Origin of the sequence: Agrococcus sp. GCM10030265, from assembly GCF_042666675.1 — a bacterium.
Classification (GTDB): domain Bacteria; phylum Actinomycetota; class Actinomycetes; order Actinomycetales; family Microbacteriaceae; genus Agrococcus.
In genome coordinates, this window is the sequence record NZ_JBHTCZ010000002.1 from 1,284,923 (window position 1) to 1,341,185 (window position 56,263).

50 protein-coding genes, 5 tRNA genes and 2 pseudogenes (2 of these 57 cut by a window edge) are annotated in these 56,263 nt (G+C 72.7%); 18 read left to right on the forward strand and 39 right to left on the reverse strand.

All coding sequences use genetic code 11. The features are described 5' to 3' along the window. Both ACFQPP_RS10550 and ACFQPP_RS10555 read left to right on the forward strand, forming a co-directional pair. Positions 1-1,247, forward strand: partial view of a cell wall-binding repeat-containing protein gene (locus tag ACFQPP_RS10550; protein WP_376916548.1) — the 3' portion only. Its footprint begins 2,734 nt before the window's first position; the window shows 1,247 of its 3,981 coding nt (coding positions 2,735-3,981); its start codon lies beyond the left edge, outside the window; it ends in the stop codon at positions 1,245-1,247. 101 nt (positions 1,248-1,348) lie between these two features. Continuing rightward, a tRNA-Ser gene (locus ACFQPP_RS10555) sits at positions 1,349-1,433 on the forward strand. Between the two features lie 56 nt (positions 1,434-1,489). Here ACFQPP_RS10555 and ACFQPP_RS10560 read toward each other — a convergent pair. Next, a complete protein-coding gene (locus ACFQPP_RS10560) occupies positions 1,490-3,319 on the reverse strand; it encodes a helicase HerA-like domain-containing protein (protein WP_376916549.1) in 1,830 nt (609 codons plus the stop codon). A gap of 395 nt (positions 3,320-3,714) precedes the next feature. Between ACFQPP_RS10560 and ACFQPP_RS10565 the strand changes: the two genes are divergently transcribed. Further along, complete coding sequence (locus ACFQPP_RS10565; protein WP_376916550.1) at positions 3,715-5,877, forward strand: hypothetical protein; 2,163 nt, start codon at positions 3,715-3,717, stop codon at positions 5,875-5,877. Positions 5,878-5,934: 57 nt separating this feature from the next. Here ACFQPP_RS10565 and ACFQPP_RS10570 read toward each other — a convergent pair whose 3' ends face one another. Then, on the reverse strand, positions 5,935-7,161 hold the full coding sequence (locus tag ACFQPP_RS10570) for a multidrug effflux MFS transporter (RefSeq protein WP_376916551.1): 1,227 nt from the start codon (positions 7,159-7,161) through the stop codon (positions 5,935-5,937). Further along, the gene (locus ACFQPP_RS10575) at positions 7,158-8,336 is read right to left on the reverse strand and encodes an amidohydrolase (protein WP_376916552.1); all 1,179 of its coding nucleotides are present in this window, start codon (positions 8,334-8,336) and stop codon (positions 7,158-7,160) included. Before ACFQPP_RS10575 ends, ACFQPP_RS10570 begins: the two co-directional genes overlap by 4 nt. 180 nt (positions 8,337-8,516) lie before the next feature. Here ACFQPP_RS10575 and ACFQPP_RS10580 point away from each other — a divergent pair, with 180 nt between their 5' ends. Both ACFQPP_RS10580 and ACFQPP_RS10585 read left to right on the forward strand, forming a co-directional pair. After that, on the forward strand, positions 8,517-9,863 hold the full coding sequence (locus tag ACFQPP_RS10580) for an MFS transporter (protein WP_376916553.1): 1,347 nt from the start codon (positions 8,517-8,519) through the stop codon (positions 9,861-9,863). A gap of 132 nt (positions 9,864-9,995) precedes the next feature. Then, positions 9,996-10,247, forward strand: coding sequence for a DUF559 domain-containing protein (locus ACFQPP_RS10585; protein WP_376916554.1), 252 nt, complete (start codon positions 9,996-9,998; stop codon positions 10,245-10,247). Between the two features lie 55 nt (positions 10,248-10,302). Here the strand turns inward: ACFQPP_RS10585 and ACFQPP_RS10590 are convergent, their stop codons facing one another. The 9 genes from ACFQPP_RS10590 to ACFQPP_RS10630 form a co-directional block, all read right to left on the reverse strand. Then, positions 10,303-11,448 carry a cystathionine gamma-synthase gene (locus ACFQPP_RS10590; protein ID WP_376916555.1) on the reverse strand — a complete coding sequence of 382 codons (1,146 nt, stop codon included), beginning with the start codon at positions 11,446-11,448 and terminating at the stop codon, positions 10,303-10,305. Then, entirely contained in the window at positions 11,445-12,815 is a 1,371-nt protein-coding gene (locus tag ACFQPP_RS10595; protein WP_376916556.1) for a cystathionine beta-synthase, read from the reverse strand. Before ACFQPP_RS10595 ends, ACFQPP_RS10590 begins: the two co-directional genes overlap by 4 nt. A 126-nt stretch (positions 12,816-12,941) precedes the next feature. Next, positions 12,942-14,039 (reverse strand): substrate-binding domain-containing protein, encoded by a 1,098-nt coding sequence (locus ACFQPP_RS10600; RefSeq protein ID WP_376916557.1) that lies wholly within the window; start codon positions 14,037-14,039, stop codon positions 12,942-12,944. Between the two features lie 26 nt (positions 14,040-14,065). Continuing rightward, complete coding sequence (gene mmsB, locus ACFQPP_RS10605; protein ID WP_376916787.1) at positions 14,066-15,286, reverse strand: multiple monosaccharide ABC transporter permease; 1,221 nt, start codon at positions 15,284-15,286, stop codon at positions 14,066-14,068. A gap of 47 nt (positions 15,287-15,333) precedes the next feature. Further along, positions 15,334-16,851, reverse strand: a complete 1,518-nt coding sequence (mmsA, locus tag ACFQPP_RS10610; RefSeq protein ID WP_376916788.1) for a multiple monosaccharide ABC transporter ATP-binding protein — start codon at positions 16,849-16,851, stop codon at positions 15,334-15,336. A gap of 177 nt (positions 16,852-17,028) precedes the next feature. Continuing rightward, positions 17,029-18,195, reverse strand: a complete 1,167-nt coding sequence (locus ACFQPP_RS10615; RefSeq protein WP_376916558.1) for an ROK family protein — start codon at positions 18,193-18,195, stop codon at positions 17,029-17,031. 71 nt (positions 18,196-18,266) lie between these two features. Next, positions 18,267-20,132, reverse strand: coding sequence for an ABC transporter ATP-binding protein (locus tag ACFQPP_RS10620; RefSeq protein ID WP_376916789.1), 1,866 nt, complete (start codon positions 20,130-20,132; stop codon positions 18,267-18,269). Positions 20,133-20,249: 117 nt separating this feature from the next. After that, on the reverse strand, positions 20,250-20,816 hold the full coding sequence (locus ACFQPP_RS10625) for a hypothetical protein (protein WP_376916559.1): 567 nt from the start codon (positions 20,814-20,816) through the stop codon (positions 20,250-20,252). 39 nt (positions 20,817-20,855) lie between these two features. Continuing rightward, entirely contained in the window at positions 20,856-22,001 is a 1,146-nt protein-coding gene (locus tag ACFQPP_RS10630; RefSeq protein WP_376916560.1) for a zinc-dependent alcohol dehydrogenase, read from the reverse strand. A gap of 264 nt (positions 22,002-22,265) precedes the next feature. On the opposite strand from ACFQPP_RS10630, the gene ACFQPP_RS10635 reads away from it, so the two are divergent. The 4 genes from ACFQPP_RS10635 to ACFQPP_RS10650 are packed head-to-tail and all read left to right on the forward strand — an operon-like array spanning position 22,266 to position 26,141. Beyond that, a complete protein-coding gene (locus tag ACFQPP_RS10635) occupies positions 22,266-23,393 on the forward strand; it encodes an ABC transporter substrate-binding protein (RefSeq protein ID WP_376916561.1) in 1,128 nt (375 codons plus the stop codon). Beyond that, complete coding sequence (locus ACFQPP_RS10640) at positions 23,372-24,256, forward strand: ABC transporter permease (RefSeq protein ID WP_376916562.1); 885 nt, start codon at positions 23,372-23,374, stop codon at positions 24,254-24,256. Before ACFQPP_RS10635 ends, ACFQPP_RS10640 begins: the two co-directional genes overlap by 22 nt. Further along, a complete protein-coding gene (locus ACFQPP_RS10645) occupies positions 24,253-25,095 on the forward strand; it encodes an ABC transporter permease subunit (RefSeq protein ID WP_376916563.1) in 843 nt (280 codons plus the stop codon). Before ACFQPP_RS10640 ends, ACFQPP_RS10645 begins: the two co-directional genes overlap by 4 nt. Continuing rightward, complete coding sequence (locus ACFQPP_RS10650) at positions 25,092-26,141, forward strand: ABC transporter ATP-binding protein (RefSeq protein ID WP_376916564.1); 1,050 nt, start codon at positions 25,092-25,094, stop codon at positions 26,139-26,141. Before ACFQPP_RS10645 ends, ACFQPP_RS10650 begins: the two co-directional genes overlap by 4 nt. A 130-nt stretch (positions 26,142-26,271) precedes the next feature. On the opposite strand, the pseudogene ACFQPP_RS10655 reads toward ACFQPP_RS10650, so the two are convergent. The 10 genes and pseudogenes from ACFQPP_RS10655 to ACFQPP_RS10700 all read right to left on the reverse strand — a co-directional run. Beyond that, positions 26,272-26,427: pseudogene (locus ACFQPP_RS10655) on the reverse strand (RtcB family protein); the annotation flags it as partial. Between the two features lie 111 nt (positions 26,428-26,538). Continuing rightward, positions 26,539-27,987 (reverse strand): cryptochrome/photolyase family protein, encoded by a 1,449-nt coding sequence (locus ACFQPP_RS10660; protein ID WP_376916565.1) that lies wholly within the window; start codon positions 27,985-27,987, stop codon positions 26,539-26,541. 115 nt (positions 27,988-28,102) lie between these two features. Then, a complete protein-coding gene (locus ACFQPP_RS10665; RefSeq protein WP_376916566.1) occupies positions 28,103-29,353 on the reverse strand; it encodes a kynureninase in 1,251 nt (416 codons plus the stop codon). 102 nt (positions 29,354-29,455) lie between these two features. Continuing rightward, positions 29,456-30,067, reverse strand: coding sequence for a DUF1684 domain-containing protein (locus ACFQPP_RS10670; RefSeq protein WP_376916567.1), 612 nt, complete (start codon positions 30,065-30,067; stop codon positions 29,456-29,458). A 103-nt stretch (positions 30,068-30,170) separates the two neighbouring features. After that, positions 30,171-30,560, reverse strand: a complete 390-nt coding sequence (gene rplL, locus ACFQPP_RS10675; RefSeq protein ID WP_376916568.1) for a 50S ribosomal protein L7/L12 — start codon at positions 30,558-30,560, stop codon at positions 30,171-30,173. A 27-nt stretch (positions 30,561-30,587) separates the two neighbouring features. After that, the gene (gene rplJ, locus ACFQPP_RS10680) at positions 30,588-31,106 is read right to left on the reverse strand and encodes a 50S ribosomal protein L10 (RefSeq protein ID WP_376916569.1); all 519 of its coding nucleotides are present in this window, start codon (positions 31,104-31,106) and stop codon (positions 30,588-30,590) included. 243 nt (positions 31,107-31,349) lie between these two features. Further along, on the reverse strand, positions 31,350-32,975 hold the full coding sequence (locus ACFQPP_RS10685) for an LPXTG cell wall anchor domain-containing protein (RefSeq protein WP_376916570.1): 1,626 nt from the start codon (positions 32,973-32,975) through the stop codon (positions 31,350-31,352). A gap of 122 nt (positions 32,976-33,097) precedes the next feature. Next, on the reverse strand, positions 33,098-34,603 hold the full coding sequence (locus ACFQPP_RS10690) for a sensor histidine kinase (RefSeq protein ID WP_376916571.1): 1,506 nt from the start codon (positions 34,601-34,603) through the stop codon (positions 33,098-33,100). 10 nt (positions 34,604-34,613) lie between these two features. Further along, entirely contained in the window at positions 34,614-35,357 is a 744-nt protein-coding gene (locus tag ACFQPP_RS10695) for a response regulator transcription factor (protein WP_144720706.1), read from the reverse strand. A gap of 105 nt (positions 35,358-35,462) precedes the next feature. Next, positions 35,463-36,113, reverse strand: coding sequence for a TetR/AcrR family transcriptional regulator (locus tag ACFQPP_RS10700; protein ID WP_376916572.1), 651 nt, complete (start codon positions 36,111-36,113; stop codon positions 35,463-35,465). A gap of 145 nt (positions 36,114-36,258) precedes the next feature. Here ACFQPP_RS10700 and ACFQPP_RS10705 point away from each other — a divergent pair, with 145 nt between their 5' ends. Genes ACFQPP_RS10705 through ACFQPP_RS10715 form a run of 3 tightly spaced genes read left to right on the forward strand, consistent with a single transcriptional unit; the run spans position 36,259 to position 38,557 of the window. Further along, entirely contained in the window at positions 36,259-37,140 is an 882-nt protein-coding gene (locus tag ACFQPP_RS10705) for an NAD(P)-dependent alcohol dehydrogenase (protein ID WP_376916573.1), read from the forward strand. A 47-nt stretch (positions 37,141-37,187) separates the two neighbouring features. After that, positions 37,188-37,802 carry a YqaJ viral recombinase family protein gene (locus ACFQPP_RS10710; protein WP_376916574.1) on the forward strand — a complete coding sequence of 205 codons (615 nt, stop codon included), beginning with the start codon at positions 37,188-37,190 and terminating at the stop codon, positions 37,800-37,802. A 14-nt stretch (positions 37,803-37,816) separates the two neighbouring features. Next, positions 37,817-38,557 (forward strand): alpha/beta fold hydrolase, encoded by a 741-nt coding sequence (locus ACFQPP_RS10715; RefSeq protein ID WP_376916575.1) that lies wholly within the window; start codon positions 37,817-37,819, stop codon positions 38,555-38,557. 7 nt (positions 38,558-38,564) lie between these two features. Here ACFQPP_RS10715 and ACFQPP_RS10720 read toward each other — a convergent pair whose 3' ends face one another. Further along, a complete protein-coding gene (locus ACFQPP_RS10720; protein WP_376916576.1) occupies positions 38,565-39,269 on the reverse strand; it encodes a DUF998 domain-containing protein in 705 nt (234 codons plus the stop codon). A 107-nt stretch (positions 39,270-39,376) separates the two neighbouring features. Here ACFQPP_RS10720 and ACFQPP_RS10725 point away from each other — a divergent pair, with 107 nt between their 5' ends. Next, complete coding sequence (locus tag ACFQPP_RS10725; RefSeq protein ID WP_376916577.1) at positions 39,377-40,735, forward strand: sensor histidine kinase; 1,359 nt, start codon at positions 39,377-39,379, stop codon at positions 40,733-40,735. After that, positions 40,732-41,379 carry a response regulator gene (locus ACFQPP_RS10730; RefSeq protein WP_376916578.1) on the forward strand — a complete coding sequence of 216 codons (648 nt, stop codon included), beginning with the start codon at positions 40,732-40,734 and terminating at the stop codon, positions 41,377-41,379. Before ACFQPP_RS10725 ends, ACFQPP_RS10730 begins: the two co-directional genes overlap by 4 nt. 61 nt (positions 41,380-41,440) lie before the next feature. Here the strand turns inward: ACFQPP_RS10730 and rplA are convergent, their stop codons facing one another. From rplA to ACFQPP_RS10755, 5 genes and pseudogenes are all read right to left on the reverse strand, one after another. Further along, on the reverse strand, positions 41,441-42,130 hold the full coding sequence (rplA, locus tag ACFQPP_RS10735) for a 50S ribosomal protein L1 (RefSeq protein ID WP_376916579.1): 690 nt from the start codon (positions 42,128-42,130) through the stop codon (positions 41,441-41,443). Between the two features lie 85 nt (positions 42,131-42,215). Continuing rightward, positions 42,216-42,647, reverse strand: coding sequence for a 50S ribosomal protein L11 (rplK, locus tag ACFQPP_RS10740; protein ID WP_376916580.1), 432 nt, complete (start codon positions 42,645-42,647; stop codon positions 42,216-42,218). 58 nt (positions 42,648-42,705) lie between these two features. Continuing rightward, positions 42,706-43,311, reverse strand: a pseudogene (gene nusG / locus ACFQPP_RS10745) (transcription termination/antitermination protein NusG); the annotation flags it as partial. A gap of 113 nt (positions 43,312-43,424) precedes the next feature. Further along, a complete protein-coding gene (gene secE / locus ACFQPP_RS10750) occupies positions 43,425-43,712 on the reverse strand; it encodes a preprotein translocase subunit SecE (RefSeq protein ID WP_376916581.1) in 288 nt (95 codons plus the stop codon). A 68-nt stretch (positions 43,713-43,780) separates the two neighbouring features. After that, positions 43,781-43,853 (reverse strand) — tRNA-Trp (locus ACFQPP_RS10755). Positions 43,854-44,060: 207 nt separating this feature from the next. Between ACFQPP_RS10755 and ACFQPP_RS10760 the strand changes: the two genes are divergently transcribed. Further along, positions 44,061-45,254, forward strand: a complete 1,194-nt coding sequence (locus ACFQPP_RS10760; protein ID WP_376916582.1) for a pyridoxal phosphate-dependent aminotransferase — start codon at positions 44,061-44,063, stop codon at positions 45,252-45,254. Positions 45,255-45,305: 51 nt separating this feature from the next. Here ACFQPP_RS10760 and ACFQPP_RS10765 read toward each other — a convergent pair whose 3' ends face one another. The 6 genes from ACFQPP_RS10765 to ACFQPP_RS10790 all read right to left on the reverse strand — a co-directional run bounded on the left by ACFQPP_RS10765 (position 45,306) and on the right by ACFQPP_RS10790 (position 48,135). After that, positions 45,306-45,779 carry an SRPBCC domain-containing protein gene (locus ACFQPP_RS10765; RefSeq protein WP_376916583.1) on the reverse strand — a complete coding sequence of 158 codons (474 nt, stop codon included), beginning with the start codon at positions 45,777-45,779 and terminating at the stop codon, positions 45,306-45,308. A gap of 46 nt (positions 45,780-45,825) precedes the next feature. Continuing rightward, a complete protein-coding gene (locus ACFQPP_RS10770; protein ID WP_376916584.1) occupies positions 45,826-46,959 on the reverse strand; it encodes a UDP-N-acetylmuramate dehydrogenase in 1,134 nt (377 codons plus the stop codon). Further along, positions 46,956-47,363 (reverse strand): MaoC/PaaZ C-terminal domain-containing protein, encoded by a 408-nt coding sequence (locus ACFQPP_RS10775; RefSeq protein ID WP_376916585.1) that lies wholly within the window; start codon positions 47,361-47,363, stop codon positions 46,956-46,958. The genes ACFQPP_RS10770 and ACFQPP_RS10775 overlap by 4 nt, the downstream gene beginning before the upstream one ends. After that, positions 47,360-47,806: a MaoC family dehydratase N-terminal domain-containing protein gene (locus ACFQPP_RS10780; protein ID WP_376916587.1), complete on the reverse strand. Its 447-nt coding sequence runs from the start codon at positions 47,804-47,806 to the stop codon at positions 47,360-47,362. Before ACFQPP_RS10780 ends, ACFQPP_RS10775 begins: the two co-directional genes overlap by 4 nt. A gap of 145 nt (positions 47,807-47,951) precedes the next feature. Next, positions 47,952-48,025 (reverse strand) — tRNA-Met (locus tag ACFQPP_RS10785). A 38-nt stretch (positions 48,026-48,063) separates the two neighbouring features. Continuing rightward, positions 48,064-48,135, reverse strand: a tRNA-Thr gene (locus tag ACFQPP_RS10790). 116 nt (positions 48,136-48,251) lie between these two features. Here ACFQPP_RS10790 and ACFQPP_RS10795 point away from each other — a divergent pair. After that, positions 48,252-49,250 (forward strand): epimerase, encoded by a 999-nt coding sequence (locus ACFQPP_RS10795; protein WP_376916589.1) that lies wholly within the window; start codon positions 48,252-48,254, stop codon positions 49,248-49,250. A 138-nt stretch (positions 49,251-49,388) separates the two neighbouring features. Here ACFQPP_RS10795 and ACFQPP_RS10800 read toward each other — a convergent pair whose 3' ends face one another. Both ACFQPP_RS10800 and ACFQPP_RS10805 read right to left on the reverse strand, forming a co-directional pair. After that, positions 49,389-50,975 (reverse strand): cation acetate symporter, encoded by a 1,587-nt coding sequence (locus ACFQPP_RS10800; RefSeq protein WP_376916590.1) that lies wholly within the window; start codon positions 50,973-50,975, stop codon positions 49,389-49,391. Then, on the reverse strand, positions 50,972-51,337 hold the full coding sequence (locus ACFQPP_RS10805; protein ID WP_376916591.1) for a DUF485 domain-containing protein: 366 nt from the start codon (positions 51,335-51,337) through the stop codon (positions 50,972-50,974). The genes ACFQPP_RS10800 and ACFQPP_RS10805 overlap by 4 nt, the downstream gene beginning before the upstream one ends. Before the next feature lie 172 nt (positions 51,338-51,509). On the opposite strand from ACFQPP_RS10805, the gene ACFQPP_RS10810 reads away from it, so the two are divergent. Beyond that, the gene (locus ACFQPP_RS10810; RefSeq protein ID WP_376916592.1) at positions 51,510-53,138 is read left to right on the forward strand and encodes a glycoside hydrolase family 13 protein; all 1,629 of its coding nucleotides are present in this window, start codon (positions 51,510-51,512) and stop codon (positions 53,136-53,138) included. A gap of 34 nt (positions 53,139-53,172) precedes the next feature. Here the strand turns inward: ACFQPP_RS10810 and ACFQPP_RS10815 are convergent, their stop codons facing one another. The 3 genes from ACFQPP_RS10815 to ACFQPP_RS10825 all read right to left on the reverse strand — a co-directional run bounded on the left by ACFQPP_RS10815 (position 53,173) and on the right by ACFQPP_RS10825 (position 56,020). Further along, on the reverse strand, positions 53,173-54,021 hold the full coding sequence (locus ACFQPP_RS10815) for an alpha/beta fold hydrolase (RefSeq protein WP_376916593.1): 849 nt from the start codon (positions 54,019-54,021) through the stop codon (positions 53,173-53,175). 52 nt (positions 54,022-54,073) lie between these two features. Then, positions 54,074-55,738 carry a peptidoglycan DD-metalloendopeptidase family protein gene (locus ACFQPP_RS10820; RefSeq protein WP_376916594.1) on the reverse strand — a complete coding sequence of 555 codons (1,665 nt, stop codon included), beginning with the start codon at positions 55,736-55,738 and terminating at the stop codon, positions 54,074-54,076. A gap of 200 nt (positions 55,739-55,938) precedes the next feature. Then, positions 55,939-56,020 (reverse strand) — tRNA-Tyr (locus ACFQPP_RS10825). A 111-nt stretch (positions 56,021-56,131) separates the two neighbouring features. On the opposite strand from ACFQPP_RS10825, the gene ACFQPP_RS10830 reads away from it, so the two are divergent. Next, positions 56,132-56,263: the start of a YajQ family cyclic di-GMP-binding protein gene (locus tag ACFQPP_RS10830; protein WP_376916595.1), read on the forward strand. The gene runs 357 nt beyond the window's last position; the window shows 132 of its 489 coding nt (coding positions 1-132); the start codon lies at positions 56,132-56,134; the stop codon falls past the right edge of the window.

The window sequence follows — 56,263 nt, forward strand, 5'->3', positions numbered from 1 at the left end:
CGGTCGAGCGCTTCTCGGTCGGCACCGAGTCCGGCGACGAGACGCTGCTCATCGAGGACCCGACGCCCGGCACGTGGATCGCCTACGTCGACGTCTACGCGTCGAACGAGGCCACGACGGCGTTCACCCTCGACGCCGCGGTCGTCACCGCCGGTGCGGGCCTCGGCTCGTTCACGGTCGAGCCCTCGACCCTCGCGGTCGAGGTGGCGCAGCCCGCCTCGTACGAGGCGTCGTGGCGCGACCTGCCCCTCGACGGCGAGTTCCTCGGCGCGCTGACGTACTCGACGACGGATGCCGTGCGCACCTACGTGCACGTCACCACCGGCGAGGCGACCATCCCGGCGCCCGAGCGTCTCGCGGGCGACGACCGCTACGAGACCTCGGTCGCGGCCTCGCAGCTGGGCTACCCGGACGGCTCCGACGTCGTCTACATCGCGAGCGGCGTCAACTACCCCGACGGCCTCGCCGCCGGTCCGGCAGCCGCCTACGAGGGTGCGCCGCTGCTGCTCACCGAGCCCGCAGGGCTGCCGGGGTCGATCGTCGACGAGCTGGAGCGACTCGCTCCGTCCCGCGTGGTGATCGTCGGCGGGCTGCCCTCGGTGTCGGCCGCCGTGGAGGACGCCGTCGGCGACCTCGCCGGCGTCGAGACGGTCGACCGCCTCGGCGGCGCCGACCGCTTCGAGACGTCGCGCCTCGTGGCCGACTACGCCTTCGGAGAGGGTGCGGGCACGGCCTTCATCGCGACGGGACGCACGTTCCCCGACGCGCTGACGGCCGGCGCGGCGGCGGGCTCGCTCGACGCCCCCGTGCTGCTCGTGGACGGCCTCCAGCCGACCCTCGACGCCGCGACCATGGCCACCCTCGACGAGCTGGGCGTGACCCGCACGCTCGTCGCCGGCGACCCGGTGTCGGTGTCGAACGGCATCTACCGCCAGCTCGTGGACGCCGACCTGTCGCCGTACCGCGCTGCGGGCGCCGACCGGTTCCTCACGGGCATCTACATCAACCAGCAGGTCTTCGACTCCGCGGACGCGATGTTCATCGCCAGCGGCCTGAAGTTCCCCGACGCGCTCTCCGCATCCGCACTCGCGGGTGCCATGGACGCACCGCTCTACGTGGTGCGGCCGGAGTGCGTACCGTCGGAGATCATCAGCGAGAGCCTGCGCTTCGGCCAGCCCGACGTCTACTTCATGGGCGACGAGGCGACGCTGGGTGCAGGAGCGGAGAGCTACGCCACCTGCGGCTAGCGACACGCGGATCGGAGGGGCGGGATCGCGAGATCCCGCCCCTTCGGCGTCCGCACCCCCGGCATCGGGCTAGACTTGCCGGGTTGGCCTCGCGGCCAGCTGGAGGATTCGCCTAGTGGCCTATGGCGCACGCTTGGAAAGCGTGTTGGGTGCAAGCCCTCGGGGGTTCGAATCCCCCATCCTCCGCAGCACGACGCGATGCGCGGCACCACACCGGTGCCGCGCATCGCTGCGTCCGGGCCTCAGCGCCTCCGGGTGCCGAGGATGCCGCGCACGATCTCGCGGATGACCGTCTGCCCCGTGCGCGAGCGGATGGCCTGCACGACCGGGTTGTCGCGCGCCGCACGCTCGGAGTCGCGGCGCCCGCGCGCCGCCTCCCGCTCGAGCCTGCGGGCCTCCGCCTCGCGCTCGCGAGCCTCCCTCGCCGCCGCTGCGTCGCGCTCCTTCGCCGCCTTCGTCGCCGCCGCCTCGGCGGCCGCGCGCTCGGCCTCGGCCTCCGCCGCCGCGAGCCGCGTCGCGAGGATCTCGTACGCCGACTCCCGGTCGACGGGGGTGCCGTAGCGCGCCTGCAGGGGCGACGCCGCGACGGCCGCCCGCATCTGCGCCTCGGGCATGGGATCCATCGACCCCTGCGGCGCCCGCAGCCGCGTCCACGCGACGGGCGTCGGCACGCCGTCCTCGTCCATGACGGTGACGATCGCCTCGCCCGTGCCGAGGCTCGTGAGCACCTGCTGCAGGTCGTACTCGCTCCTCGGGTACGTGCGGACTGTCGCGCGCAGCGCCTGCTCGGCGTCGGGCGTGTGCGCACGGAGCTGGTGCTGCACGCGCGAGCCGAGCTGCGCGAGCACGTCGGAGGGCACGTCCTTCGGCGTCTGCGTGACGAAGACGATGCCGACGCCCTTCGAGCGGATGAGGCGCACGGTCTGCGTCACGGCCGCGAGGAACGCCTTCGAGGCGTCGGCGAAGAGCAGGTGCGCCTCGTCGAAGAGGAAGACGAGCCGCGGCTGCTCGAGGTCGCCCACCTCCGGCAGCGTCTCGAAGAGCTCGGCGAGCAGCCATATGAGGAAGGTCGAGAACAGCTGCGGGCGATCGGCGACGCCGGGCACCTCGAGCAGGCTCACGAGGCCGCGGCCGTCGGCTGCGGTGCGCAGCAGCTCGGCGACGTCGATCTCGGGCTCGCCGAAGAACTGCTCGGCGCCCTGCTCGGCGAACGTCGTCAGCTCGCGCAGGATGACGCCGGCGGTCTGCGGCGAGATGCCGCCGAGCTCGCGCAGCTCGGCCCTGCCCTCGTCGCTCGTGAGCCACAGCAGCAGCTCGCGCAGGTCCTTGAGGTCGAGCAGCGGCAGCCCCTGCCTGTCGGCGTAGGCGAACAGGAGGCCGAGGCTCGACTCCTGCGTGGCGTTGAGGCCGAGCACCTTCGCGAGCATCGTGGGGCCGAATCCCGTGACCGTCGCGCGGATCGGCACGCCGATGCCCTCGCCGCCGAGCGAGTAGAGCTCGACGGGGGCCGCGAGCGGCTGCCACTCCTGGCCGATGCCCGCGGTGCGCTCGAGCAGCCTCGGGCTCGGTGCGCCCGGCACCGCGATGCCCGACAGGTCGCCCTTGACGTCGGCGGCGAAGACGGGCACGCCGGCGGCCGAGAGCTGCTCGACGAGCACCTGCAGCGTCCTCGTCTTGCCCGTGCCCGTGGCACCCGCGACGAGGCCGTGGCGATTCAGCATGCCGAGCGGGATGCGGATGGGCGTCGACGGGTCGGCAGCACCGTTCACGAGCACCCCGAGCTCGAGCGCCCTGCCCTCGAAGGCGTAGCCCGCGCGCACCGTGGCGACGGCCTCGGTCGAGAGCGGGCCCGAGGCGACGGCGGCGTCCTCGGCGGCTGGGGGCTCGGGTGCGGGGGCGGCCGGCGGGGCGGGCTCCTGCGCCGCGGGCGGGGCGGGCTCCTGCGCCGCGGGCGGCTCGGCGACCCGCGCGCTCGCCGCCTCCTCCATCGCTCGCAGCCGCTCCTCGGCATCCGCCTGCGCCCGCCTCGCGTCCTCGACCGCCTTGCGCGCAGCCGCCAGCTCGTCGCTCATGCCCCCATCCTGTCTCGCGCGTCGGCGACGCGCACCCCCGTCGTCGCGTGACGCGCAGCCCCGTCCGCGGGCGCTCGATTCGAACGCCGTCCGGGTTGTACCCCGCTGGTAGAGGATTTCAACGCTCGCCCGTCGAACGATCGGACGCCGGGCTATGCTGCCCGAAGTCGAAGAATCTTCGACGGGTGAGAGCCAGGAATGACGCGTCACCGACCCCCGGCGCGGCCGTTCAGGAGCTCGCCGAAGGAGCGCAGGTGACGGGAGCAGGCATGCGCACGGTGGACCCACTCGGACGCCATGACGATTGCACGCGGATCCTCGAGGCGGTCGACGCGGGCAGGCGCGTCGTGCTCGTCGGGCACCCGCTGCTCGGGTCCGAGGCCGTGCGTCGGCGCGTGACCCACTCCGTCCTCCGCACCCCGGGGGCCGGCTCGATCGCCTTCCTCCCCATGCGACCGGGAGGCCCGGACGGCGACACGCACGCCGTGCTCTCCGACGACGACTCGCTCGACACCCGCCGGCCCGTCGCGCTCGAGCAGGGCGACGCCTGCGGCGTCATGGTCGTGCGTCTCTCGCGCCTCACCCGCAGGCAGTTCGACCGCCTCGCCGACGACCGCCTCGCCCGTGCCGGCCTCCGCCCCGACTGGCTCGGCGCCATCGGCCGCAGCATCCTCCACGCGCAGTCGCGCGGCTACCCGCTGCTCGCCGCCACCCTGCTCGACGACCGTCTGCGTCCTGACCGACCGCGCCGCGCAGGATCCGCCGCCGCAGCGATCGTCCGCGCGCTCGAGCCCGAGCTGCGCTCCGCGGCCGAGGCCATCGCCGCCATCCCCGGCGTGCGCTCGAGCCGCGCCGTCGAGCACCTCGGCCAGGAGACCGTCGACGCGCTGCTGCACGTCGGCATCGTCGACGAGGTGGCGGGCGCGCTCGTCGTCCCCGGCATCCTTCGCACCCCGCTCACGCAGCGGCCGAGCGAGCGCAGCGCCATGATCCTCGCCGACATCGTGCACGGGTGGTCGCGGCGCGACGCCGGCACCGCCAGCGAGTACATCGCCGCGCACGCCGCCATCGAGCGCGGCATCGTCGAGACCACCGTCGCGACCCGTGCGCGCATCGCCGCCATCGCCGCATGCACCCTCGTGGGCCGCACGCTCGCGACGCGCGCCGCCGACGCCGCCGCCGTCGCCCTCGAGCTCGACTCCGACACCCTGCCGAGCATGATGGCCGCCATCGCCGCCGGCGAGACGGCCGTCGCCGCTCCCCTGCTGCGCGACGCCCACGCCGCCGGCTTCGACGACTTCGCATCGCGACTCGTCGGCTTCACGATCACCTCGTCGGTGCTCTCGCCCGAGGTCTCGGGCCACGAGCTCGCGCACCTGCTGCCGCCGCACGCCGAGTCCGGCGCGCGCCTGCGCCGCATCGGCGAGCTCGCCCGCGCGCAGGCCGCGGTCGAGAACGGCGACCACGCGACCGTCGCCGCCGCAGCGCAGGCCGCGCTCGTCGGCGGTGACCCGCTCGTGAGCGTGCGCGCCTACGGGCTGCTCGCGTGCGACGCCGGCTTCCGGGGCGACGCGGCAGGCGTGCTCGCCGCCGCCGACGGCGTGCACGGCGTCGTCGGACACGTGCAGGACTGGACGCGGACGATGCTCGCCTCCGCGGGCCGCGCCATCGCCGAGACCCGGATGGCCGCCCGCGCCATCGCCCTCCCACCGATACCGTTGCTCGACGCCGCCCTCGACCGCATCGTCGAGATCGCCGCCATCACCGACGACACCGCCGCCATCGCCTACGGCCTCGTCTCGCGCATCGCCGAGGAGGGTCTGCCCGAGCACGCGCAGATCGCCGAGGCCATGCTCCTCGAGCTGCCCGACGAAGGGCCACGCAAGACCGCCCTCGCCGCGATCGACGCGCTGCACCGCGGCCCCGAGGCCATGCACGATGCCACCGGCGCGACCCTGCTCGTCGTGTCGGGACACGTCGCCCAGATCGTCGCCGCCGCCGAGCACGTCTCCGACGAGGACGCACGCGCCGCGCTCGGACGCGTCGGCGCGCTCGCCGACGCGGGGGTGCCCGCGCACGTGCCGCTGCGCATCGCCGCCGCGGCGCTCCACGCACGCCTCGGCGACGCCGTCCCCGACCTCTCCGACATCGACGCCCGCATCCTCTCCCCCGTGCTCCGCGCGCTCCTCGCACTCGCGACCGCCGCTCGGCACCGCGACGCGGGCGTGCTCGCCGAGGCGGCAGCCGACGTCGTCTCGGCACGGCACGCAGCGCTCACGCGCCGCCTGCTCGACGCCGCCGCCGCGCTCGGCGCCGACGCCGCCGCCACGCGCCTGGCCGACGACCTCGAGGCGAGCCTCGTCGCCTCCCGCCGAGCGCTGCGCGGCAGCCGGTCGTGGATCGACCGCGACATCGCAGGCCTCGCGGGCGCAGGCCTCACCGACCTGCAGATCTCGCAGCTGCTCGACCTGCCGCTCGGCACCGTCCGCTCGCGCTCACGTGCCGTCATGGCCGACCTCGGCATCCCGAGCCGCGACAGGCTCGCCATCGACCGCTGAGCCTCGACGCGACGAAGGGCGCCCGCATCGTGCGGGCGCCCTTCGTCGCGTCGGACGTCAGTCGGCGAGCGCCGGCACCGATCGCGGGCGCACGAGCACCCAGAGCGCGACGATCGCCAGCAGGCCGCCGCCGAGCATCACCGACCCCATGGGCACCGCATCGCGCACCGCGAAGTTGCCCAGCACGCCGCCGACGACGCTCGCGAGCAGCATGTTCGACGCGCCGATCAGCGAGGCGGCCGTGCCGGCCTCGCTGCCGTGCTCGACGAGGGCGAGCACCTGCACGCACGGCATCGTGAGGCCGAACGACAGCGTGAACGCCGCCATCGCGGGGATGAAGCCCGCGAGGCCCGCGCCCGAGCGGTCGAGCAGCAGCATCGCGACCGCCGCCGCCGCCATGCCGGCCGTCGACCACGCCAGCACCCACTGCGGCCCGTAGCGCGTCGCGAGCCGCGACGACGTCTGCACGCCCACGAACACGCCCACGGAGCACAGGGCGAACACGGCGCCGAACTCGGTCGCGCTCAGGCCGTACACCTCCTGCAGGAGGAGCGGCGACGTCGACAGGTAGGAGAAGATGCCCGCGAACCCCGACGAGCCGATGAGCGCGACGCCCAGGAACCGTCGGTCGCCCAGCACGCGCCGGTAGCTCGAGAGGGTTCCGGCGCCCATGCCCAGCCTGCGCTCGGGCGGGAGCGTCTCGCGCAGCAGCGTGCCGACGAGCAGGATCACGACCGCGCCGTACACCGCGAGCACCCAGAAGATGCCCCGCCACTGCGTCACGCCCAGCAGCCACGACCCGATGACGGGGGCGAGGATGGGCGCGAGCCCCATGATGAGGGCGAGCCGCGACAGGTACCGCACGAGCGAGCGGCCCGAGAACAGGTCGCGCACCATCGCCATCGCCACGACGGCACCGCCTGCAGCACCGACGCCCTGCAGCACGCGCAGCACGGTGAGCGTCTCGATGTCGGGAGCGACGGCGATGCCGATCGACGTCAGCACGTGCAGCGTCGACGTCGCCACGAGCGGCCAGCGCCTGCCGAGCCGATCGCTCAGCGGGCCCAGCACGAGCTGGCCGAGCGCGAATCCGAGCGTCGTCGCGGCGAGCGTCAGCTGCACCTGCCCGTCGCTCGCGCCGATGTCGTCGGCGAGCACGGGGAAGGCCGGGAGGTAGAGGTCGATCGTGAAGGGGCCGAGGGCCGTGAGCAGGCCGAGCACGACGATGGTCGCGACGCGCCTGCGCCGCGTCAGCAGATCGCCGGGATGCGTGACCGCCGTCACGCGCGCGGCGCGATCGTCTCGACGCCCGCCTCGCGGCGGTACACCTCCGCGCCGTCGATGAGGACGAGCGACGGGCGAGCCATCGGGTCCATCCAGTCGCCATCCCACACCACGACGTCGGCACGCTTGCCGACCTCGAGCGAGCCCACCTCGTGGGCGACGCCCAGCGCCTTCGACGGGTTGATCGTGATGGCGCGCAGCGCCGTCTCGCGATCGAGGCCCTCGCGCACGGCGAGCGACGCCTGGTGCACCAGGAACGAGATCGGGATGACGGGGTGGTCGGTGATGATCGAGATCTCGACGCCGGCCTTCGCGAGCCTGCCGGGGTTCGCGATCGAGCGGCCGCGCAGCTCCATCTTCGACTTGGTGGTGAACAGCGGGCCGATGAGCACGGGGATGCCCTTCTCGGCCAGCAGGTCGGCGACGACGTGCGCCTCGGTGCCGTGGTCGATGACGAGGTCGTACCCGAACTCCTCGGCGATGCGCACGGCCGTGACGATGTCGTCGGCGCGGTGCGCGTGCTGGCGCCACGGGATCTCGCGGCGGAGCACCTTCGCGATCGCCTCGTGCGTGAGGTCGACGTCGGCGCGCGAGTCGGGATCGGCGTGCTTGCGCAGGTAGTTCTGCGCGGCGACGAACGCCTCGCGGATGACCTTGGCCGTGCCGAGGCGCGTCGACGGCGTCTGCTTGCGCTCGCCGTACACGCGCTTCGGGTTCTCGCCGAGCGCCGACTTGAGGCCGGCGGGCTCGCGCAGCACCATGCGGTCGACGATGCGGCCGTGCGTGTGCAGCGTCGTGGCGAGGCCGCCGATCGGGTTGCCGGAGCCCGGGTTCACGTTGACGGTCGTGACGCCACCGGCGAGCGCGACGTCGAAGCCCTCGTCGAACGGGTCGATCGCGTCGATCGTGCGCACGGCGGCCTGGTTGACGCCCGTCATCTCGTTCGTGTCGCTCGCCGCGCCGCCGTCGCCCTCGGGGTGCACGCCCAGGTGCACGTGCGCGTCGACGAGGCCGGGCGTGACCTGCGCGCCCGCCACGTCGATCGTCTCGGCGCCCTCGGGCACCGCGACGTCGGCGCCGAGCGCCTCGATGCGCCCGTCGCGGATCACGATCGTGCCGACGAACGGCTCGCCCTCCACCGGGATGACGTGGGCGTTGACGACGGCGCGCAGCATGCTCTCTCCAAGTTCGTGGCGGTGCATCCAGCCTACGACCGACCTCCGACGCCCCGCGCGGCCCTGCGCGTACCCCCCCCCCTCTCGTCGCCCCTGCGAGCCATCGCGCGCCGGTCTAGGGTGAAGCGACCCCAGCACCGAGCGCCGCCTCCCCGTCGGCGCCGACAGACAGGCATCCGCATGCCCGAGCACGCACCCGCATCCGCACCCGCCGCCACGCGCACCCGCTCCGAGCGCCTCGACCGGCTGCCGTTCACGCGTCGGCACTCGCGGCTCGTCGTCGGCTCGGGCATCGGCTGGGCGCTCGACGCGATGGACGTGGGGCTCATCTCGTTCGTCATGGCGGCGCTCGCCGTGCAGTGGGAGCTCGACCGGAGCACCCTCGGGTGGATCGGCTCCATCGGGTTCGTCGGCATGGCCATCGGTGCGACGCTCGGCGGGCTCCTCGCCGACCGCATCGGCCGCCGGCAGGTGTTCGCGGTCACGCTGCTCGTCTACGGCCTCGCGACCGGCGCCGCCGCGCTGTCGACGGGCGTCGCGATGCTCATCGCCCTCCGCTTCGTCATCGGCCTCGGCCTGGGCGCCGAGCTGCCCGTCGCCTCCACGCTCGTGTCCGAGTTCGCGCCGCGCCGCATCCGTGGGCGCGTCGTCGTGTGGCTCGAGTCGTTCTGGGCCGTCGGGTGGATCGCGGCCGCAGCGATCGGCACCTTCGTCATCCCGCTCTCCGACGACGGGTGGCGCTGGGCGCTCGCCGTCGGCATCGTGCCGACGCTCTACGCCGTCGTCGTGCGGATGGGCCTGCCGGAGTCCGTGCGCTTCCTCGAGTCGAAGGGTCGCGACGACGAGGCCGAGCGCATCGTGCGCGACTTCGAGGCGGCCGCCGGCGACGCGCGCGTCGAGCTGCCGCCCGCCGCGCAAGCGACGGGTGCCGAGGCCGACGCCGCGCAGTCGATCTGGAGCCCGGCGATGCGACGCCGCACGGCCGCGCTGTGGACGGTCTGGTTCTGCATCAACCTCTCCTACTACGGCGCGTTCATCTGGATCCCGTCGCTGCTCGTCGAGCAGGGCTTCGACCTCGTGAAGTCGTTCACGTTCACCCTCGTCATCACGCTCGCGCAGCTGCCCGGGTACGCGGTCGCCGCGTGGCTCGTCGAGGTGCTGGGCCGCCGGGTCACGCTCGCGCTCTTCCTCGCCGGATCCGCCGTCGCCGCCGTCGCGTACGGGCTCGCGACGGCCGACTGGCAGATCATCGCCGCCGGCTGCGCGCTCTCGTTCTGCAACCTGGGCGCCTGGGGCGCGCTGTACGCCATCGGCCCGGAGCTGTACCCGACGTCGGTGCGCGGCACGGGCACGGGCGCGGCGGCGGGCTTCGGCCGCATCGCGTCGATCGTGGCGCCGCTCATCGTGCCGCCGCTCGTGCTCCTGGGTGGCACGCCCCTCCTCTTCGCCGTCTTCGCCGCGGCGTTCGCGCTGGCGGCGGGCGCGGCCTTCCTCCTCCCCGAGCAGCGCAACCGCCCCCTCGCCTGACCTGTCGAGGTTCTCGGCCGCCTGTGAGGTGGAGAGCGGCCGAGAACCTGAAGCACCTGATCCCTCACATGGACGCCGAATCGGCTCGCGATCCTCGAGCACGGCTTCGCCGAGCCCGAGATCGACGCGGACGTGCACCACGAGGGCCGGTTCGTCGTGCGGCCGGACCTGCTCTACCGCGCCGAGCGCGTCGCCATCGAGCACGACGGCGATGGTCACCGAACGGGCCGCGGACAGTGGCAGGTCGACGTGGCGCGCGACGAGCGGCTGCGATCGCTCGGCTGGGAGGTCCTCCACGTCACGCAGACGACGCTCGAGGAGCCCGCCGCCTTCCTCCACCGCCTCGAGCACGCTCTCCAGTGCCCGAGCCCACGATCCCTGTGAGGTTCTCGGCCGCTTCTCGCCTCAGAAGCGGCCGAGAACCTGACGAAGCGGGGGGTCAGGAGGACGGGAGGGCGTGCTGGATGTCGGCGACGAGGTCGGCCGCGTCCTCGATGCCGACCGAGAGGCGCACGAGGTTCGTCGGCACCGCCAGCTCGGTGCCCTGCACCGACGCGTGCGTCATGTCGGACGGGTAGCAGATGAGGCTCTCGACGCCACCGAGCGACTCCGCGAGCTGGAAGAGCTCGGTGCGCTCGGTCACGGCACGCGCCGCCTCCGCGCCACCGCGCAGCTGCAGCGACACCATGCCGCCGAACCCCGACATCTGCCGCGCCGCGATCTCGTGCCCGGGATGCGTCGACAGGCCCGGGTAGTGCACCGCCTCGAGGGCGGGGTGCCCCACGAGCGCCTCGGCGACGGCCTGCGCGTTCGTCGAGTGCCGCTCCATGCGCACGCTCAGCGTCTTCAGCGAGCGCGTCGTCAGCCACGCGTCGAAGGGCGAGTTGATGGCGCCCACCGCGAACTGCACGAAGTGCACCCGCTCGGCGAGGTCGGGATCCGCCGTCACGACGGCACCGCCGACGAGGTCGGAGTGCCCGCCGACGTACTTCGTCGTCGAGTGCACGACGACGTCGGCCCCGAGGGCGAGCGGCTGCTGCAGGAACGGCGACGCGAACGTGTTGTCGGCGACGACGATCGCACCGGCGGCGTGCCCGAGCTCGGCGAGCGCCGCGAGGTCGGTGATCTTCATCAGCGGGTTCGAGGGCGTCTCGACCCACAGCACCTTCGTCGTCGGCCGGATGGCGGCGCGCACGGCGTCGAGGTCGGCGAAGTCGGTCGTCGACAGCTCGACGCCCCACGGCACCCACATGCGGTCGACGAGGCGGTGCGTGCCGCCGTACACGTCGTTCGCCATGAGGACGTGGTCGCCGGGGCGCAGGATGGCGCGCAGCAGCGAGTCCTCGGCGGCGAGGCCCGAGCCGAACGCGTAGGCGTGCGTGCCGCCCTCGAGCGACGCGAGCTGCTCCTGCAGCTGGTCGCGCGAGGGGTTGCCGCCGCGCGCGTACTCGTAGCCGTCGCGGAAGTCGCCGACGCTGCGCTGCACGAAGGTGGAGGTGAGGAAGACGGGCGGCACGACCGCGCCCGTGCGGGGGTCGAACGGCTGGCCGTCGTGGATGGCCCTGGTGGAGAAGCCGGACATCATGCCTCCTTCGCGAGGTACGTGAGCAGGTCGGCGCGCGTGACGACGCCGATGGGCCTCGCCTCGTCGAGCACGAGGATGGCGTCGGCACCGCCGAGCGCGTCGCGCAGGTCGTCGGCGCTCTCGCCGACGCCGATGCGCGGCAGCTGCGGCCCGAGGTGGTCGCCGACGGGATCGCCCAGACGCGCCCCGCCCGTGAACACCGCGTCGAGCAGGTGGCGCTCGTCGACCGAGCCCGCGACCTCGCCGAGCACGACGGGAGGCTCGGCGCGCAGCACGGGGAGCTGGCTCACGCCGAACTCGCGCATGATCTCGATGGCGTCGTGCACGGTGTCGGTGGGATGCGCGTGGACGAGCGCGGGGGCGTCGCCGCCCTTCGCGGCGAGCACGTGGCGCACCGTCGTGCCCTCGGCGGCGTCGGCGAACCCGTGGGCCCGCATCCAGGCATCCGAGTACACCTTCTGCAGGTACCCGCGGCCGGAGTCGGGCAGGACGACGACGACGACGGCGTCGGCGGGCAGCTCGGCGGCCACCTGCAGCGCCACGACGACGGCCAGGCCGCTCGAGCCGCCGACGAGGAGGCCCTCCTCGCGGGCGAGGCGACGCGTCATCGCGAAGGAGGCGGCGTCGTCGACGGCGACGACCTCGTCGATCACGGATGCGTCGTAGTTGCCGGGCATCATGTCCTCGCCGACGCCCTCGACGAGGTAGGGGCGGCCGGTGCCGCCGGAGTAGATCGAGCCGAGCGGGTCGGCGCCGACGACGCGGACCGCGCCGTCGGAGACCCGCTTGAGGTACCGCCCGGTGCCCGTGATCGTGCCGCCCGTGCCCGCGGATGCGACGAGGTGCGTCACGCGGCCGTCGGTGTCGCGCCAGATCTCGGGACCCGTCGTCGCCTCGTGCGCCGCGGGTGCGGCGGGGTTGAAGAACTGGTTGGGCTGGAAGGCGCCCTCGATCTCGTCGGTGAGGCGGTTCGCGACGCCGTAGTACGACTCGGGGCTGTCGGGTGCGACGGCCGTGGGGGTGACGACGACCTCGGCCCCGTAGGCGCGCAGCGTCGCGCGCTTGTCCTCGGCGACCTTGTCGGGGCAGACGAAGACGCAGCGGTAGCCGCGCTGCTGCGCGACGAGCGCGAGGCCGACGCCCGTGTTGCCGCTCGTCGGCTCGACGATGGTGCCGCCGGGGCGCAGCACGCCGCGGCGCTCGGCGTCGTCGATCATCGACTGCGCGATGCGGTCCTTCACGGAGCCGCCCGGGTTCAGGAACTCGACCTTGGCGAGCACCGTCGCGGCGATGCCGTCGGTGACGTGGTTCAGCCGCACGAGCGGCGTGTCCCCGATGGTGTCGAGGATGGTGTTCGCGAAGCGCATCGCTCCCCTTCCGTGGCCGCACCACGCTATCGCGGTGCGGCGGCGCATGACGCGCGCGCTGCCGCGCATGACGACGGCGGGCGACCCCCTCGAGAGGGAGCCGCCCGCCGGCGTGCGATGGATGGACTACGGCTGCGTGAGCGGCTCGAGGTCCGGGTTGTCGGCGTACGCCTCGGCGGCGTTCTCCTGCGTCACGATGACGGGCTCGAGCAGGTTCGCGGGAACCTCCACGGCGCCGTTGTCGGACTCGCCGGTCGTGGTGACCTCCTCGCCAGCCTGCAGCTGCGAGACCATGTCGATGGTCGCGGCCACGAGCGCGCGGGTGTCCTTGTAGATCGTCGAGTACTGCTCGCCTGCGACGATCGACTCGACCGAGGCGACCTCGGAGTCCTGGCCGGTGACGACCGGGACGGGGAAGCCGGCACCCGTGGCCGACGCGATGATCGCGCGGGCCAGGTTGTCGTTCGGCGAGAGCACGCCGTGCAGCTCGACGCCCTGGTAGGACGACGTGATGATGGTGTCCATGCGGTTCTGGGCGTTCTCAGCCGCCCAGTCCTCGGTCGCCGTCTGCTGCACGGTGGTCTGGCCCGACACGACGTTGAGCGTGCCGTCGTCGATCGCCGGCTGCAGGACGCTCATCGCACCGTCGAAGAAGACGGCCGAGTTCGAGTCGTCCGACGAGCCCGAGAAGAGCTCGACGTTCCACGGCGACTCACCGGGGAAGCGCTCCTCGAGGCCTGCGAGCAGCGACTCCGCCTGCAGCTCGCCGACGTGGAAGTTGTCGAACGCGACGTAGTAGTCGACGAGGTCCGAGTTCTGGATGAGGCGGTCGTAGGCGATGACCGTGATGTCGGCTGCGTCTGCGGCCTCGAGCTGCGTGGCGAGCTGGTTCGTGTCGGCGGCGCCGATCACGATGACCTCGACGCCCGCGTCGATCATCTGCTGGACCTGCTGCTGCTGGTCGCCCACGGCGTTCGACGAGCCGGCGTACTGCACGTCGCCCGCGAAGCCGGCCTCCTCGAGGCCGTTCTCGAACAGGTCGCCCGCGAGCACCCAGTTCTCCGAGGTGCGGTCGGGCAGGGCGACGCCGATGGAGGCGTCGGCTGCGAAGCCGGCGGCGTCGTCGCCGCCGCCCTCCGCACCGGGCTCGGTGCGGCCGCAGCCGGTGAGCGCGACGCTGACGGCGGCGATGCCGGCCAGGGCCACGAGGGCGGACTTCTTCATGGGGTTCTCCTTGGGTGGGTGGTGCGTCAGGAAAGGTCGGAGGTGCGGTCGCGGCGGAGGCCGCGGAGCATGAGGCCGATGAACGAGAAGCGGCCCTGCTGCTTGTTGATGACGTCGATGGCGACGGCGATGAGGAGGACGAGGCCCTTGATGACCGGGATCCAGTCGGAGCCGACGCCGATGGCGAAGAGGCCGTTCGTGAGGACCGCCATGACGAGGCCACCGATGATGGAGCCTGCGACGGTGCCGATGCCGCCCGCGACGGCGGCGCCGCCGATGAAGACGGCCGCGATGGCGTCGAGCTCCCAGCCGCCGCCGTCTGCGGGGCCGGAGGCCTGGGCGCGGGCGATCCACAGCATGCCCGCCACGGAGGCGAGCACCGACATGTTCGCCATCACGAAGAAGTCGACCCAGCGCGAGCGGACGCCCGAGAGCTCGGCGGCGCGACGGTTGCCGCCGACGGCGTAGACGTGACGGCCGAGCGACGTGTTGCGCGTGACGAAGGCGTACGCGAGGGCGATGAGCACGAAGAGGATGCCGGCGTTCGGGAAGCTCGTGCCCTCGCGGCCGCTCGCGAACAGGAGCGCGGCGACGACGATGACGACGGCGACGAGCGCGAGGCGCGTGATGGCCACCCACATGGGCGGCACCGCCGCACCGAGGCGGATGCGCTTGGCGCGGCCGCGCAGCTCGAGCACCACGACCGCGACGACCGCGAGCGCGCCGAGCAGGAGCGTCATGTTGTTGTAGCCCGTGTACGGCCCGACCTCGGGGAGGTAGCCGGCGAGCAGGTTCACGAAGTCGCGCTCGACGGGGATGCCGCGCGACTGGCCGACGATCTGGTTGAGGCCGCGGAACATGAGCATGCCCGCGAGGGTCACGATGAAGGCGGGGACGCCGATGAACGCGACCCAGAAGCCCTGCCAGGCGCCGACGAGCACGCCGAGGCCGAGGCCGATGAGGATCGTGAGGTACCAGGGCAGGCCCCAGTCGTTCATCGCGATGGCGACGACGACGCCGACGAACGCGGCGACCGATCCGACCGAGAGGTCGATGTGCCCGGCGATGATCACCATCACCATGCCGACGGCGAGGATCAGGATGTACGACTGCGACTGGATGATGTTGATGAGGTTGTTCGACGAGAGCGTCGTCCCCTCCGTCGCGATCTGGAAGGCGATCACGATCACCACGAGGGCGCCGAGGATGCCGAACTCCTTCAGCGAGCCGCGCTTGCCCAGGAGCATGCTGAGGTCGCCGAGGCGGAATCGGCCGGTCTGCTGCGTCGCGTCACTCACGCGTCTTCACCCTTCGTCGGCGCCATCCGGCGCATGAGCGTCTCCTGGTCGGCGTCCGCGGCGCGGATCTCGCCCGTGATGCGTCCCTCGAAGATCGTGTAGATGCGATCGGCGAGCCCGAGCAGCTCTGGCAGCTCGCTCGAGATGAGGATGACGCCCTTGCCGGCGTCGGCGAGCTCGCGCACGATCTGGTAGATCTCGGTCTTCGCGCCCACGTCGATGCCGCGCGTGGGCTCGTCGAGGATCAGCAGGTCGGGGTCGGTGAACATCCACTTCGCCAGCACGACCTTCTGCTGGTTGCCGCCCGAGAGCGTGTCGACGCCCATCTCGACCGTGGGCGCCTTGATGCGCAGCTGCTGGCGGTAGCCCTCGGCGACCGTGGTCTCCTCGAGGTTGTCGACGACGCCGCCGCGCGAGATCTTGCCGAGCTTGGCGGAGACGATCGAGCGCTTGATGGTGTCGAGCAGGTTCAGCCCGAGCGCCTTGCGGTCCTCGCTGACGTAGGCGATGCCGTGGGCGATGGCCTCGGAGACGGAGCGCACCTGGATCTCGCGGCCGTCCTTCAGCACGGTGCCGCCGAGCCACGTGCCGTACTGGCGGCCGAAGAGGCTCATGGCGAGCTCGGTGCGGCCAGCGCCCATGAGGCCCGCGAACCCGACGACCTCGCCGCGGCGCACCGTGAAGGACGACTGCTTCGCGACGAGGCGCTCGGCGGTGAGCGGGTGCTGCACCGTCCAGTCGCGCACCTCGAAGAAGACCTCGCCCGCGTGGCCGGCGCGGTCGGGGAAGCGGTTGCCGAGCGTGCGCCCGACCATGCCGCGGATGATGCGGTCCTCGTCGACCGCGCCGTCGCGGATGTCGAGGGTCTCGATGGCCTTGCCGTCGCGGATGATCGTGATGGCGTCGGAGACGGCCTCGATCTCGTTGAGCTTGTGGCTGATCATGATCGACGTGACGCCCTTGGAGCGCAGACCGACGAGCAGGTCGAGGAGGTGCTGCGAGTCGCCCTCGTTGAGGGCGGCGGTCGGCTCGTCGAGGATGAGGAGTCGCACGTCCTTCTCGAGGGCCTTCGCGATCTCGACGAGCTGCTGCTTGCCGACGCCGATGTTCTTCACCTGGGTGTCGGGGTCCTCGTCGAGGCCGACGCGGGCGAGCAGCTCGCGGGAGCGGGAGCGCACGGTGTCCCAGTCGATGCCGATGACGCCGCGGGGCTCGTTGCCGAGGAAGATGTTCTCGGCGATCGACAGCTCGGGGATGAGCGCGAGCTCCTGGTGGATGATGACGATGCCCGCGCGCTCGGAGTCGTTGATGCGGCCGAAGGCCACCGGCTCGCCCTGGTAGACGATCTCGCCGTCGAAGGAGCCGTGCGGGTACACGCCCGAGAGCACCTTCATGAGCGTCGACTTGCCTGCGCCGTTCTCGCCGCAGATCGCGTGGATCGTGCCCTTGGCGACCTCGAGGCTCACATCGTCGAGCGCCCGGACGCCCGGGAACTCCTTCGTGATGTGGCGCATCGACAGGATGGTCGGCCTCGCCTGCTCCACGCTCGCTCCCTCGCTGGTCCAGCACCCGCGGCGGACCGTCGCTCACGATACGAGCGGCGCCGCCTTGTCGTCAAGTCGTGAACGCAGTGGCGGCCAAAGTCGTCGCTGCCTGAACGCAACGATGTGGTAACGACGCCCGCGATCGACTCAGCCGAGGGCAGGGATGCGTGCCCCGTCGCGCGCGAGCGCGAGCGCGCCGAGCACCTCGGCGCGCACGCCGAGCGACGACGGGACGACGTCGGTCGACTCCGAGAGCGCATGGATCGCGAAGCGCCTGAAGCCGTCTCGGATGGGCTCGAGCAGCAGGTCGCCCACGGCGACGAGCGGCCCGCCGACCACGACGACGGCCGGCGCGAGCAGGTTGGCGGCGTTGGCCGTCGCCCGCCCGATCGCGGCGCCGGCATCCTCGAGCACGCGCCGCGTCACGGGGTCGCCCGCGAGCGCCGCCTCCACGATGTCGGCCGTCGCGATGGGCCTGCGCAGCGCCGCCGAGAGCTCCTGCGTCATGATGCGGACCGACGCGAGCGTCTCGAGGCATCCGCGGTTGCCGCACACGCAGAGCGGGCCCTGCGGATCCACCTGCACGTGCCCGAGCTCGCCCGCGATGCCGATGGCGCCGCGGTGCAGCCTGCCGCCGAGCACGAGTCCCGTGCCGATGCCGGTGCCGACCTTCACGAACATGAGGTCGTCGACGCCTCGGTACGCACCGGACGTGCGCTCGGCAATGGCGCCGAGATCCGCGTCGTTCGCGACCTCGGCGGGCATGCCGAACGCCTCGGCGATGCGGTCCTGCGAGACCCCGACCCACTCGGGCAGGATCGTGTGGCCTGCGATGGTGCCCGTGCGCAGGTCGATGGGGCCGGGCACGCCGACGCACATCCCCGCGACGCGGTCGGGCTGCACGCCCGCCTCGTCGAGCAGCTCGTGCAGTCGCGTCGAGGCGATGGCGAGCGACTCGGAGGCGTGATGCCCGGCGGGCAGCGCCACGGCGTCCTCGGCGACGGCCTGCAGGTCGGTGCCGGAGATCGCGATGCGGACGTGGCGGCGGCCGAAGTCGACGCCGACGACGGTCGGCCCGTCGGAGGCCTCGAGGGTCACGAGCGTCGCCCGCCTGCCCGCGTGGACGGTCGGCGACGTCGAGACGGCGCCGCGCAGGCGCAGGTCGCGGACGATGTTCGAGACCGTCGCGTTCGCGAGGCCCGTGCGCTCGGCGAGCTCGGACTGCGTCGCGGGCCCGTCGCGCAGGACGCCGGCGACGCGGGCCTCGTTCGCGGCTCGGAGCGCCCCCTGGGAGCCGGGGCGTCGCCTCGTCATGACTCGATGGTGTCGAGCAGGCGTCTTGTTGTCAAGAAGTGAACGGAAGGAGCAGTGCTCGCGTTCGGAGATCAGGCCCTCGCGCGCTGCTCGGAGTGCAGTGCCGCGTAGGCGCCGCCGGCCTCGAGCAGCTCGTCGTGCGTGCCGCGCTCGACGATGCGACCGTGGTCGAGCACGATGATGACGTCGGCGTCGCGGATGGTCGAGAGCCGGTGCGCGATCGCCACCACGGTGCGACCCCGAGATGCGGCGTCGAGCGCCTGCTGCACGATGCGCTCCGACACGGTGTCGAGCGCGCTCGTCGCCTCGTCGAGGATGAGCACCGCGGGATCCTTCAGCAGCACGCGCGCGATGGCGATGCGCTGCTGCTCGCCACCCGAGAGCCGATAGCCGCGCTCTCCGACCACCGTGTCGAACCCCAGCGGGAACGAGCGGATGGTCTCGAGGATGTTCGCGCCGCGCGCCGCCTCGACGAGCTCGTCGTCGGTCGCGGCCGGCTTCGCGTAGCGCAGGTTCTCGGCGATCGTCGCGTGGAAGAGGTACGCGTCCTGGCTCACGATGCCGATGGCGTCGGTGAGCGACGACTGGTCGAGGTCGCGCACGTCGACCCCGGCGAAGCGCACGACGCCGCCCGTCGCCTCGTAGAGCCGCGGCACGAGGTACCCGATCGTCGTCTTGCCCGCGCCCGAGGCGCCCACGAAGGCGGCGAAGGTGCCGGGCTCGACCTCGAAGGAGACGTGGTCGAGCGTGGGCGGCTCGGACTCCTGCGCATCCGGGTAGCGGAACACGACGTCCTCGAACGCGATGGCGCCGAGCCGGTCGGCGGGCACGGGCAGCGCGTCCGGGCGATCGACGATCTGCGGGCGCAGGTCGAGGTACTCGAAGATGCGGGCGAAGAGCGCACCCGAGGTCTGCAGGTCGAGCGCGACCCGCAGCAGCCCCATGAGCGGCATGAGGAGGCGTGCCTGCACGGTCGTGAACGCCACGAGCGTGCCGGCCGTCACGTCCTGCGTGCCACCCGTGATGAGGAGGGCGGCGATGACGTACACGACGGCGGGCAGCACCGAGATGAAGATCGACACCACGGCGAAGAAGGTCTGGCCCGTCATCTGCTGCCGCACCTGCAGGTCGATCTGCCGACCGTTCTCGTCGGCGTAGCGCCGCGACTCGTCGGCCTGCCGCCCGAACGCCTTCGCGAGCAGGATGCCGGACACCGACAGCGACTCCTGCGTGATCGCCGTCATCTCCGACAGCGACTCCTGCGTCTTCGTGGCGATGCGCGCGCGGATCTGCCCGACGCGCCGCTGCGCGATGACGAGGATGGGGGTGAGCAGCACCGCGACGATCGTGAGCTGCCACGACAGGATGAGCATCGTCACGAGGCTCGAGATCACGGTGACGGTGTTGCCGACGACCGACGACACCGTGTTCGACAGCACGTTGGCGACGCCGCCGACGTCGTTCTGCAGTCGCGACTGGATGACGCCGGTCTTCGTGCGGGTGAAGAACGCGAGCTCCATGCGCTGCAGGTGGTCGAACAGCCGCGTGCGCAGCGCGCCCATGACGCGGTTGCCGACGCGCGCCGTCACGTACGTCTGCCAGATGCCCAGCAGGCTCGAGCTCACCCACAGCGCCACCATGATGCTCACGAGCATCCACAGCAGCTCCATGTCGACGCCGCCGGACTCGGGGAAGAGCGCCTGGTCGAACACGCGCTGCGTCAGCAGCGGCGGGAAGACGCCGATCGCGGCGACGAGCAGCACGAGCACGATCGTGAGCGCGATGGCCGCCCGGTGCGGCCGGAAGAGCTCGGCGATGCGGCCGAGGAGGTTCGGGATGCGCGGTGCGTCGGCGTTCGCCGCGCGCTGTGCCGCCTCGTCGCGGCCCGCGACGCGCATCCCGCCGCGGGGTCCGCCGCCGCCCATCCCCATGCCCATGCTCACGCTGCTCACGCTACGCCCGCGCACGGGCGGCGGCGTCCACGCTCGCGAGCGGCGAACGGCGGGTTCGAGGCGCCCGGCGACGGGTGGCGTCGTGCTGCCGCCCGCGCGGGGTCAGCGGTGCCGGGCGATGGCGCGAGCGACGCCCACGACGCCGAGGGCTCCGAGCACCCACGGGCCGGCGACGAGCAGCGGATCGATCCAGGCGTGCTTGCCGTCGACGCGCCCCGACTGCGTGCGCGAGCGGATGGGATGCATCCGCGGCTCGCCGAGCACGCCCGTCTGGGTGATGGGCTGGTCGGGACGCAGCGTCGCGAGCGACCGCACGCGCGAGCCGAGGGTCTCGACGCGATCGCCCACGACGAGCAGCATCCAGTGGGCCGTCTGCCCCTCGCTGTAGCGCTCGTACGCGAACCGTCGGATGGCTCCCGAGACGCCGGAGAGCGGCTGCGCCGTGCCGAACACGGGCGTGACCCGCAGATGCTCGACGGAGCGCTCGCGGCCCTCCTCCCCCGCCTGCTGCTCCGGCAGCCGCCATCGCGCACCCGTGCGGATCCCGGGCTGCTCGCGCGGGACGGCGGGTCGGTCGGCAGGGTCGAGGTCGGCGCCCCAGCCGGGGATGCGGGCGCGCAGCTCGTCGGCGTCGGGCACGGCGCCCGGCTTGTCAGCGGTGTACGGCATGGGGCTCTCCTGCGAGATCGGGTCGACGGAGCGCGGGCATCAGCCCGACACCTGCACGACGGTCTTGATGCTGCCGTCGAGCTTCGCCGAGAACATGTGGTATCCCTCGGCGATGTCGTCGAGCGGGATGCGGTGGGTGATCATGGCGCTCGGGTCGATGTGCCCGGCGCGGATGTGCTCGAACAGCCTCGGCCACTGGCGCTTCACCGGCGCCTGGTTGGTGCGCAGCGTCAGCCCCTTGTTGACGGCGTCGCCGAGCTTCACGGCGCTGAACAGGGGCCCGTATGCGCCCATGATCGAGACGGTGCCGCCCTTGCGCACCGCGTCGATCGCCCAGTTGAGCGCGACGGGCGAGCCGCCCTGCAGCTTGAGCTTGGCGGAGGTGACGTGCTGCAGCACGTGCCCGTCGGCCTCCGCGCCGACCGCGTCGATCACGACGTCGGCGCCGAGCCCGTCGGTGGCGCGCTTCAGGTGGAGCACGATGTCGTCGACGTGCCCGAAGTTCACGGTCTCGGCGTACGCGAACGTCCTCGCCTTCTCGAGGCGGTGCTCGAGGTGGTCGACGACGATGACGCGTCCGGCACCCATGAGCCAGCAGGAGCGGGCGGCGGCGAGCCCGACGGGCCCGGCTCCGAAGACCACCGCGGTGTCGCCCTCGACGATGTCGGCGAGCTGCGCGCCGAAGTAGCCGGTCGAGAACGCGTCGGTGAGCATGAGCGCGTTCTCGTCGGAGATGCCCTCGGGGATGACCGAGGGGCCGACGTCGGCGAAGGGCACGCGCACGAGCTCGGCCTGCCCGCCGTCGTAGCCGCCCGCGGTGTGCGAGTAGCCGTAGATGCCGCCGACGGCCGTCGCGTTCGCGTTGACGTTGTGGCAGTTCGAGAACAGGCCGCGAGCGCAGAAGAAGCACGACCCGCAGTAGATGTTGAACGGCACCATGACGCGCTGCCCCACCTGCAGGCTCTGCACCGACGACCCGACCTGCTCGACGGTGCCGATGAACTCGTGGCCGAACGTGTGCCCGATGCGGGTGTCCGGCAGCATGCCGTGGAACAGGTGCAGATCCGAGCCGCAGATCGCCGCGAGGTCGACGCGCACGATGGCGTCGCCGGGATGCTCGATCCTCGGATCCGGCTTCTCCTCGACGCGGACCGTGTACGGCCCCCGATAGGTCATGGCCTTCATGCGCGTCCTCCTCCGCCCGAGCCCCGATCGCTCGAGGCTCCTGCGTCCACGCTCCCGACTCCGCTGTCGTCGCGAAGCCCCGTGGCGGTCGCGGTCGGCGAGGGCTACGCTCGCACCCCCCATCCGACGGGCTCGCGCCCGTGCGCGGCGGCGATCCGCAAGGTGAGGGTCGCTCACCGTCCACGGTCCGTTCACGGACGAGACACCGCTCGCTGCCACGGTTCCCGAGGCGCCCCGCGGGGCGCCCGAGCATCAAGGAGCACCATGCGTCTCAAGCACCTCGCGGCCCCCGCCGCGTTCACCATCGCGGCCCTCGCGCTCGCGGGCTGCTCGTCGTCGGCCGAGGCCGACGCCGAGGTCCCCGACGTCGACGCCTCCACCGCCACGAGCGCCGAGGACTTCGGCGGCCTCGAGGGCCTCGTCGCGGCCGCCGAGGCCGAGGGCACCCTGAACGTCATCGCCCTCCCCGAGGACTGGGCGAACTACGGCGCCATCATGGACGCCTTCGAGGAGACCTACGACATCGAGATCGTCTCGGCGAACCCCGAGGCCTCGAGCGCCGAGGAGATCACGGCCGCCGAGGATCTCGCGGGCCAGGACACCGCCCCCGACGTCTTCGACCTCGGCGCCGCCGTCGCGCTCGCCAACGAGGACATGTTCGCGCCGTACCAGGTCGAGACCTGGGACTCGATCCCCGAGGAGAACCGGCACCCCGAGGGCCTGTGGGTCAACGACTACACGGGCATCATGTCGGTCGCCTACGACGCCGACGCGGTGCCCGCGCCCGAGTCGTGGGAGGACCTCCTCGGCCCCGACTACTCGGGCTCGGTCGCGCTGAACGGCGACCCGACGCAGGCCGGCGCCGCCCTCGCGGGCGTGCAGCTCGCCGCGCTGCAGTCGGGCGGCTCGCCCGACGACATGCAGCCGGGCATCGACTTCTTCGCCGAGCTGAGCGCCGCCGGCAACTTCCTGCCCCTCAACGCCACGAACGCGACCGTCGCCTCCGGCGAGACGCCCGTCGTCATCAACTGGTCCTACATCGAGGCGGCGAACCAGGTCGCGCTCGAGGGTCAGCGCGACTGGCAGATCTGGATCCCCGAGGGCCAGGCCCTCGGCTCGTACTACAACCAGGCCATCAACGCCGACGCGCCGCACCCGGCCGCTGCGCGCCTGTGGCAGGAGTTCCTCTTCTCCGACGAGGCGCAGAACATCTGGCTCGAGGCCGGCGCCTTCCCGGTGCGCCTGCAGTCGATGATCGACGACGGCACCGTCGACCAGGACGCGCTCGAGGCCGTCGGCACCCCGCCGGCCGAGCTCGTGCAGCTGACCTCCGAGCAGGCGGAGGCCGCCTCGGCGCTCGTCGCCGAGCAGTGGGCGACCGTCATCCAGTAGGCACGGGTCGCGGTGCCGGGCACACGCTCGGCACCGCGCTCGGCCTCGCTCCCTTCGCGCTCCTCGTCCTCGGCTTCCTCGCCGTCCCGACCGCGATCGCCGTCGCGTCGGCGTTCGTCGGCGAGGACGGCCTCACCCTCGACGCCATCGCGGCGATCGGCTCGCCGTCGGTGCTGGCGTCGCTGTGGGCGTCGATCTGGATCTCGGCGCTCACCGCCGTCATCGGCGCCGTCGTCGGCGCGCTCGTGTGCCTCGCCCTGCTGGGCATGCCGCCCACGCATCTGCTGCGCCGCATCGTCGATGCCGCGTCGGGCACGCTCGCGCAGTTCGGCGGCGTGATGCTGGCGTTCGCGTTCATCGCGACCATCGGCATCCAGGGCCTCGTCACCGTGTGGATGCGCGACGCGCTCGGCATCGACATCTACGAGGGCGGCGTCTGGCTCTACCAGGTGCCCGGCCTCATCCTCCCCTACCTGTACTTCCAGATCCCGCTCATGGTCATCACCTTCATGCCCGCCGTCGACGGCCTGCGCACGCAGTGGGCGGAGGCGAACGCCTCGCTCGGCGGCACGCGCGCCGCCTACTGGCTCCACGTCGGAGGCCCCGTGCTCGCCCCCGCCTTCCTCGGCAGCCTCGTGCTGCTGTTCGCGAACTCGTTCTCGTCGTTCGCGACGGCCGCCGCGCTCATCAGCCAGGGCGGCCAGATCGTGACGCTGCAGATCCGCGGCGCGCTCGTCTCCGAGACCGTGCTCGGCCAGGAGGGGCTCGCAGGCGCGCTGGCGCTCGCGATGATCGTCATCATGACGGTGCTCATGTGGGGCTACTCGCTGCTGCAGCGCCGCACCGAGCGGTGGCAGCGATGAGCCGCCGCGCATCCGACGTCGCGCCGGCGCCGTGGGCGCGCTGGGCGATCCTCGGCCTCGTGGGCGCGCTGTTCGCCGTCCCGCTCGTCGCGATGGTCGACTTCACGATCCGCACGCGCGACGGCGTCACGTTCGATCGGTGGATCGCGCTCGGCGAGGGCCTCGCCTCCGGCTCGCGCACGTACCGGATGCTCGGCGAGGGCATCGGGGCGTCGCTCGGCCTCTCCGTCGTCACGGCGGCGCTCGTCGTCGCGATCCTCGTGCCGACCATGGTGCTCGTGCGCCTCCGCGCACCCCGGCTGCAGCGGTGGCTCGAGCTCGTCACGATCCTGCCGATCTCGATCCCCGCGATCGTGCTCGTCGTCGGGCTCGCACCCGTCTACTCGGGCATCGCCCGCGTCGTCGGCTCGTCGGCGTGGCCGTTGGCGCTCGCCTACGCCGTCGTCGCGCTGCCGTTCGCCTACCGGGCCATCCAGGCCGAGCTGCGGCTCGTCGACGTCGGCACGCTCACCGAGGCCGGGCGGTCGCTCGGCGCGGGGTTCGGGCGCACGCTCGTCGAGATCGTCGTGCCCAACATCCGCCGCGGCATCCTCACCGCGTGCATCCTCACCGTCGCGATCGTGCTCGGGGAGTACACGATCGCGGCGCTCCTCAACCGCATCGTCCTGCAGACGGCGCTCGTGCAGATCCAGCAGGCGGATGCGTACGCATCGGTCATCGTGTCGCTCGTCGCCCTCGCGTTCGCGTTCGTGCTGCTGCTCGTCATCGCGATCGCCGGCGGCGGGCAGCCGCGCACGAGACCGCAGACGACGAAGAAGAAGATCGGACGACGCGCATGACCGTCACCGCACCGCACGCCGCCACGACGATCGAGCTCGACGGGGTCGTGAAGCGCTACGGCACCCACACGGCGCTCGACGGCGTCGACCTCACGCTCGCGCCCGGCGAGCTCGTCGCCCTCCTCGGCCCCTCCGGCTGCGGCAAGACGACGGCCCTGCGCTGCCTCGCAGGCCTCGAGGACATCGAGGAGGGCGCGATCCTCATGGATGGCGTCGACGTCTCGCCGACGCCGATCGAGCGGCGCGACATCGGCATCGTGTTCCAGGCGTACTCGCTCTTCCCGCACATGACGGCGGCGCAGAACGTCGGCTACGGCCTGCGGATGCGCAAGATCGCGCGGGCGGAGCGCGAGGCGCGCGTCGCCGAGGGGCTCGCGCTCGTCGGGCTCGGCGAGCTGGGCGACCGCTTCGCGCACGAGCTCTCGGGCGGGCAGCAGCAGCGCGTGGCGCTCGCGCGCGCGATCGTGACGCGGCCGCGGCTGCTGCTGCTCGACGAGCCGCTGTCGGCCCTCGACGCGAAGGTGCGCGTGAGCCTGCGTGACGAGATCCGACGCATCCAGCAGGAGCTCGGCATCACGACGGTGTTCGTGACGCACGACCAGGAGGAGGCCCTCGCGGTCGCCGACCGCGTCGCCGTGATGCGCGCGGGCCGCATCGAGCAGATCGGCACGCCCGAGGAGCTCTACCGCACGCCCGCCAACGCGTTCGTGGCCGACTTCGTCGGGCTCTCGAACCGCGTCCCCGGCACGGTGGATGCGTCGGGCTTCGCCGTGCGCGGCGAGCGCCTGCCGGTGCTCGGCTCCCCTGCTGCGGGCGCCGGCGTCGCGCTCGTGCGCCCCGAGCACGTGCGGCTCGCCGCCGCGGGCATCGCGGCGACCGTCGTGACGAGCGCCTTCCTCGGGTCGATCCGGCGCACGACCGTCGACCTCGGCGACGGGACGATCGTCGCCGTGCAGCACGACGCCTCCGAGGTGCACGAGCCCGGCGACGCCGTGCACGTCGCCTTCACGGGCGCTCCCGTCGTCGTGGAGGCGGTCACCGCCTGACGAGCCGGCGAGATGTGCACGCTGGGCGCCCGGCAGACCGCGCACGGCCGCGCCGCCCCGCTCACGTGCGCATCTCACCGCCCGTCGACCCCGTCCGGCGAGGCCGGAGCCCCGCCGGATGGGCCGCGCGTCAGTCGCCCTTCACGTTCACGAGCTGTCGCAGCGTGTGCCGCACCCGCACGAGGTCCGCGGCGTCGGCCATGACCTGGTCGATGGGCTTGTACGCCTGCGGGATCTCGTCGATGAACGCGTCGGTGTCGCGGTACTCATCATCGACATGCGTTCGACCCGCTTCGTCGACGAGAGACGACGGATCTCACCTCATCCCCTCCCCGCACACGCGATTCCGGCCGCAGCCGCTCCGCGACCCCCACCCGCCATCGTGCGACGAACGTCGTCAGCCGCCGCGCTCCGCGCGCCGCTGCCGCATCTGCGCGAGCGGCCGCGAGAGGCGGTGGTTGCCGCGCAGCACGTCCTCGTGCCGCTCGAGGAACGCCCAGTACGCATCCGTGAACGCCGAGTCGCGCGCCGCGCGGTCGGAGCCCCACCACCTGCCCATGCGCTGCAGGTACGCACCGCCCGACACGTACGGCTTCGTGCCCACCATGCCGCCGTCGGCGAACTGGCTCATGCCCATGACGTTCGGCACCATGACCCACGGGTACGCGTCGACGAACAGCGACAGGAACCACCGGTTCACCGACCGCGGCGCGTAGCCCTGCAGCAGCATCCAGCTGCCGAGCACCATGAGCCGCTCGATGTGGTGCGCGTAGGCGAGGGCGTGCACGCGCTGCAGCACGACGCGCACGGGCTCGGGCAGCGTGAGCGGCACGTCCTCGAGCGTGTACCACCAGTCCTCGAGCTCGCGATCGAGCTCGAGCGCGTTCGCGTGCTCGAGCTCGGGATGCGCGCGGTACATGCCGCGCATGTGCTCCCGCCAGCCGACGATCTGCCTGAGGAAGCCCTCGAGCGACGCGAGCGGCACGTCGCCGCCCCGCTCGAGCACGGCATCCACCACCTCCTGCGGATGCAGGAGCCCGACGTTGAGCATGGGCGTCAGGACCGAGTGGAAGAGCACGGGCTCGTCGCGCTGCATCGCATCCTCGTAGCGACCGAACGACGGCAGCCGCTCGTCGACGAACCGCTGCAGCCAGCGCAGCGCGCTGCGTCGCGTCACGGGAAGCCACAGGTCGCGCGCGTCGCCCGGGTGGCTCGCGAAGCGCGAGCGCACCTCGTCGATCGTCGCGCGCGTCAGCTCGTCGTGCCGCGGCTCGGGCAGCGGCGGGATCTCGATCCCGCCCCTCGGCAGCGGCTCGCGATTGTCGTGGTCGTAGTTCCACTGGCCGCCGACGGGCGTCTCGCCGTGCATGAGCACGTCGAGGCGCTGCCGCTGCCAGCGGTAGAAGTCCTCCATGCGCGCGTGCTCGTGCTCCGCATACCAGCGGTCGAGCTCGGCCTCGGGCGTGAGGAACATGGCGTCGGCGACCGTGCGGTGCGCGATGCCGATCCGCTCGCACGTCGCGCGGATGCGGTCGTCGGTGCCACGATCGGCGGCGCGCATCCACGCGAGCTCGGTAATGCCGTGGCGCTCGACGAGCGTCGCGAGCCCCTCGGAGAACGACAGGCCGTCGTCGAGCCCGATCGTCTCCACGCGCACCCCTCGTGCGCGCAGGTCGCGCACGTGATGACGCATCGCCGAGAGCAGGAACGCGATCTTCACCTGGTGGTACGGCAGCCGCTCGAACAGCGCCGCCGACTCGACGACGAGCACGACGTCGGTGCCCGGGTCGTCGACGACCGGATGGCGCGGCAGCAGGTGCGTGCCGAGCACGAGCGCGGCCCTCATCGGTCGACCTCGAGCCCACGCATCCGCATGCCCCGATCCTCGCAGCGCCCGCCGCTCCACGTCCCAGGCTTGCGCCGCGCGCGCCCGGCCGCTCCGCCTGCCGACGGGCGGCGGCTCACGTCACGCGGCCGCGCTCGGTCGGGTACCCCAGGTGCGTGCCCGACGCCACGATCGCGCGCAGCCGGTCGAGCCCCGTCCACACGTCCTCGAAGGACGTCGTGAGCGCCGCGAGCCCGATGCGCAGGCGGTCGGGGGTGCGGAAGTCGGGGATGACGCCCGCGTCGATCCACGCCTGGCACGCCTGCCACGCCTCCGGATGCTCGAGCACGACGTGCGCGCCGCGCAGCGCTGCGTCGCGCGGGCTCGCGACGCGGAAGCCGAGCGGCGCGAGCCACGCGTCGGCGAGCGCGATCGCCCAGTCGCCGAGCGCCGCCCCCTTCTCGCGCAGCGCGGGCACGCCGGCGGCCTCGATCGTGCGCACGCCCTCGCGCACGGCTGCGATGCCGCGCACGTCGGGCGTGCCCGCCGCGATGCGGTCGATGCCGGCCACGGGGTCGTAGTCGGGCGCCATCGCGAACTGGTCGGCCTGCGAGAACCAGCCCTGGATGGGCGAGCGCAGGCTCGGCAGCAGGTCGGCGCGTACGTACGAGAAGGCGGGGGCGCCGGGGCCGGCGTTCAGGTACTTGTAGGTGCAGCCCACGGCGAGGTCGGCGCCGGAGGCCGCGAGCGGCTCCTCGACGGCACCCGCCGAGTGGCACAGGTCCCACAGCGTCAGCGCACCGGCGTCGTGCACGAGCGTCGTGAGCCCCGCGAGGTCGAGCAGGGCGCCCGAGCGGTAGTGGACGTGGCTGAGGCAAGCGAGCGCGACGGTCTCGTCGAGGTGCGGCGCGAGGTGCTCGGCGCGCACGCCGTCGTCGATCGGGGCGTGGATGCGCGTGAGCTCGAGGCCGTGGTCGCGCGCGACGCCGTCGAGCACGTACAGGTCGGTCGGGAACGCATCGGCCTCGACGAGGATGCGCGTGCGGCCCGGCCGCGCGCGCACGGCCGCGACGGCGAGGCGGTAGAGGCTCACGGTCGTCGAGTCGCCCACGTGCACCTGCCCGGGCTCGACGCCCAGCACGACGCGGCCGAGCAGGTCGGCCGTCGCGCGCGCGTCCTCGAGCCATCGGGGCCACGAGCGGATGAGCCCGCTCCCCCACTGCCGCTCGACGACGTCGGCGACGGCGGCGAGCGTCGTGCGCGGGAGGCGCCCCAGGGAGTTGCCGTCGAGGTAGATCGCGTCGTCGGCCTGCACGAACGCGTCGCGATGCGCCGCGAGCGGATCGGCGGCGTCGAGGGCGCGGGCGTGCTCGAGCGTGAGGTCCATGGGTCGATCCTGCCCTGGTGCGTCGGTGACATGTGCACGCGAGCGGTCAGACGCGGCCGGATGCGACGTGCCGCGCCGCGCAGCGGCACATGCCGCCGCGGTCTACGCGCGTCGCAGCGGGTGCAGCTCGCCGACCGGGATGGGCGCGTCGAGCCGGTTGCCGACGGGCGGCAGCGGGCACGCCCACGACGGGTCGTAGGCGCACGAGGGCGCGTACGCGAAGTTCAGGTCGACGACCATCGTGCCGCCGTCCATCCCGAGGTCGGCGCCCTTCACGGTGTCGATGAGGTAGCGCCCGCCGCCGTACGTGCCGCCGTCGCGGCCGGCGAGCGCATCGCGCACGGGCACGAACAGGCCTCCGCCGTACGAGCGCAGCCGCCACACGTCGAGGCTGCCGACGCCCGGGATCGTCACGGTCGCCCAGCGCTCGAACGGCACGACGCCGTCGGTGCCGGTCTGCACGTCCCACCGCTCGCCGTCCGACGGCTCGATCGCGCACTCGAAGCGCCATGCCGGGTCGTACGGCGCCACGTCGGCGCCGACGATCGACGCCCGTTCCTCCTCGGACACGGGAGACGCCGGATGCGTGCGCAGCAGCGCGTCGCGCTCGCGCCGCCAGAGGTCATGGCCGTCCTGCGGGGTCGCGGCCGCGCGCACCTGCGCGTAGATCGCGAACACGCGGCGGCGCCAGTCGACGACGTCGGTGGGCTGCATCCGTCGAGCGTACGCGCCATTCGCCGCCGCGCACGACCCGCGTGCGCATGCACGAAGCCCCGCACCGTCGAGACGGTGCGGGGCTTCGCGAGGAACGGGGTGACTACTTGAGGGTCACCGTCGCGCCGGCCTCCTCGAGGTCGGCCTTGGCCTTCTCGGCGTCCTCCTTCTTCGCGCCCTCGAGCACGTTGGCGGGAGCACCGTCGACGAGCGCCTTGGCCTCGCCGAGGCCGAGCGACGTGAGCGAGCGCACGACCTTGATGACCTGGATCTTCGCCGAACCGGCCGACTCGAGGACGACGTCGAACTCGTCCTTCTCCTCCTCGGCGGGGGCGTCGCCGGCACCACCGGCAGCGGGGGCTGCGGCGACGGCCATGGGGGCGGCTGCGGTGACCTCGAAGGTCTCCTCGAACGCCTTGACGAACTCGCTCAGCTCGATGAGCGTGAGGCCCTTGAACTGCTCGAGCAGCTCCTCGGTGGACAGCTTTGCCATCTCTTCTCCTGTGATTCAGCCACAGCCCTACTCGGCTGCGGACTCCTGCTTGGCCCGGAGCGCGTCGACGGTGCGAACCGCCTGCGCGAGGGGCGCCTGGAACATGTACGCCGCACCGAACAGCGAGGCCTTGAAGGCACCGGCCAGCTTCGCCAGCAGCACCTCCCGCGACTCGAGCTCGGCGAGCTTGGTGACGTCCTCAGCGGTGAGCGGGCTACCGTCGAAGTAGCCGTTCTTCACCACGAGCTGAGGGTTCGCCTTGGCGAAGTCACGCAGCGACTTCGCGACGGCGACGGGGTCGCCGTGCACGAAGGCGATCGCCGACGGCCCCTGGAGGCTGTCGTCGAACGCCGAGATGCCAGCCCTGTTGGCGGCGATCTTCGTGAGCGTGTTCTTCACCACGGCGTAGGTTGCGTGCTCGGCGATCGATCGACGCAGCGTCTTCAGCTGCGCGACCGTGAGCCCGCGATACTCGGTGAGCAGGACGGCAGTCGAGCCCTCGAACAGAGTCGAGAGCTCGGCGACCGCAGTCTCCTTGTTCGCCATGGTGCTCCTTGATCGGATGCTGGTCCGCAGGAGGAGACGAGAAGAGCTCCGGCGCATCGCGCACGGAGCTCGGCCCATTGCTGGGATTCACACCTGCGCGGGCCGGGATCCTCTCGGATCCACCTTCGCCGACGAGCACTCGCGCGCACGCCGATGACCAGCGGTCTTGGGTATGGCCCCATCGTAGACGCAGCGAGCCGGCCCCCGCAACTCGGGGACCGGCTCGCTGGCTGCGACCTGGTGTCAGCGCGTGATGCGTGCGCCGCGGCGAGCGGCGACGGCGCCGACCGCGACGAGCAGCATGGCCGCGAGCGCCACGAGGATGCCGGGCTCGCCACCCGTCTGCGGCAGCGTGCCGCCCGCGCCGGCGACCGGCGGGGCCGCGGGCGTGGTGGGCGCCGGGGCGACGACCGGTGCGTACGTGACGGTGTTGTCGACCGACGTCGACGCCGTGTTGCCGACGAGGTCCTGGTTCACGACGGCCCCCGCGGGGATGGACACGGTGATGGTGCCCGCCTGCGCGGCGTCGAGGACCGTCACGCGGTAGGCCATGTTGGGCGCGTCGCCCGCGACCGCCTCGACCGACACGGTCGTCGACCCCGCCGTGCCGCCGAGCACGACGTCGGACGCCTGCAGCTCGTCGATCGGCTCGCTGAAGCGCACGTCGAACGCGACCGGCAGCGTCGAGGTCGGGTCGCCCTGCTCAGGCGCCTGCTCGACGGTCACGCTCGGGCCCGCGGGTGCGAAGGCGACGGACGCCGTGTTCGACGCGGCGTTCGGGATCTCGAAGCGTCCGCCCTCGCCGAGGTCGAAGACGATCGCGGCGGCGAACGCCGGCACCGTCAGGTCCACGCTGCCCGCGTTCGCGAAGCCGCTGACGGTGGCGCGGTACTCGGCGCCCTCGCCCGTCAGCTCGACGAACGACGGGAGTGCGGTGCCACCGAGCTGCAGGTCTGCGGCCTCGAGTCCCTCGACCGCGTCGTCGAACACGATGTCGAAGACGGCGGGGCCCGTGCTCGTGGACGCCTCGAGCGGGGTCACGGTGACGCCGGGGCCCACGAAGGCGACGACCTCGTCGGTGCCCAGCGTCTCGTTGCCCGCGGCATCCACCGCAGCGCCGGCGCCGACGCGCACGACGAAGGCACCGTAGCCCTCGACGCCGTCGAGCTCGACGACGTAGTCGGCTCCCGACCCGGTCACGACGACCTGGGGCGCGACCTCGAACCGCCCGTCGACGTCGACGTCGTCGGCCTCGAAGCCGGTCACGGGCTCGGAGAACGTGACGGCGAGACGGATGGGCTCACCGGGGGTCGTGACCTCGGGCTGGCCGGCAGCGAGCGCGATGGACGCTGCGGGGACGACGCCCGAGATCGTCGTCGAGTAGCTGAAGACGTTGTCGCTCGGAGCGGTCGCCGAGTACTGCGTCGTCACGAGCGTGTAGGCGACGCCCGCGGTCAGGAGCCGGTCGATCTGCGGCAGGAGCGTGCCGCTGCCGTCGTCGTCGACGTCGACGCAGTTCACCGTCGGCGCCGCGGGGTCGAACGCACCCTCGTAGAGCACGAAGAAGCCGTCGCCGCCGGGGACGGGCGCGCCGCCAGCGGGCGTGAACGTCGACGAGGTCATCTCGATGCGATAGCCGCCGGTCTCAGGCACCGTGAACGGCTGCGCGTCGTAGAACTGCGGGCCGCGGGTGCCGAGCGAATCGCACGCCTCGGGGCGCTGGAAGGTCGAGTCGCCGGTCGCGAGCGTGCCGCTGAAGGTCTGCGTGGAATCGGCCTGGGCGACGGATGCGCCGAGCCCGACCACCCCCGCGCTGGCGAGGAGCGTGACGAGGCCGGCGGAGAGCGCACGGCGAAGGGGACGGGGCATGGCATCGCCTCAGGATCGGAGATCGCGCGCGCAGGGATCGGCGGGCGCCGCCGACGAGGTCGGCCTACGAGGAGCATATGGCGACGCTGAGTGTCGAGCAACACTCAACTCGGACCTGAGGCTCAGGTCTTCTGAGGCGCCTGAGCCGTCTCGTCCAGCAGCGGCAGGCGCAAGGTGAAGACCGTCTCGCCCGGCTCGCTGCGCATCGTGATCGAGCCACCGTGCGCAGACATGATGGCGCGAACGATCGCGAGCCCGAGGCCACTCGACCCCGCCGCGCGCGACCGCGAGGCATCCCCGCGCACGAAGCGCTCGAAGATCGTCGCCTGCAGCTCCTCGGGCACGCCCGGCCCGTCGTCGGCGATCTCGAGCACGGCGTCGGCGCCGTCGACCGAGAGCCTCGCCTCGACGTGCGTGCCCGGGGGCGTGTGGATGCGCGCGTTCGCCAGCAGGTTGGCCACGACCTGCTGCAGGCGCATCAGGTCGCCGACGACCTCGACGGGCTCCTCGGGCAGCTCGAGCGCGATGGGATGCCCCGGCCCTGCGGCCTGCGCGTCGGCCACCGCGTCGATGACGAGCAGCGACAGGTCGACGGCGCCGCGGTCGACCTCGGTACCCTCGTCGAGCCGCGCGAGCAGCAGCAGGTCGTTCACGAGCGTCGCCATGCGCGTCGCCGCCGCCTCGATGCGACCGAGCGACTCGCGCGCCTCGTCCGACAGCGAGGCGTCGTGCTTGCGGGTGATCTCCGCGTAGCCCTGCACGGCGGCGAGCGGCGTGCGCAGCTCGTGCGAGGCGTCGGCCACGAACTGCCGCACCTTGCGCTCGGACGCTGCGCGGGCCTCGAGCGACGACTCGATGTGCTCGAGCATGCGGTTGACGCTCTCGGTCACGCGACCGACCTCGCTCGCGGGGTCGGAGACCCGCACGCGGTTCGACATGCGCACCTCGCCGGTGTCGAGCGGCAGCTGCGAGATGCGCTCGGTCGTGGCGATGACGCTCGTGAGGGGGCGCAGCGCACGTCGGATGAGCACGTCGCCGAGTGCCACGAGGGCCAGCGCGGCGACGAAGACCGACACGGCGATGACGAACGACAGCGCGAGCAGCGTCTGGTAGGTGCCACGCAGCGGAGACGCGACGAGCAGCATGCCGTTGGGCTGGTCGTACTGGTCGACGGTCGTGACCGCACACACCCGCACATCGCCCATGCCCTCGCGGAGCGAGGCGGTCTGGCACGTGTTCACGCTCGACGCGGCGACGAGGCGGTCGAGGTTGTCGTCGGAGACCGACTGGTTGCCCGAGTTGTAGAGCGTCGCAGCCTGCCGCACCTGTCCGTCGACGACGAGCGCGAACGTCGTGCCCTCGGCGATGCCGCCGTCGGGCGCCGGCTGCGTCTGCAGCTGCGTGCCGTTCAGCAGGCCCGCGACCGCGCGCATCGAGCCCTTGATCTCGTCGTCGAGCTGGCTCGTCAGCACGCCGCGCATCGCGATGACGCTCGCGAGGGCGATGCACGACGTGAGCAGCACGAATGCGGCGACGACCGCGACGAGCAGTCGTCGCCGCAGCGACCAGCGTGACGTGACGCGCGTGCGCGCCGGCGCGTCCGGCGACGACGCCGGCGCCGACGTCACGGCACGACCGTCACTGGGCCGCGCGCAGCTGGTAGCCGACGCCGCGCACCGTGTGGATCATCGGCTCGCCGAGCGTGTCGATCTTCTTGCGCAGGTACGAGATGTAGAGCTCGACGACGCTCGCGCGCCCGCCGAAGTCGTACGACCACACGCGGTCGAGGATCTGGGCCTTCGACAGCACGCGACGAGGGTTGCGCATGAGGTAGCGCAGCAGCTCGAACTCGGTGGCGGTGAGCTCGACGGGCGTGCCGCCGCGCTGCACCTCGTAGGAGTCCTCGTCCATCATGAGGTCGCCCACCCACAGCACGCTCGACTCCTCGGCCGTCGCGGCGGTGCGACGGATGAGGCCTCGCAGTCGTGCGACGACCTCTTCGAGGCCGAACGGCTTCGTCACGTAGTCGTCGCCGCCCGCCGTGAGGCCCGCGACGCGATCGTCGAGCGAGTCCTTCGCGGTGAGGAAGAGCACCGGCACGTCGAAGCCCGCGGAGCGCATGCGCTGCAGCACCGTGAGGCCGTCGAAGTCGGGGAGCATGATGTCGAGCACGACGGCGTCGGGCCGGAACTCGCGCACCGCCTGCAGCGCCTGCTGCCCGTTGGCGGCGGTCTTGATCTCCCACCCCTCGTACTTGAGGCCCATGGCGACGAGATCGGCGAGCGACTGCTCGTCGTCGACGACGAGGACGCGGATCGGGGATCCGTCGGGCCTCGTGAGGCGCGGCTGCGCCCGGAGCTGCTGCTGAGCGGTGTCCATCATGCTCTCCATCCAGCCAGAGCGGCCTATGCGGCGGACCAGACCCACGCTATGCCATTCCTATGCGCTTCGCATGCGCGACTCAGCGGGCGTCGACCGCGCGAGGGGTCACGCCCCGCGTGCGGCCTCCAGCCGATGCGCCAGGCCGTCGAGCACGAGCGAGAGGCCCCACTCGAACTGGTCTGCGTAGGCCGCGCGGTCCTCGATCCACGCCGCGGCGACGGCCGCGAGGCTCGGCATCGTGAAGGCGACCGCATCCATCGCCGCCATCGCCGTCGCCGCCTCCTCGTCGGCATCGAACGGCAGCGTGCGTTCGGTCATGACGAAGCCGTGCACGTAGGCGTCGACGACCGAGAACGCGCTCGCCGCGAGCCGCACGGGGAAGCCCTCGCGCAGCAGGCACGCGAGCACCGCCTCGTGATGCTCCAGCAGCACCGGCCCGGGCGAGCGCCGCGACTCGACGATCGCGAGCGCCCACGGATGCGCACGCAGCACCGCGCGCGACGAGCGCGCGTGGACCTCCACCCCCTCGCGCCACGCGTGCGCGTCGGTCGGGGCGTCCATGCGCTCGAAGATCCACTCGGCGAGGGCGTCGAGCAGCGCGTCCTTGCTCGCGACGTGGTGGTAGAGCGACATGGCCTCGACGCCGAGCTCGCGGCCGACGCTGCGCATGCTCACGGCGTGGAGCCCTCCGCGGTCGGCGACGGCGACGGCGGCCTCGACGACGCGCGCCGTCGTGAGCGGTCGCCTGCTCGTCATCGGATCCTCCTTGCGCGACTTACGCATGTAAGGCTACAGTCCGAGCATCGGGCTTACAGGTGTAAGGGAGCGTCGGATGCGCGCAGTCGTCGTCAAGCGATACGGAACGCCGGAGGTCGCGAGGGTCGTGCACCGACCAGACCCCGTGCCCGGGCGCCGGGAGGTGGTCGTGCGCGTGCACGCCGCCGCCGTGACGGCAGGCGACGCCCGGATCCGCGCCGCTCGCCTCCCACCGGGCTTCGCACTCCCGGGGCGACTCGCCCTCGGGCTGCGCGGGCCGCGCCGACCGGTGCTCGGCGGCACGCTCTCGGGTGTCGTCGAGGCGCTCGGGCCCGGCGCCGAGGGGCTCGCCGTCGGCGACGCGGTCGCGGGCATGAACGGCGTGCGCATGGGCGCGCACGCCGAGCTCGTGCGCGTGCGCGCCGACCGGCTCGTGCGCCTGCCCGAGGGCGTCGCGCACGTCGCAGCGGCAGGCGCCCTCTTCGGCGCCAGCACCGCGATGGGCCTCGTGCTCGGCCGCGCACGGCTCGCCGCCGGCGAGCGGCTGCTCGTCGTCGGCGCCTCCGGCGCCGTCGGCACCAGCACCGTGCAGCTCGCCCGCATCCACGGCGCGCACGTCACCGTGCTCGCGAGCGCCGCGAACCTCGAGCTCGCCCGCAGGCTCGGCGCCGACGAGGCGCACGACCGCCGCACGACGCCGCCCGAGAGCCTCGGGCGCTTCGACGTCGTGCTCGACGCCGCCGGCGCGCTCGATCGACGCCGCGGGCTCGCCCTGCTCGCCGACGGCGGGCGCCTCGTGCTCGCCGTCGCGACGCTCGGCGAGACGATCACGGCGCGCGGCCCCGTCGTCGCCGGTCCCGCCGCCGAGCGCCCCGAGTCGTTCGCGCGGGCGCTCGCGCTCGTCGCCGACGGATCCCTCGACCCCGTCGTGCACAGCGCCGGCGGCCTCGACGCCATCGTCGACGCGTACCGCGAGGTCGACGCGGGCACGAAGGTCGGCAACCTCGTCGTCGAGCCGCAGCGCTGAGGGCGTGTGCGTTCGGCGGCGTCGGCCGTCGGTGCCACGATGGATGCATGGACCATCCCGTGCTCGACCTCTTCGACGAGGTCGTCGCGCAGGAGGCCGCGCGGTCGTCGCACGTCGACCGCATCCTGTGCCGATCGAGCGACCGCATCGCGTGGCTGCGCGCCCGCGCGAAGGGCGTCACGGCGACCGACGTCGCCAGGATGACGACCGAGCGCTCGATCGCGGCCATCGTGCTCGAGAAGCAGGGCCGCGGCCCGTGGTTCAGCGGCAACGCCGCGACGCAGCACGGGCGCATCCGCGAGCCGCACATCGCGCGCTGGGTCGCCGATCACTTCTCCATCGCACCGTCGAACGCCCTCTTCCACGCCGAGGTCGACCGCAGGCACCTCGCGACGCCCGACGGCGTCGCCGACGACGGCCTCGTGCTCGCCGAGATCAAGACGACGATGAAGGACCTCACGCGCATCCCCAGGCCCTACCTGCGGCAGATCTGGTGGCAGCAGCACGTGCTGGGCGCCGAGCGCACCCTGTTCGTCTGGGAGCAGCACGACGAGTACGTGCCCGTCGGCCCGCCCCGCTACCAGTGGGTCGAGCGCGACGACGCCGAGATCGCCCGGCTCGTGGCGACCGCCGACCGGCTCTTCGAGCTGCTCGCCGCCTGAGCCGAGGCGCCCCGATGACGATCCTCGCGCTGCACGGCCTCGGCGGCGCGCGCGCGAATGCGCTCGCGTACCTGCCCGAGGGCCTGCGCAGCCACGTCGTCGCGCCCGACGTCCGCGCCCACGGGGCGAGCACGCTGCTCGGCACCGGCGACGACTTCGCGCTCGCGTCGCTCGCCGCCGAATGCGCGGATGCGCTCGCCGCCGAGCACGACGGCTCGCCCGTGACGATCGTCGGGGTCTCGATGGGTGCGGCCATCGGGCTGCGCATCGCGCTCGCCGGCCGCTTCCCCATCGACCGCGTCGCATTCCTGCGGCCGTCGTTCACGCACGAGGCCCTGCCCGCGAACCTCGCGGTCTTCCCCGTCGTCGCCGACCTGCTCGAGCGGCACGGGCAGCGCGGCGCGCTCGCCGCCCTGCGAGCCTCCGGCGTCTACGACGCGGTGCGCAGCGTCTCCCCCGCCGGTGCGACGGCGCTCGAGTCGCAGGTGACGCAGCCGCACGCATGGGAGCGCCGCGCGCGCCTGCTTGAGATCCCGCGCGACCGCGCCTACGCGCCGGGCGAGCTCGCGAACCTCGGTGCCCCGTCGGTCGTGCTCGCGAGCCCGCGCGACCCCGTGCATCCGCTGCACGTCGCCGAGGAGTGGGCGGCGGGGCTGCGCTGCCGCATGCTCGTCTCGCCCGCGCGCGACGACGGCGCGGCAGCCGTGACGGCCTGGTACCGCGAGCAGCTCGGCTCGTTCCTCACCGGGCTCTGACGCCGCGTCAGCCAGCCGCGTCGACGCGCTCGCGACGCCGCGCATCCGCCGAGGCGTCGGGACCGCGGACCGTCACCGTCGCGGGGCCCTGCACCAGGTGCACGATCGTCACGGTCACGAGCCATGCGACGCCGATCGCCGCGGCGACGTACTCGAGCGTCGAGCCGACGTCGGTGTTGCCGCGTGCGAGCGAGATGAGGCCACCCGTCGCGGCGAACCCTGCCACGAGCACGCCACCGACCGCCGAGATCCTGCGCAGCCAGCGATCGGTGGCCGTCGCGAGCTGCACCATGCCCCACGCGCCGGCCGCGAACCCCAGCACCGCCGCGGCGATGTGCACGGCGTCGCGCGGCGTCGAGCCGGGCGTGAAGGGCGCAGGGCACCCGTCGGTGCAGGTGACCTGCGATGCGACGAGGAACCAGGCAGCCGAGACGAGCAGCGAGATCGCCGGCCGCCAGCGATCGAGGACGCGCCCGCGCGAGCGCACGTCGCGCAGCACCCACGCGACGAGCGCGATGCCGACGACGACGAGCACGAACCCCCAGCGGAACCACTCCTCGCTGCGCATGTGCACGGCGCCGAGCTCGGAGATGTACAGGTAGCGCTCGTATCGCGCCCGCTGCGTGCCGATGATCACCGAGCCCGCGACGAGCGCGAGCACGGCGAGCGCGCCGACGACCCGATCGGACCTGGCTGCGAGCGCACGGTGCATCCAGCCAGGCTAGCGATCGCGGCCTCCTCGCCCCGCCGGGAGGAGCCGCTCCTCCCCAGGGATGAGATCCGCGGATGCGCGCGGCGGGCGGGGCTAGCGTGACGACCATGACGCTCACCCGGCTCACCGCCCTCGCCGCCCGCTGGTGGACGGTGCCCCTCGCCGTCGTCCTGCTCCTCTCGATCTCGCTCACCTACGTCCAGTCCATCCCGTCGGCGGCCATCGTCGCCCTCGCCCTCGGCATCGCGAGACGGTGGCCCGCGGCGGCGCTCCTCGCCGCCGCCACCGCGTTCGTGCTCTGCCAGGTCGCGATCGACCCGTGGAGCGGGTCGTGGGTGGCCATCGCCCTCGTCGCAGCGCTCACCGTCGCCGTCGCGACCTACGACCTCGATCCCATGGCGTGGCGGCTCGCTGCAGGCATCGGCGTCGTCGCGGTCGCGAGCCTCGGCGGATTCGTCGGGGCCGCGTACCGCAGCATGGCGCTCGGCCCGTCGGTCGCGCTCGGCGAGGTGCTCGGCGTCGCGCTGCTCGGCACCCTCGCGTGGGCCATCCCCTTCGGCATCCGCGCCTTCCAGGCCGCACTCCACGCCGAGCGCGAGCGCAGCACGGTGCAGGCACGGACGGTCGTCGTCGAGTCCGAGCTGCGCGACGAGCGGCTGCGCGCCGACCTCACGCACGACTTCCACGACGTCATGGCCCACTCGCTCGCCGTGCTGGCCGCGCAGGCGGAGGGGCTGCGCCTCACGCACCGCGACCACCCCGAGCGCATCGAGCCCGTGCTCACGACCATCTCCGACACGGCCCGCCTCGCCCTCGTCGAGGTGCGCCAGCTGCTCGAGCGCGTCGACGACGACGCTCGACGCCCGCAGCCGACCATCGAGGACATCCCGGCGCTCGTCGACCAGACACGCACGGCCGGCCCCGCGGTGACGTTCCACGACGCCGGTCGCCACGGTGCCCTGCCGCGCATCGGCGGCATCGCCGCCTACCGCATCGTGCAGGAGGCGCTCACGAACGCGCTGCGCCACGGCGGCAGCGACGCCGACGTCGTCGTGACGCTGTCGTGGACGGGTCCCGGCCTGTCGCTCGCGATCTCCTCGCCCATCCGCGACCGCACGTCGCTCGGACCGATGGGCCGCGGCATCGCAGGCATGCACGAGCGTGCGCGGCAGGCGGGCGGATGGGTCGACGTCGACGCCGACGGCGACCGCTTCGTCGTCACCGCCTACCTGCCCTACGAGCCGGAGCCGAGCGGTTCGACGATCCTCGGCGAGGACCAGCTGCCGACCGTGCCCGTGCACGTCGTGCCGCAGGCGACCGCGGCCGCGACCGACCCCTGGGCGCCGCGCGGGGCCACGGCCGATCCTGCGCCCGCGCCGCCTACGGTGCCGACGCCCGCCGCCACCTGGAGCGAGGCGAACGCCCGCGAGGTGCGACTCGGCATGCCGGGCGACGGTCGCGCGTGATCCGCATCCTCGTCGTCGACGACCAGGCGCTGTTCGTCGACGGCATGCGCATGATCCTCGAGGCGCAGGACGGCTTCGAGGTGGTCGGCACCGCGGCCGACGGCGCCGAGGCGCTCGAGGTCTGTCGCGCCACGCGGCCCGACGTCGTGCTCATGGACATCCGCATGCCGCGCGTCGACGGCATCGCGGCGACCCGCGCCATCCGCGCCGAGCATCCGACGCCACCCCCGCACGTCGTCGTGCTGACGACCGTGCGGCACGATCGCGCGGTGCTCGACGCCATCCGCGCGGGCGCGAGCGGGTTCCTCCTGAAGGACGCTCGCCCCGAGTTCCTCGCCCAGGCGATCCGCGCGGTCGTCGACGGCCAGCAGGTCATCGCGCCCGCCGAGACCTTCGACCTGCTGCGCGCGGCGGCGATCGTGCGCCCGCAGCCGGACCGGTCGGTGCTCGCCACCCTCACCGAGCGCGAGCGCGAGCTGTTCGCCCTCGCCGCCCGAGGCCGCTCGAACGCCGAGATCGGCACCGAGCTCTTCGTGGCCGAGACGACGGTCAAGACGCACATGCGCGCCATCCTCGGCAAGCTCGGCCTCGCATCGCGCATCCAGCTCATCGCCTTCGCGTACGAGCACCGCCTCGTGCCCTGACGCGGCCGGGAACGCCGAAGGGCCCCGCCGGATGGCGGGGCCCTTCATGCGTGGATGCGACTCAGACGGCCGCGACGTCGACCGGGATGCCCGGGCCGAAGGTCGTCGAGACCGACGCCTTCTGCACGTAGCGGCCCTTCGACGACGACGGCTTGAGGCGCACGATCTCGTCGAGCGCGGTGCGGATGTTCTCCGTCAGCTGCTCCTCGGTGAACGAGGCCTTGCCGACGACGAAGTGCACGTTCGCGTGCTTGTCGACGCGGAACTCGATGCGACCGCCCTTGATGTCCGTGACGGCCTTCGCGACGTCGGGCGTCACGGTGCCGGTGCGCGGGTTGGGCATGAGGCCACGGGGACCGAGCACCTTGCCGAGACGGCCGACCTTGCCCATGAGCTCGGGGCTCGCGACCGCGGCGTCGAACGACGTGTAGCCGGCCGCCACCTTCTCGATGAGCTCGTCGGAGCCCACCTCGTCGGCGCCTGCGTCGAGGGCTGCCTGCGCTGCCGGGCCCTGCGCGAACACGATGACGCGCTGGGTCTTGCCGGTGCCGTGGGGAAGAGACACGGTGCCACGGACCATCTGGTCGGCCTTGCGCGGGTCGACGCCCAGCTTGAGCGCCACCTCGACGGTGGAGTCGGTCTTCGACGAGCCCGACTCGCGTGCGAGCGCGACGGCCTCCTCGGGGGTGTAGAGGCGGTCTGCCTCGATCTTCGCGACCGCGGCGCGGTACGCCTTGGACTTCTGTGCCATGTTCGTCTCCTTCAGAGATTCGCGGTGCGCGCCTGGCCGGCGCTCCCACTGGGTAGAGCCATCAGGCTCCGGATGCTGCTCGCTGTCAGCCCTCGACCGTGATGCCCATCGAACGGGCGGTGCCCGCGATGATGAGCTTCGCGTTCTCGAGGTCGTTCGCGTTGAGGTCGGGCATCTTCTGCTCGGCGATCTCGGCGACCTGCGCGCTCGTGATCTTGCCGACCTTCTCGGTGTGCGGGACGCCCGAGCCCTTCTTCACGCCTGCAGCCTTCTTGATGAGCTCCGCGGCAGGCGGGGTCTTGAGCACGAAGTCGAACGAGCGGTCCTCGTAGACGGTGATCTCGACCGGGATGACGTTGCCGCGCTGGCTCTCCGTCGCGGCGTTGTACGCCTTGCAGAACTCCATGATGTTCACGCCGTGCTGACCGAGCGCCGGACCCACCGGCGGTGCGGGGTTGGCCGCACCGGCCTGGATCTGGAGCTTGATCAGGCCCGTGACCTTCTTGCTCTTTGCCATGTCTCTTCCTTCTGTCTTCGCGCCGGCTCCAGGGCCGGCATCCCAGCCCTGGCGGGGGCTAGAGCTTGGTGACCTGACCGAACCCGAGCTCGACGGGCGTCTCGCGCTCGAAGAGGCTCACGAGGACGGTGAGCTTGCCCGAGGCGGGCTGGATCTCGGAGATCGTGCCCGGGAAGCCCGCGAACGAGCCCTCGGTGATGGTGATCGTCTCGCCGACCTCGTAGTCGACGTCGGTGACGACGGTGCGCTCCTGCTGCGGCGCGCCCTGCTGCTGCTCGGCGAGCTCGGCGTCGGCGATGGGCTTCAGCATCGTGAACGCCTCGTTGAAGCGCAGCGGCGCCGGGTTGTGGGCGTTGCCCACGAAGCCCGTGACGCCGGGCGTGTGGCGCACGACCGACCAGGTGTCCTCGTCGAGGTCCATGCGCACGAGCACGTAGCCGGGCACGCGCACGCGGTTGACCCGCTTGCCCACGCCGTTCTTGACCTCGAGCACGTCCTCCGTGGGGACCTGGATCTCGTAGATGCCGTCGACCTGCATGTTCTCGGCGCGGCTGGCGATGTTCGCCTTGACCTTCTTCTCGTACCCGGCGTACGAGTGGATGACGTACCACTTGCCGGGGCGCAGGCGCAGGTCGCGCTTGAACTCGGCGTACGGGTCGGCGGCGGGCTCGGCGGCCTCCTCGCGCGGCTGCGGCGCGATGTCGTCGAGCGCCGTCTGCAGGTTGCGGTCGATGTCGTTGGCGTCGGTCATGATGCTCTCCCCCGTGATCCTTCGGCTCAGTCCTCGAGCGGCGAGACGCCGGCGAAGACCCAGCGCACGACGCGACCGAAGACCTGGTCGAGCCCCGTGACGAGCGCCATCATGATGACGACGAACGCCAGCACGACGAGCGTGTAGCTCAGCAGCTCGCGCCACGTCGGCGTGACCACCTTGCGCAGCTCGTCCATGACCTGCTTGAGGAACAGGACGATCCCGCCGAAGAAGCGGGCGATCGCTGCGAAGGGGTTCGCTCGGCGCGGGCGCTTGGTCGACGGGCGCTGCTCGTCGATCGCGTTCTGTGCCACTGAGGACCCTTCTTCTTCCACCCGGCACCCCCGTCGGGGCGCCGGTGCCCGTCGTGCGACGAGCCGAGCAGGGCGGACAGGACTCGAACCTGCAACCTGCGGTTTTGGAGACCGCTGCGCTACCAATTGCGCCACCGCCCTCGGCGAGTGGTCGACACCATGGCTTCGCCGACCCGGACGTGCGTGGATCGTGCCTCGGAGGCGCGCGAGATCATGGCGGACGTCAACCACCGAGGGTTCAGCATACGGCGCCGTCCGGGGTGCTGTCCACTCGGCGCCGCATCCCTCGGCGCGCCGCGCGGCCCGGGCCCTCGTCGGCGCATCCGCGCGTCGATAGCCTTGGGAGTCGTGAGCCGCATCTCCCAGCGCATCGCCGCCATCAACGAGTCCGCCACCCTCAAGGTCGACGCCAAGGCCAAGGCCCTCAAGGCCCAGGGCCGCGACGTCATCTCCTACGCGGCGGGCGAGCCCGACTTCCCGACGCCCGCGAACGTCGTGGAGGCCGCCTCCCGTGCCGTGCTCGACCCCGCGAGCCACCGCTACACGCCGGCGGCGGGCCTGCCGGACCTCCGCGAGGCGATCGCGGCGAAGACGCTGCGCGACTCGGGCACGACCGTCGACGCGAGCCAGGTCGTCGTCACGAACGGCGGCAAGCAGGCCGTGTACCAGGCGTTCCAGGTCATCCTCGACCCGGGCGACGAGGTGCTCGTGCCGACGCCGTACTGGACGACCTATCCCGAGGCCATCGCGCTGACCGGGGCACGCCAGGTCGACGTCTTCGCCGGCGCCGACCAGGGCTACAAGGTCACGGTCGAGCAGCTCGAGGCCGCCCGCACGCCGCAGACGAAGGCGCTGCTGTTCGTGAGCCCCTCGAACCCGACGGGGGCCGTTTACTCCCCCGACGAGGTCCGCGCCATCGGCGAGTGGGCCGAGGCCAACGGCCTGTGGGTCGTGAGCGACGAGATCTACCAGAACCTCGTGTACGACGGCGTGCGCGCCGTGTCGATCACCGAGGCCGTGCCCGCCCTCGCCGACCGCACGATCCTCGTGAACGGCGTCGCGAAGACGTATGCGATGACGGGGTGGCGGCTCGGCTGGATGGTGGGCCCGAAGGACGTCATCGCCGCCGCGGCCAACCTGCAGTCGCACCTCACGTCGAACGTGAACAACGTCGCGCAGCGTGCCGCGATCGAGGCGCTGACGGGCCCGCAGGACGCCGTCGAGGACATGCGCCAGGCGTTCGACCGCAGGCGTCGCGTCGCCGTGGCGGAGCTCTCGCGCATTGACGGCATCGAGGTGCCCACCCCCGAGGGCGCCTTCTACGTCTACGCCGACGTGCAGGGCCTGCTCGGCCGCGAGTGGGCCGGCGTCACGCCCACGTCGACGCTCGAGCTCGCCGACCTCATGCTCGAGCACGCGGAGGTCGCCGCGGTGCCCGGCGAGGCGTTCGGCCCCTCCGGCTACCTGCGCCTCTCGTACGCCCTGGGCGACGCCCCGCTGCTCGAGGGCATCCAGCGCCTGCAGCGCCTCTTCGCCTCCTGATCGCGAACGCGAGCCGTCTCCCATGCGGGAGGCGGCTCGTGAGGCGTCGGGTCAGACGGAGCTCGCGTCGTCCGTCAGGCGTCGCAGCGCCTGCGTCCACGCCTGCTGGAGCGCCTCGCGCTCCTCGTCGGAGCCCTCCCAGGGCTCATGCCGGATGTCGACGACCGCACCGCCGTGCTCGCCGTCGCTGAACTCGGCCGTCACGACCGCGTGGTGCTCGCCCGCGTGGCGGTACGAGTGGCGGATGCGGCTGCCGACCTCGACGTCGAGCACGTCGCCCCAGTGGGTCTCGTCGCCGCCGACCGCGTGCTCCACGATCGCGCCACCCGCGTGCTGCTCGACGTGCAGGACGGTGCGCGGCGTACGCCCGTGCTGCCACCACTGCCCGAAGTCGCGCACGTACGCGTCGTAGGCGCGCGACCGCGAGACGTGCAGCTCGAGCCGGACGTGGTCGGCTCCTGCCGCTGGCGCGTCCGTCTCGGCCGTCGGAGCGTCGGGCGTGCGGGCGGTGTCGTCGGCGTCCATGTGCTCCACGGTGCCCGGGCCGGCGCCGTCGTGCAAGCGGTTGCGGTCAGACCTCGACGCCGACGAGCACGGGCTCGGGCACGAGATGCACGCCCAGCTCGGCCTCGACGCGCGTCTGCACGAAGCGTGCGAGGTCGGCGACCTGCTCTCCCGTCGCACCGCCGCGATTCGTGATCGCGAGGGTGTGCCTTCCCGAGATGGCCGCTCGCGAGTGCGGCAGCGCGAAGCCCTTCCCGATGCCCGCACGCTCGATGAGCCACGCCGCCGACAGCTTCACGCGCGCCTCCGCGGGCTCACGATGCGGGATGGCCGCGTCGGCGCCCAGCGGCACGACCGTCGGGGTCGGCTCCGGCGCCGTCGACCAGCGCGGCGCATCCTGCGGCAGCGTCGCGGCGAAGCGGCTCGAGACGACGGGGTTCGTGAAGAACGACCCGGCCGAGACCGAGTCGGGGTCGTCGGAGAGCACCATGCCCTTCGCGGCGCGCAGGGCCAGCACGCTCTCTCGCACGTCGGCGAGCGGCACGCGGCGGCCGAGGTCGACGCCGAGGGCCTGCGCGAGCTGCCCGTACGCGACGGGCTGGCTCAGACCGTCCTGGGTGCGACGCAGCCGCAGGTCGACCGACAGCACGAGCCCCTGCAGGTCGCCGCGCTTCAGCGCGGAGTCGCGGTAGCCGAGCCGCAGGCGCGACGCCGGCACGTGCACGACCTCGAGGGAGTCGGCGTCGAGCAGCTCGATGCCGACGAGGCACGCGCCCACCTCCTGGCCGTAGGCGCCGATGTTCTGGATCGGCGCGGCACCGACCGAGCCCGGGATGCCGCTGAGCGCCTCGACGCCCGCCCACCCCTCGGCGACGGTGCGCTCGACGAGCGCCTCCCAGGACTCGCCGGCATCGACGCGGATGACGATGGCATCGTCGCCCGGCTCCTCGTCGCCGGTCGGCCGCTCGCGCGGCGCAGCCGCGGGCAGCACCTCGACGCCCGACGTGCGCATGCGCAGCACCGTGCCCTCGAAGGGCTCGTCGGAGGCGACGGTGTTCGATCCGCCGCCGAGCAGCACGTGCGGCTCGCCATCGGCGAGGATCGCCGAGTACGCCTCGATCGCCTCGGCGCGCGTGGACGCGTCGACCCAGCGCTCGGCCTCGCCGCCGACCCGCATCGTCGTCGCGTCGGCGAACCTCATGGCAGACGCACCACGGCCTGCGCCTTCGCGAGCACCGTGCGCCCGTCGAACGACACCGTCAGGTCGATGCGCGCCGTGCCGTTACCGGGCAGCGCGCCCACCTTCGCCTCGATCGAGACGTCGGCGCCCGCGTCGGCGTCGACGACCACGGGCCGCGTGAAGCGCACCTGGTAGTCGACGACGCGACCCGGGTCGCCGATCCAGTCGACGACGGGCTGCACCGCCTGGCCCATCGTGAGCATGCCGTGCGCCAGCACGCCGGGCAGCCCCACGGCCGCGGCGACGTCGTCGCGGTAGTGGATGGGGTTGAAGTCGCCGGACGCGCCGGCGTAGCGCACGAGCGACTCGCGCGTGAGGTGGACGTCGCGGGTGGCGACGACCTGACCGACCTCGAGCCCGCTCATGCGTCGCCTCCCACCACGAGGCTCGACGACGCGACGGCGACGAGCTCGCCCGCCGCATCCGTGATCCTCGCCTCGGTCGACACCATCGCGTTGCCGCCGAGCGCGCGCACGCCCGTGACGCCGAACGAGACCTGCAGCTCGTCGCCGGCGACGATGGGGCGCTCGATCGTGAAGCGCTGGTCGCCGTGCACGACGCGCGAGAGCTCGATGCCCGCCGTCTCGTCGGCGAGCAGCTGGTCGAGTCCGCGCTGCGAGACGACGATCGCGAACGTGGGGGGCGCGACGACGTCGGCGTAGCCTGCGGCGCGGGCGGCCACGACGTCGTGGTGCACGGGGTGCTCGGCACCGACGGCTGCGGCGAACTCGCGCACCTTCTCGCGACCGACCGCGTACGGGGCGGTCGGCGGGTAGGTGCGCCCGGTCAGATCAGGGGCGACAGGCACGCCTCGAGCCTACCGAAGCGGCGGGACGAGGCTCGGATGCGCGTCCGCGGCGGAGGGGGCGGAGAGCTGCGTCGCGCACAGCCGTGGGCCGGCACATGCAGAAGGACCCGGCACCATGCGGTGACCGGGCCCTTCGAAGCGGCTGTAGCGAGGGCGGGGCTCGAACCCGCGACCTCACGATTATGAGTCGTGCGCTCTTACCAGCTGAGCTACCCCGCCGCTGCGCCCACCCGAGCACGAGGCGTCAAGCGGGAGCGAGCCCCGAGCGAGGATTGAACTCGCGACCCCTTCCTTACCATGGAAGTGCTCTACCACTGAGCTATCGGGGCGTGGCCGGCAGGCCGAGGCGCTGCAGGCAACCGGACGATCATAGCACCGGGCGCACGCCTCGCGTCACGTCGGCGAGGTGTCCCCGGCGCGTCGCTCGACACGCCAGCATGGACCCATGACTGGTCGCGTCGTGCTCGCAGGAGGATCCGGATTCATCGGGCAGGCCATCGCCGCCCGCATGGCCGCCGAGGGGCGCGAGGTGCGCACGATCGGGCGCGGCTCGTCCGCCGACGCCCGCTGGGGCGAGACCGATGCCATCGCGCGCCTCGTCGACGGCGCAGGCCTCGTCGTGAACCTCGCAGGACGTTCGGTGAACTGCCGCTACGACGATGCGCACCGCGCCGAGATCCTCGACTCCCGGCTCGACACGACGCGTGCGCTCGGCCGCGCGATCGCATCCGTCGCCGCTCCCCCGCCGCTGTGGATGAACGCCTCCACCGCGACGACGTACGCGCACTCGACCGACCGGCCGCACACCGAGGCGGACCCCGCGGGCGAGCGCGGCTTCTCGGAGGACGTCGCCCGCGCATGGGAGGCTGCGCTCGCCGAGGAGGCGCTGCCCGCGACGCGGCGCGTGCCCATGCGCATCACCATCGCGCTCGGCGCCGAGGGGCCCGCGTCGCAGATGCTCTTCCGGCTCGCGAGGCTCGGCATCGGCGGCACGCAGTTCGACGGGCCGTGGTTCGCGCACACGCGCTACCGCGGCATCGGCGTCGCCAAGGACGACCCTGCCGCGACGGCGCCGTCGCGGGGCCGTGGCACGGGCGGCAGGCAGCGGTTCTCGTGGATCCACGTCGACGACGTCGTCGGCGCGATCGCGCACGTCGAGCAGCATCCCGAGATCGACGGCCCCGTCAACATGGCGGCGCCGGACCCGGTGACGAACGCCGAGCTCATGCGCCTGCTGCGGCAGACGGTGGGCATGCCCGTCGGCATGCCCGCATGGCGCTTCATGCTCGAGCCTGCGATGGCGGTGCTGCGCACCGAGAGCGAGCTCGTGCTGAAGTCGCGCTGGGTGCTGCCGGGCGTGCTCACCGAGACGGGCTACGTCTTCCGGCACCCGACGCTGCGCGGCGCCCTCGCCGACGTGTGGCAGGGGATGCGCGCGCGCTGAGCCGCCGCACGCCGCGCCGCGCCGCCTCGCCGCCTCGTCGCGAGATGCGCATGCAGCGCGGAGGCACCGCTCGGGCAGCACCTCCGCGCCGCATGCGCACCTCGGGACGACCCGGGGCCAGGCGGCCGGCTCAGGCGATCAGTGGTCGCTCGCCTTCGCCGCGTTGGCACCCGTGAAGGAGCGCACCTCCATCTCGGCCTGCTTCGCGTCGTGATCGGCCTCCGGCTTGCCGACGAACGTGCCGACGATGCCGAGCACGAACGCGAGCGGGATCGACACGATGCCCGGGTTCGACAGCGGGAACAGGTCGAAGTCGAGCGCGGGGAACATCGACTTCGGGCCGCCGGAGACGGCGGGCGAGAAGACGATGAGCAGGATGCAGCTGACGAGTCCTCCGTACATCGACCACAGCGCGCCCGTCGTGTTGAACCGCTTCCAGAACAGCGAGTACAGGATCGTCGGCAGGTTGGCGCTCGCCGCGACGGCGAACGCGAGCGCGACGAGGAACGCGACGTTTTGCCCCTGCGCGACGATGCCGCCCACGATGGCGATGACGCCGATCACGACGACCGTGCGGCGCGCGACCCGCACCTCCTCCTTCGGGTCCGCCTCGCCCTTCTTGATGACGGATGCGTAGATGTCGTGCGCGAACGACGTCGCCGCCGTGATGGCGAGGCCTGCGACGACCGCGAGGATCGTCGCGAACGCGATCGCCGAGATGACGGCCATGAGCACCGGGCCGCCGATCTCGAGCGCGAGCAGCGGCGCCGCGGCGTTCTGCCCGCCAGGGGTCGACGGATCCGTGAGCACCTCGGGCCCGACGAACGCGGCGGCCGCGTAGCCGAGCACGAGCGTGAACAGGTAGAAGATGCCGATGATCCAGATCGCCCACACGACGCTGCGACGCGCCTCCTTGCCCGTGGGCACCGTGTAGAAGCGCATGAGCACGTGCGGCAGGCCCGCCGTGCCGAGCACGAGCGCGAGGCCGAGGGACAGGAAGTCGATCGGGTTCGGGTACTGCAGGCCCGGCGCGAGGATCGCCTCGCCCTGCGGCGACGCATCCACCGCGCGCCGCAGCAGCTCCGAGAAGTCGAAGCCCACCATGGCGAGCACGACGATCGTGAGGATGCCGGCACCCGCGACGAGCAGCACGGCCTTGATGATCTGCACCCAGGTGGTGCCCTTCATGCCGCCGACGATGACGTAGACGATCATCACGACGCCGACGATCGCGACCGTGATGCCCGTCGGCACCGGCCCCGACAGGCCGAGCAGCAGCGCGACGAGGCCGCCGGCGCCCGCCATCTGCGCCACGAGGTAGAAGAAGCACACCACGAGCGTCGCGAGCGCCGCCGCCATGCGCACGGGCCGCTGCTTGAGGCGGAACGACAGCACGTCGGCCATCGTGAACCGGCCCGTGTTGCGCAGCAGCTCGGCGACGAGCAGCAGCGCCACCAGCCACGCGACGAGGAAGCCGATCGAGTAGAGGAAGCCGTCGTAGCCGGCGACCGCGATCGCGCCGCAGATGCCGAGGAACGATGCCGCCGACAGGTAGTCGCCCGCGATGGCCACGCCGTTCTGCGGACCCGAGAACGAGCGGCCGCCTGCGAAGAACTCCGTCGCCGTCGCGTTGCGCTTCGACACGCGGAAGACGATCACGAGGGTCGCGACGACGAAGATGCCGAAGACGACCATGTTGATGACCGGGTTGATCTCGTCGCTCATCGCGCCGCCTCCTCGTCGTGCGCGGGGCCGTCGAGCTCGCCGCGCTCCATCTCCTCGCGGATCGCCGCCGCATGGGCGTCGTACCTCCTGTTGGCCCACGAGCGGTACAGCATCGTGATCGCGAACGTCGTCACGAACTGACCGAGCCCGAACAGCAGGCCGACGGTGATCATCGAGTCGCCGATGCGCGTCGCGAAGACGTCGGGCGCGAAGCCCGCGAGCAGCACGTACGCGAGGTACCAGAGCAGGAAGAGCGCCGTGAACGGCGCGATGAACGTGAAGAAGGATCGCCGCAGCCCTTGGAACTCGGGGCTGCGCTGGACCGCGATGCTGCGGTCGGCGAGGTGGTCGGGTGTCGTCATGCGTGTCGCTCTCTCCATCGAGGGCGCCGATCGACTCGGTGCGTCGTTCGACTCTGAACTAGCCATGGGCACCGTACCCCGAGGGGCGCCGGATGCGCAGCCACGGATCCGAGCGTCGGATCGCGGGCGCCGACGCGCACGGGGCGTCGCGCATCGCGCATAGCCTGAGTGCATGTCCGACGCGATGACGACGCAGCCCGGCGCCGAGTGGTGGCGCACCGCCGTGATCTACCAGGTGTACCCGCGCAGCTTCGCGGACGCCTCCGGCGACGGGGTCGGCGATCTCGCCGGCATCGCCGACCGCCTCCCCCACCTCGCCTCGCTCGGCGTCGACGCCGTGTGGCTGAGCCCCTTCTACCGCTCGCCGCAGCGCGACGCCGGCTACGACGTCGCCGACTACCGCGACGTCGACCCGCTGTTCGGCACGCTCGCGGATGCGGATCGGCTCATCGCGGAGGCGCACGCGCTCGGGCTGCGGATCGTGGTCGACCTCGTGCCCAACCACACCTCGAGCGAGCACGAGTGGTTCCAGGCCGCGCTGCGCGCCGAGCCCGGCTCGCCCGAGCGCGCCCGCTTCATCTTCCGCGAGGGGAAGGGTGCGGACGGCTCCGAGCCGCCGAACAACTGGCAGTCGGTCTTCGGCGGCCCCGCGTGGACGCGCATCGACGACGGCTCCTGGTACCTGCACATCTTCGACACGTCGCAGCCCGACCTCGACTGGACGAACCCCGAGGTCGCCGAGATGTTCGACGACGTGCTGCGGTTCTGGCTCGACCGCGGCGTCGACGGCTTCCGCGTCGACGTCGCGCACGGGCTCATGAAGGCCCCCGGCCTCCCCGACGTCGACGAGGAGGCGCTGACGACCGGCTCGATGGAGTCGCCGTTCTTCGGCCAGGAGTCGGTGCACGAGGTCTACCGCCGTTGGCACGCGCTGCTCGCCGAGTACGACGGCGACCGCGTGCTGTGCGCGGAGGCGTGGGTGCACCCGCTGTCGAAGATGGCGCGCTTCGTGCGCCCCGACGAGATGCACCAGGCCTTCAACTTCGTCTACCTCGAGACGCCGTGGGACGCGAGGCGGCTGCGCGCCGTGATCGACGAGTCGATCGCCGAGTTCGGCGCCGTCGGCGCACCGGCGACCTGGGTGCTGTCGAACCACGACACCATCCGCCACCGCACGCGTCTCGCGCTCGTGCCGCAGCCGGCGCACGGCGTCGGCATCGGGCCGACGAGCACGTCGAAGGCCGACCCCGAGGTGTCGCTGCGACGCGGCCGCGCGGCTACGGCGCTCATGCTCGCGCTCCCGGGTGGCGCCTACGTCTACCAGGGCGAGGAGCTCGGTCTGCCCGAGGTCGTCGACATCCCCGCCGAGGCCAGGCAGGATCCGACCTTCCACCGCACGAACGGCGAGATGTGGGGCCGCGACGGCTGCCGCGTTCCCATCCCGTGGGAGGCCGACGCGCCCGCGTACGGCTTCAGCCCCACGGGCGAGACGTGGCTGCCGCAGCCGGCGTCGTGGGCGACGTACGCGCGCGATGCGCAGGAGGGCGTCGCCGACTCGACGCTCGAGCTGTACCGCACGGCGCTGCGGCTGCGCCGCGAGCACGGCCTCGGCTCGGGCTCGCTCGAGTGGATCGACGCGGGGCCCGGCGCCGTCGCCTTCCGCAACGGCGACGTCGTCGTCATCGCGAACATCGGCCACGACGCCATCGACCTGCCCGCCGGCGAGCTGCTGCTCGCATCCACCGAGCTGCACGCAGCGTCGCTGCGCGCCGACGAGACCGCCTGGGTGCGCGTGCGCTGAGCCGCGAGCCGGTGCCTCGCGGCACGTCGCGTCCTCAGCGTGCGGCGTCGGCCGCCGCGAGCACCGGCTCGATGGCCGCGAGCACGCGGTCGTGCGCCTCGAGCTGCGCCCAGTGGCCCACGCCGTCGAGCTCGACGAGCGTGGCCAGCTGCATGCGCGCCGCGGCCGTGCGAGACCCCTCGACGGGCACCATCGCGTCGTCGCGTCCGTGCACGAGCAGCGTGGGCGCCTGGATGTCGGCGACCCGCGACCGCAGATGGTGCGGCATGCCGGCGCGGCCGATCGCCCACCGGTTGTACGCGCCGTAGGCGAGGCCCGCACCGGGTGCGCGACCCTCGGCGGCGAACTCGGCGACGACCTCGGGCGGCAGGCTCGACGCGTCGCGCACGAAGCCGCGCACCGTCGCCCCCGCGAAGCGTCCTGCGACGCGTGCGAGCGGCTGCAGCACGGCGTCCGGGATGCGGGTGCCCGCCCACGCGAGCGCATGCAGCGGGGCGCTGCCGACGCGCTCGACGAGACCGCCCGGGGCGATCGCGACGACGGCGGCGCACGCATCCGGATGCCGCAGCGCGAGCCGCAGCGCGACGTCGCCGCCCATCGACACGCCGACGACGACCGCGCGCGCGACGCCGAGCTCGCGCAGCAGCTCGCGCAGCAGGTCGGCGAGGTCGTCGGCCGAGCCGATGGAGGCGATGCCCGTCGTGCCCCCGAAGCCCGGCAGATCCGGAGCGACGACGGGCGGCGCGGGTGCGAGGGCGCCGAGCAGCCGGAACCACGAGATGCCCGCCGCGTCGTACCCGCCGCCGTGGACGAGCAGCACGGGGGTGCCGGGGCCCTCGACCGCGCCGCGCAGCACGCGCATGCGTCCGCCGGCGATCGGCACCCGCGTCTCCGTGGCCCCGGGAGGCAGGAGACGCGTCATGGGCCGGAAGGGGCTAGGGCTCGAGGATCTGCTCGCGCGTCGCGAGCCACACGAGCGGGTCGACCGAGATGTAGTCGCCGTTCTTGATCTCGAGGTGCAGATGCGCACCCGTCGAGCGACCCGTCGAGCCGACGGCACCGAGCTGCGTGCCGATGTCGACGACCTGACCCTCCTCGACGAGGATCGAGCCCGCCTGCATGTGCGGGTACCAGGACTGGAAGAACTCGCCGTCGATGTTGTGCTCGACGATGACCTCGTAGCCGCCGCCACCGGGGTTGTTGCCCTGCCAGATCGCGACGACGACGCCGTTCGCGACCGGGTAGACGGGCGTGCCCGCGCCGGGGATGAGGTCGACGCCGCCGTGGAAGGATCCCCAGCGGTAGCCGAAGCCGCTCGAGACGGGCACCTCGGCGAGCGACGGGAAGGGCGACTGCGTGTAGCTGGTCTCGAGCTGGGCCCACACGCCGGGCATCGAGGGCTCGCCGTCGTAGTACGGGCCGATCTCGTCGCCGTCGGCGACGACCTGCAGGGCCGCGAGCTCCTCGGCGTCGAGTCGCGTCGACGCGATCTCGTCGTCGACGTTGAAGTCCTCGCGGCTGAGCACCGCCGTGATCTCCTCGTCGCCGTGGGCGCCCGAGCCCGACGTCACGTCGAGCTCCTGCTCGACCTGCACGTCGCCGAACGCCTGCCCGGCGACGGCCGGGTTCGGTGCGAGCGCCTGCGCAGGCAGCGACGTGACGGCCACGAGCGAGCCGATCGCGAGGATGACGCCGGCGGCGCCGAGCCGCTGCACGACCTTGCGCGCGGCGTTCGAGCGCACGCGGCGGCTGGGCCGCACGACGGGCGCGAGCGCGACGGGGCGGCGAGCGACGACGGCGGGGCGCGGGGCGCGCGCCTCGCGGTGCAGCGGGCTGCGCACGGGCGTCGACGCAGCGTCGGCCTGCTCGCCACCGAGCACCGCTGCGACGGCGGCGGAGACCTCGTCGGAGCTCGCGGCGGTCGCGGCGCGGCGCTCGGCGCGCGTCATGAGGCGCTCGCCGGGGACGTCGGATGCGGTCGCGGCGGTGGGCGGCGTCGAGGCCGCGGGCGTGGTGGCGGCGAGCGCCACCGGCGCTGCCTCGTCGACCGCGGGGGCCTGCGCCGCGACGGGTGCGGTCGCCGCGACGTCGACCGAGGTCGCGACGACGGGCAGCGCGGCGTCGGCGGCCGGCACGGCCGAGGCGGAGACGCGGCGTGCGCGCCGCGACGGCGCCGCGTCACCCGCGGCGAGGTCGTTCGCGGCGACGTCGGCCGAGGGCACGGGCTCGCTCGTGGCGGCGATCGAGGGCTGCGCTGCGGGCTCCACGGCGCGCTCCGCGATGCGACGCGCGCGACGACCACCGGTCACGGGCGAGGCGGGCTGCGGCGCGTCGGCGGGCTCGGCCGCCGGCGTCGAGACCGTCGGCTCGACGATCACGGGGGGGTCGTGGGCGAGCCGCGATGCGGACTCGCGCATCTCTCGACGCGTGCGATACATGGGCGCACCGCCGTCGACGACCCGCATGGGCGAGGGCTGCTCGGGGCGGTCGGCGTACAGCGCGCGGAGCTCGGCCTCGCGCTCGCCGTCACGGCGGCTGCGACGGGTCGACGGCACTGCTGCGTCCGCGCCGGCGGGGGCCGGCTCGTCCTTGCGTGTCACGTCGTGAAGTCCTTCGAAGCGGCTCGGGATCGGGGCGTCTGCCTTCAGCAGGGTACCGGGGACCCGCGAAGGCACGACTGTCGAAGATAACAGAACGGTAACGAGCGGGGCAAGGATCGGCCCGGCCTCGCCCCTGCGGCGAGGCGCCGACGACCCCGGGGAACGCATGAGCCCCACCTCTCGAGAGGTGGGGCTCCATGTGGCGAGTGAGGGATTCGAACCCCCGAATGCTGAGCAGTCTGATTTACAGTCAGATCCCTTTGGCCGCTTGGGTAACTCGCCGATGCCACGAGGGCAGAGAACAGGATAGCGTGCCCCGGCGCCTCCCGATGACCACGTGCCCGGCGGCGGCGCCCACCGCCCCCGTCGGCGGAGTCCGCCATACTCGTTCCCATGGCAGATTCCTCGTTCGACGTCGTCAGCAAGGTCGATCCCATGGAGGCCGAGAACGCGGTCAACCAGGCGCGCAAGGAGGTCGAGCAGCGCTACGACTTCAAGGGCGTCGGGGCCGACGTGGCGTGGCAG

Coding starts and splice junctions, on each gene's coding strand:
- ACFQPP_RS10560 (WP_376916549.1), bottom strand. CDS start 3,319: ATGAGCGACGAGCTGGCGGCTGCGCGCAAGGCGGTCGAGGACGCGAGG.
- ACFQPP_RS10575 (WP_376916552.1), bottom strand. CDS start 8,336: ATGCTGCGCGCCGTCGTCAACGCCCACGTCATCCCGGTGGAGGGCGAG.
- ACFQPP_RS10580 (WP_376916553.1), top strand. CDS start 8,517: ATGCCCGAGCACGCACCCGCATCCGCACCCGCCGCCACGCGCACCCGC.
- ACFQPP_RS10590 (WP_376916555.1), bottom strand. CDS start 11,448: ATGATGTCCGGCTTCTCCACCAGGGCCATCCACGACGGCCAGCCGTTC.
- ACFQPP_RS10595 (WP_376916556.1), bottom strand. CDS start 12,815: ATGCGCTTCGCGAACACCATCCTCGACACCATCGGGGACACGCCGCTC.
- ACFQPP_RS10600 (WP_376916557.1), bottom strand. CDS start 14,039: ATGAAGAAGTCCGCCCTCGTGGCCCTGGCCGGCATCGCCGCCGTCAGC.
- mmsB (WP_376916787.1), bottom strand. CDS start 15,286: ATGCTCCTGGGCAAGCGCGGCTCGCTGAAGGAGTTCGGCATCCTCGGC.
- mmsA (WP_376916788.1), bottom strand. CDS start 16,851: ATGCGCCACATCACGAAGGAGTTCCCGGGCGTCCGGGCGCTCGACGAT.
- ACFQPP_RS10615 (WP_376916558.1), bottom strand. CDS start 18,195: ATGACGAGGCGACGCCCCGGCTCCCAGGGGGCGCTCCGAGCCGCGAAC.
- ACFQPP_RS10620 (WP_376916789.1), bottom strand. CDS start 20,132: ATGGGCATGGGGATGGGCGGCGGCGGACCCCGCGGCGGGATGCGCGTC.
- ACFQPP_RS10625 (WP_376916559.1), bottom strand. CDS start 20,816: ATGCCGTACACCGCTGACAAGCCGGGCGCCGTGCCCGACGCCGACGAG.
- ACFQPP_RS10630 (WP_376916560.1), bottom strand. CDS start 22,001: ATGAAGGCCATGACCTATCGGGGGCCGTACACGGTCCGCGTCGAGGAG.
- ACFQPP_RS10635 (WP_376916561.1), top strand. CDS start 22,266: ATGCGTCTCAAGCACCTCGCGGCCCCCGCCGCGTTCACCATCGCGGCC.
- ACFQPP_RS10645 (WP_376916563.1), top strand. CDS start 24,253: ATGAGCCGCCGCGCATCCGACGTCGCGCCGGCGCCGTGGGCGCGCTGG.
- ACFQPP_RS10650 (WP_376916564.1), top strand. CDS start 25,092: ATGACCGTCACCGCACCGCACGCCGCCACGACGATCGAGCTCGACGGG.
- ACFQPP_RS10660 (WP_376916565.1), bottom strand. CDS start 27,987: ATGAGGGCCGCGCTCGTGCTCGGCACGCACCTGCTGCCGCGCCATCCG.
- ACFQPP_RS10665 (WP_376916566.1), bottom strand. CDS start 29,353: ATGGACCTCACGCTCGAGCACGCCCGCGCCCTCGACGCCGCCGATCCG.
- ACFQPP_RS10670 (WP_376916567.1), bottom strand. CDS start 30,067: ATGCAGCCCACCGACGTCGTCGACTGGCGCCGCCGCGTGTTCGCGATC.
- rplL (WP_376916568.1), bottom strand. CDS start 30,560: ATGGCAAAGCTGTCCACCGAGGAGCTGCTCGAGCAGTTCAAGGGCCTC.
- rplJ (WP_376916569.1), bottom strand. CDS start 31,106: ATGGCGAACAAGGAGACTGCGGTCGCCGAGCTCTCGACTCTGTTCGAG.
- ACFQPP_RS10685 (WP_376916570.1), bottom strand. CDS start 32,975: ATGCCCCGTCCCCTTCGCCGTGCGCTCTCCGCCGGCCTCGTCACGCTC.
- ACFQPP_RS10695 (WP_144720706.1), bottom strand. CDS start 35,357: ATGATGGACACCGCTCAGCAGCAGCTCCGGGCGCAGCCGCGCCTCACG.
- ACFQPP_RS10700 (WP_376916572.1), bottom strand. CDS start 36,113: ATGACGAGCAGGCGACCGCTCACGACGGCGCGCGTCGTCGAGGCCGCC.
- ACFQPP_RS10710 (WP_376916574.1), top strand. CDS start 37,188: ATGGACCATCCCGTGCTCGACCTCTTCGACGAGGTCGTCGCGCAGGAG.
- ACFQPP_RS10715 (WP_376916575.1), top strand. CDS start 37,817: ATGACGATCCTCGCGCTGCACGGCCTCGGCGGCGCGCGCGCGAATGCG.
- ACFQPP_RS10720 (WP_376916576.1), bottom strand. CDS start 39,269: ATGCACCGTGCGCTCGCAGCCAGGTCCGATCGGGTCGTCGGCGCGCTC.
- ACFQPP_RS10725 (WP_376916577.1), top strand. CDS start 39,377: ATGACGCTCACCCGGCTCACCGCCCTCGCCGCCCGCTGGTGGACGGTG.
- rplA (WP_376916579.1), bottom strand. CDS start 42,130: ATGGCACAGAAGTCCAAGGCGTACCGCGCCGCGGTCGCGAAGATCGAG.
- rplK (WP_376916580.1), bottom strand. CDS start 42,647: ATGGCAAAGAGCAAGAAGGTCACGGGCCTGATCAAGCTCCAGATCCAG.
- ACFQPP_RS10765 (WP_376916583.1), bottom strand. CDS start 45,779: ATGGACGCCGACGACACCGCCCGCACGCCCGACGCTCCGACGGCCGAG.
- ACFQPP_RS10770 (WP_376916584.1), bottom strand. CDS start 46,959: ATGAGGTTCGCCGACGCGACGACGATGCGGGTCGGCGGCGAGGCCGAG.
- ACFQPP_RS10775 (WP_376916585.1), bottom strand. CDS start 47,363: ATGAGCGGGCTCGAGGTCGGTCAGGTCGTCGCCACCCGCGACGTCCAC.
- ACFQPP_RS10795 (WP_376916589.1), top strand. CDS start 48,252: ATGACTGGTCGCGTCGTGCTCGCAGGAGGATCCGGATTCATCGGGCAG.
- ACFQPP_RS10800 (WP_376916590.1), bottom strand. CDS start 50,975: ATGAGCGACGAGATCAACCCGGTCATCAACATGGTCGTCTTCGGCATC.
- ACFQPP_RS10805 (WP_376916591.1), bottom strand. CDS start 51,337: ATGACGACACCCGACCACCTCGCCGACCGCAGCATCGCGGTCCAGCGC.
- ACFQPP_RS10810 (WP_376916592.1), top strand. CDS start 51,510: ATGTCCGACGCGATGACGACGCAGCCCGGCGCCGAGTGGTGGCGCACC.